58 protein-coding genes, 3 tRNA genes and 1 pseudogene (1 of these 62 cut by a window edge) are annotated in these 55,312 nt (G+C 70.0%); 34 read left to right on the forward strand and 28 right to left on the reverse strand.

The genetic code is table 11. The features are described from left to right. On the reverse strand, window positions 1-253 hold the start of the coding sequence (locus ACIBI5_RS17230) for a nucleotide sugar dehydrogenase (RefSeq protein ID WP_397247770.1). It extends 1,061 nt beyond the left edge of the window; the window shows 253 of its 1,314 coding nt (coding positions 1-253); it begins with the start codon at window positions 251-253; the stop codon falls past the left edge of the window. Between the two features lie 108 nt (window positions 254-361). Here ACIBI5_RS17230 and ACIBI5_RS17235 point away from each other — a divergent pair, with 108 nt between their 5' ends. Next, entirely contained in the window at window positions 362-1,411 is a 1,050-nt protein-coding gene (locus tag ACIBI5_RS17235) for an acyltransferase family protein (protein WP_397247772.1), read from the forward strand. 4 nt (window positions 1,412-1,415) lie between these two features. Here the strand turns inward: ACIBI5_RS17235 and ACIBI5_RS17240 are convergent, their stop codons facing one another. The 6 genes from ACIBI5_RS17240 to ACIBI5_RS17265 are packed head-to-tail and all read right to left on the reverse strand — an operon-like array spanning window position 1,416 to window position 6,042. Beyond that, window positions 1,416-2,408 carry a GNAT family N-acetyltransferase gene (locus tag ACIBI5_RS17240; RefSeq protein WP_397247774.1) on the reverse strand — a complete coding sequence of 331 codons (993 nt, stop codon included), beginning with the start codon at window positions 2,406-2,408 and terminating at the stop codon, window positions 1,416-1,418. Next, window positions 2,405-3,298, reverse strand: a complete 894-nt coding sequence (locus ACIBI5_RS17245) for a glycosyltransferase family 2 protein (RefSeq protein ID WP_397247776.1) — start codon at window positions 3,296-3,298, stop codon at window positions 2,405-2,407. Before ACIBI5_RS17245 ends, ACIBI5_RS17240 begins: the two co-directional genes overlap by 4 nt. Next, window positions 3,295-3,951 carry a polysaccharide deacetylase family protein gene (locus ACIBI5_RS17250; protein WP_397247779.1) on the reverse strand — a complete coding sequence of 219 codons (657 nt, stop codon included), beginning with the start codon at window positions 3,949-3,951 and terminating at the stop codon, window positions 3,295-3,297. Before ACIBI5_RS17250 ends, ACIBI5_RS17245 begins: the two co-directional genes overlap by 4 nt. 48 nt (window positions 3,952-3,999) lie before the next feature. Then, window positions 4,000-4,845 carry a Gfo/Idh/MocA family protein gene (locus ACIBI5_RS17255; protein ID WP_397247781.1) on the reverse strand — a complete coding sequence of 282 codons (846 nt, stop codon included), beginning with the start codon at window positions 4,843-4,845 and terminating at the stop codon, window positions 4,000-4,002. Continuing rightward, a complete protein-coding gene (locus ACIBI5_RS17260; protein ID WP_397247783.1) occupies window positions 4,842-5,549 on the reverse strand; it encodes a hypothetical protein in 708 nt (235 codons plus the stop codon). The genes ACIBI5_RS17255 and ACIBI5_RS17260 overlap by 4 nt, the downstream gene beginning before the upstream one ends. Further along, window positions 5,533-6,042: a carboxymuconolactone decarboxylase family protein gene (locus tag ACIBI5_RS17265; protein ID WP_397247785.1), complete on the reverse strand. Its 510-nt coding sequence runs from the start codon at window positions 6,040-6,042 to the stop codon at window positions 5,533-5,535. Before ACIBI5_RS17265 ends, ACIBI5_RS17260 begins: the two co-directional genes overlap by 17 nt. A gap of 98 nt (window positions 6,043-6,140) precedes the next feature. On the opposite strand from ACIBI5_RS17265, the gene ACIBI5_RS17270 reads away from it, so the two are divergent. Next, a complete protein-coding gene (locus ACIBI5_RS17270; protein WP_397247787.1) occupies window positions 6,141-6,548 on the forward strand; it encodes a hypothetical protein in 408 nt (135 codons plus the stop codon). 41 nt (window positions 6,549-6,589) lie between these two features. On the opposite strand, the gene ACIBI5_RS17275 is transcribed toward ACIBI5_RS17270, so the two are convergent. Beyond that, complete coding sequence (locus ACIBI5_RS17275; protein WP_397247789.1) at window positions 6,590-7,495, reverse strand: NAD-dependent epimerase/dehydratase family protein; 906 nt, start codon at window positions 7,493-7,495, stop codon at window positions 6,590-6,592. Between the two features lie 137 nt (window positions 7,496-7,632). Here ACIBI5_RS17275 and ACIBI5_RS17280 point away from each other — a divergent pair, with 137 nt between their 5' ends. Beyond that, window positions 7,633-7,782 (forward strand): hypothetical protein, encoded by a 150-nt coding sequence (locus ACIBI5_RS17280; protein WP_397247791.1) that lies wholly within the window; start codon window positions 7,633-7,635, stop codon window positions 7,780-7,782. Between the two features lie 195 nt (window positions 7,783-7,977). Here the strand turns inward: ACIBI5_RS17280 and ACIBI5_RS17285 are convergent, their stop codons facing one another. From ACIBI5_RS17285 to ACIBI5_RS17300, 4 genes are all read right to left on the reverse strand, one after another. Then, window positions 7,978-9,024 (reverse strand): 2-oxoacid:ferredoxin oxidoreductase subunit beta, encoded by a 1,047-nt coding sequence (locus ACIBI5_RS17285; protein WP_397247793.1) that lies wholly within the window; start codon window positions 9,022-9,024, stop codon window positions 7,978-7,980. After that, window positions 9,021-10,856, reverse strand: coding sequence for a 2-oxoacid:acceptor oxidoreductase subunit alpha (locus ACIBI5_RS17290; RefSeq protein WP_397247795.1), 1,836 nt, complete (start codon window positions 10,854-10,856; stop codon window positions 9,021-9,023). Before ACIBI5_RS17290 ends, ACIBI5_RS17285 begins: the two co-directional genes overlap by 4 nt. Window positions 10,857-11,051: 195 nt before the next feature. After that, window positions 11,052-11,126, reverse strand: coding sequence for a putative leader peptide (locus ACIBI5_RS17295; protein ID WP_376773454.1), 75 nt, complete (start codon window positions 11,124-11,126; stop codon window positions 11,052-11,054). Between the two features lie 33 nt (window positions 11,127-11,159). Further along, entirely contained in the window at window positions 11,160-12,620 is a 1,461-nt protein-coding gene (locus ACIBI5_RS17300) for a polysaccharide deacetylase family protein (RefSeq protein WP_397247797.1), read from the reverse strand. Between the two features lie 112 nt (window positions 12,621-12,732). Here ACIBI5_RS17300 and ACIBI5_RS17305 point away from each other — a divergent pair, with 112 nt between their 5' ends. From ACIBI5_RS17305 to ACIBI5_RS17335, 7 genes are read left to right on the forward strand one after another with little or no spacing between them, the layout of a single operon-like run. Continuing rightward, window positions 12,733-14,079: a glutamate-1-semialdehyde 2,1-aminomutase gene (locus ACIBI5_RS17305; RefSeq protein WP_397247799.1), complete on the forward strand. Its 1,347-nt coding sequence runs from the start codon at window positions 12,733-12,735 to the stop codon at window positions 14,077-14,079. 19 nt (window positions 14,080-14,098) lie between these two features. Further along, the gene (locus ACIBI5_RS17310) at window positions 14,099-14,470 is read left to right on the forward strand and encodes an NADH-quinone oxidoreductase subunit A (protein WP_379615344.1); all 372 of its coding nucleotides are present in this window, start codon (window positions 14,099-14,101) and stop codon (window positions 14,468-14,470) included. Window positions 14,471-14,488: 18 nt separating this feature from the next. Next, window positions 14,489-15,577: a M48 family metalloprotease gene (locus tag ACIBI5_RS17315; RefSeq protein WP_397247801.1), complete on the forward strand. Its 1,089-nt coding sequence runs from the start codon at window positions 14,489-14,491 to the stop codon at window positions 15,575-15,577. Window positions 15,578-15,635: 58 nt separating this feature from the next. Then, on the forward strand, window positions 15,636-16,145 hold the full coding sequence (locus ACIBI5_RS17320) for an NADH-quinone oxidoreductase subunit B (RefSeq protein ID WP_379615455.1): 510 nt from the start codon (window positions 15,636-15,638) through the stop codon (window positions 16,143-16,145). Further along, window positions 16,142-16,663: an NADH-quinone oxidoreductase subunit C gene (locus ACIBI5_RS17325; RefSeq protein WP_397247803.1), complete on the forward strand. Its 522-nt coding sequence runs from the start codon at window positions 16,142-16,144 to the stop codon at window positions 16,661-16,663. The genes ACIBI5_RS17320 and ACIBI5_RS17325 overlap by 4 nt, the downstream gene beginning before the upstream one ends. A gap of 5 nt (window positions 16,664-16,668) precedes the next feature. Next, complete coding sequence (locus ACIBI5_RS17330; protein ID WP_397247805.1) at window positions 16,669-17,610, forward strand: NADH-quinone oxidoreductase subunit H; 942 nt, start codon at window positions 16,669-16,671, stop codon at window positions 17,608-17,610. Next, window positions 17,607-19,142 (forward strand): hypothetical protein, encoded by a 1,536-nt coding sequence (locus tag ACIBI5_RS17335; protein ID WP_397247807.1) that lies wholly within the window; start codon window positions 17,607-17,609, stop codon window positions 19,140-19,142. The genes ACIBI5_RS17330 and ACIBI5_RS17335 overlap by 4 nt, the downstream gene beginning before the upstream one ends. 15 nt (window positions 19,143-19,157) lie before the next feature. Here ACIBI5_RS17335 and ACIBI5_RS17340 read toward each other — a convergent pair whose 3' ends face one another. Further along, window positions 19,158-20,342: a serine/threonine-protein kinase gene (locus ACIBI5_RS17340; protein WP_397247809.1), complete on the reverse strand. Its 1,185-nt coding sequence runs from the start codon at window positions 20,340-20,342 to the stop codon at window positions 19,158-19,160. 313 nt (window positions 20,343-20,655) lie between these two features. On the opposite strand from ACIBI5_RS17340, the gene ACIBI5_RS17345 reads away from it, so the two are divergent. From ACIBI5_RS17345 to ACIBI5_RS17385, 9 genes and pseudogenes are all read left to right on the forward strand, one after another. Further along, window positions 20,656-21,801 carry a 4Fe-4S binding protein gene (locus ACIBI5_RS17345; RefSeq protein ID WP_397248030.1) on the forward strand — a complete coding sequence of 382 codons (1,146 nt, stop codon included), beginning with the start codon at window positions 20,656-20,658 and terminating at the stop codon, window positions 21,799-21,801. Beyond that, window positions 21,798-22,391, forward strand: a complete 594-nt coding sequence (locus tag ACIBI5_RS17350; protein WP_397247811.1) for an NADH-quinone oxidoreductase subunit J — start codon at window positions 21,798-21,800, stop codon at window positions 22,389-22,391. Before ACIBI5_RS17345 ends, ACIBI5_RS17350 begins: the two co-directional genes overlap by 4 nt. Next, a pseudogene (nuoK, locus tag ACIBI5_RS17355) lies at window positions 22,391-22,675 on the forward strand (NADH-quinone oxidoreductase subunit NuoK); the annotation flags it as partial. The gene ACIBI5_RS17350 and the pseudogene nuoK, both read left to right, overlap by 1 nt. A 212-nt stretch (window positions 22,676-22,887) precedes the next feature. After that, window positions 22,888-24,822, forward strand: coding sequence for an NADH-quinone oxidoreductase subunit L (locus ACIBI5_RS17360; protein WP_397247813.1), 1,935 nt, complete (start codon window positions 22,888-22,890; stop codon window positions 24,820-24,822). Beyond that, window positions 24,819-26,438, forward strand: a complete 1,620-nt coding sequence (locus tag ACIBI5_RS17365; RefSeq protein ID WP_397247815.1) for a NuoM family protein — start codon at window positions 24,819-24,821, stop codon at window positions 26,436-26,438. The genes ACIBI5_RS17360 and ACIBI5_RS17365 overlap by 4 nt, the downstream gene beginning before the upstream one ends. After that, window positions 26,435-27,943: an NADH-quinone oxidoreductase subunit N gene (locus tag ACIBI5_RS17370; protein WP_397247817.1), complete on the forward strand. Its 1,509-nt coding sequence runs from the start codon at window positions 26,435-26,437 to the stop codon at window positions 27,941-27,943. The genes ACIBI5_RS17365 and ACIBI5_RS17370 overlap by 4 nt, the downstream gene beginning before the upstream one ends. 350 nt (window positions 27,944-28,293) lie before the next feature. Continuing rightward, window positions 28,294-29,142: a hypothetical protein gene (locus ACIBI5_RS17375; RefSeq protein ID WP_397247819.1), complete on the forward strand. Its 849-nt coding sequence runs from the start codon at window positions 28,294-28,296 to the stop codon at window positions 29,140-29,142. A gap of 13 nt (window positions 29,143-29,155) precedes the next feature. After that, complete coding sequence (locus tag ACIBI5_RS17380; RefSeq protein ID WP_397247821.1) at window positions 29,156-29,602, forward strand: hypothetical protein; 447 nt, start codon at window positions 29,156-29,158, stop codon at window positions 29,600-29,602. A gap of 12 nt (window positions 29,603-29,614) precedes the next feature. Continuing rightward, window positions 29,615-29,758 carry a hypothetical protein gene (locus ACIBI5_RS17385; RefSeq protein WP_379615318.1) on the forward strand — a complete coding sequence of 48 codons (144 nt, stop codon included), beginning with the start codon at window positions 29,615-29,617 and terminating at the stop codon, window positions 29,756-29,758. 129 nt (window positions 29,759-29,887) lie between these two features. Here ACIBI5_RS17385 and ACIBI5_RS17390 read toward each other — a convergent pair. Beyond that, window positions 29,888-29,969 (reverse strand) — tRNA-Tyr (locus ACIBI5_RS17390). Between the two features lie 90 nt (window positions 29,970-30,059). Continuing rightward, window positions 30,060-30,392, reverse strand: a complete 333-nt coding sequence (locus tag ACIBI5_RS17395) for a cupin domain-containing protein (RefSeq protein ID WP_397247823.1) — start codon at window positions 30,390-30,392, stop codon at window positions 30,060-30,062. A gap of 227 nt (window positions 30,393-30,619) precedes the next feature. Between ACIBI5_RS17395 and ACIBI5_RS17400 the strand changes: the two genes are divergently transcribed. The 3 genes from ACIBI5_RS17400 to ACIBI5_RS17410 all read left to right on the forward strand — a co-directional run bounded on the left by ACIBI5_RS17400 (window position 30,620) and on the right by ACIBI5_RS17410 (window position 34,048). Next, a complete protein-coding gene (locus ACIBI5_RS17400) occupies window positions 30,620-31,111 on the forward strand; it encodes a YajQ family cyclic di-GMP-binding protein (protein ID WP_184958497.1) in 492 nt (163 codons plus the stop codon). Between the two features lie 571 nt (window positions 31,112-31,682). Further along, entirely contained in the window at window positions 31,683-32,534 is an 852-nt protein-coding gene (gene htpX / locus ACIBI5_RS17405) for a zinc metalloprotease HtpX (protein ID WP_397247825.1), read from the forward strand. Window positions 32,535-32,566: 32 nt separating this feature from the next. Further along, the gene (locus tag ACIBI5_RS17410) at window positions 32,567-34,048 is read left to right on the forward strand and encodes a hypothetical protein (protein WP_397247827.1); all 1,482 of its coding nucleotides are present in this window, start codon (window positions 32,567-32,569) and stop codon (window positions 34,046-34,048) included. Here ACIBI5_RS17410 and ACIBI5_RS17415 read toward each other — a convergent pair. Beyond that, window positions 34,023-34,493, reverse strand: a complete 471-nt coding sequence (locus tag ACIBI5_RS17415) for an NUDIX hydrolase (RefSeq protein WP_397247829.1) — start codon at window positions 34,491-34,493, stop codon at window positions 34,023-34,025. The two genes, ACIBI5_RS17410 and ACIBI5_RS17415, sit on opposite strands and share 26 nt — an antisense overlap. A gap of 95 nt (window positions 34,494-34,588) precedes the next feature. On the opposite strand from ACIBI5_RS17415, the gene ACIBI5_RS17420 reads away from it, so the two are divergent. After that, window positions 34,589-35,083, forward strand: coding sequence for a flavoprotein (locus ACIBI5_RS17420; protein ID WP_397247831.1), 495 nt, complete (start codon window positions 34,589-34,591; stop codon window positions 35,081-35,083). 408 nt (window positions 35,084-35,491) lie between these two features. Here the strand turns inward: ACIBI5_RS17420 and rpmG are convergent, their stop codons facing one another. The 9 genes from rpmG to ACIBI5_RS17465 all read right to left on the reverse strand — a co-directional run bounded on the left by rpmG (window position 35,492) and on the right by ACIBI5_RS17465 (window position 40,416). After that, window positions 35,492-35,656, reverse strand: coding sequence for a 50S ribosomal protein L33 (rpmG, locus tag ACIBI5_RS17425; protein ID WP_101786011.1), 165 nt, complete (start codon window positions 35,654-35,656; stop codon window positions 35,492-35,494). Window positions 35,657-35,726: 70 nt separating this feature from the next. Then, window positions 35,727-35,800, reverse strand: a tRNA-Met gene (locus ACIBI5_RS17430). Window positions 35,801-35,957: 157 nt separating this feature from the next. Beyond that, a tRNA-Thr gene (locus ACIBI5_RS17435) sits at window positions 35,958-36,033 on the reverse strand. A gap of 51 nt (window positions 36,034-36,084) precedes the next feature. After that, complete coding sequence (locus ACIBI5_RS17440) at window positions 36,085-37,425, reverse strand: sensor histidine kinase (protein WP_397247833.1); 1,341 nt, start codon at window positions 37,423-37,425, stop codon at window positions 36,085-36,087. Beyond that, complete coding sequence (gene cseB / locus ACIBI5_RS17445; protein ID WP_397247835.1) at window positions 37,422-38,084, reverse strand: two-component system response regulator CseB; 663 nt, start codon at window positions 38,082-38,084, stop codon at window positions 37,422-37,424. The genes ACIBI5_RS17440 and cseB overlap by 4 nt, the downstream gene beginning before the upstream one ends. Next, window positions 38,081-38,497, reverse strand: coding sequence for a hypothetical protein (locus ACIBI5_RS17450; RefSeq protein WP_397247837.1), 417 nt, complete (start codon window positions 38,495-38,497; stop codon window positions 38,081-38,083). The genes cseB and ACIBI5_RS17450 overlap by 4 nt, the downstream gene beginning before the upstream one ends. Window positions 38,498-38,528: 31 nt before the next feature. Next, window positions 38,529-38,732, reverse strand: coding sequence for a transposase (locus ACIBI5_RS17455; RefSeq protein ID WP_397247839.1), 204 nt, complete (start codon window positions 38,730-38,732; stop codon window positions 38,529-38,531). 69 nt (window positions 38,733-38,801) lie between these two features. Beyond that, window positions 38,802-39,335, reverse strand: a complete 534-nt coding sequence (locus ACIBI5_RS17460) for a C40 family peptidase (RefSeq protein ID WP_397247841.1) — start codon at window positions 39,333-39,335, stop codon at window positions 38,802-38,804. Window positions 39,336-39,405: 70 nt separating this feature from the next. Beyond that, on the reverse strand, window positions 39,406-40,416 hold the full coding sequence (locus ACIBI5_RS17465) for a lysozyme (protein ID WP_397247843.1): 1,011 nt from the start codon (window positions 40,414-40,416) through the stop codon (window positions 39,406-39,408). A 254-nt stretch (window positions 40,417-40,670) separates the two neighbouring features. Between ACIBI5_RS17465 and ACIBI5_RS17470 the strand changes: the two genes are divergently transcribed. The 3 genes from ACIBI5_RS17470 to ACIBI5_RS17480 are packed head-to-tail and all read left to right on the forward strand — an operon-like array spanning window position 40,671 to window position 42,836. Continuing rightward, window positions 40,671-41,606, forward strand: a complete 936-nt coding sequence (locus ACIBI5_RS17470) for an ATP-binding cassette domain-containing protein (protein WP_397248031.1) — start codon at window positions 40,671-40,673, stop codon at window positions 41,604-41,606. Beyond that, window positions 41,587-42,330, forward strand: coding sequence for an ABC transporter permease (locus ACIBI5_RS17475; protein WP_397247845.1), 744 nt, complete (start codon window positions 41,587-41,589; stop codon window positions 42,328-42,330). The genes ACIBI5_RS17470 and ACIBI5_RS17475 overlap by 20 nt, the downstream gene beginning before the upstream one ends. 20 nt (window positions 42,331-42,350) lie before the next feature. Beyond that, the gene (locus tag ACIBI5_RS17480; RefSeq protein ID WP_397247847.1) at window positions 42,351-42,836 is read left to right on the forward strand and encodes a DinB family protein; all 486 of its coding nucleotides are present in this window, start codon (window positions 42,351-42,353) and stop codon (window positions 42,834-42,836) included. A gap of 274 nt (window positions 42,837-43,110) precedes the next feature. Here ACIBI5_RS17480 and ACIBI5_RS17485 read toward each other — a convergent pair whose 3' ends face one another. Next, window positions 43,111-44,196, reverse strand: coding sequence for a calcium:proton antiporter (locus ACIBI5_RS17485; protein WP_397247850.1), 1,086 nt, complete (start codon window positions 44,194-44,196; stop codon window positions 43,111-43,113). A gap of 202 nt (window positions 44,197-44,398) precedes the next feature. Between ACIBI5_RS17485 and ACIBI5_RS17490 the strand changes: the two genes are divergently transcribed. From ACIBI5_RS17490 to ACIBI5_RS17510, 5 genes are all read left to right on the forward strand, one after another. Beyond that, window positions 44,399-44,848, forward strand: a complete 450-nt coding sequence (locus ACIBI5_RS17490; RefSeq protein ID WP_397247852.1) for a MaoC family dehydratase N-terminal domain-containing protein — start codon at window positions 44,399-44,401, stop codon at window positions 44,846-44,848. A gap of 1 nt (window position 44,849) precedes the next feature. Then, entirely contained in the window at window positions 44,850-45,278 is a 429-nt protein-coding gene (locus ACIBI5_RS17495; protein ID WP_397247854.1) for a MaoC family dehydratase, read from the forward strand. Between the two features lie 34 nt (window positions 45,279-45,312). Then, a complete protein-coding gene (locus ACIBI5_RS17500) occupies window positions 45,313-46,512 on the forward strand; it encodes a hypothetical protein (protein ID WP_397247856.1) in 1,200 nt (399 codons plus the stop codon). A gap of 50 nt (window positions 46,513-46,562) precedes the next feature. Continuing rightward, entirely contained in the window at window positions 46,563-47,594 is a 1,032-nt protein-coding gene (locus ACIBI5_RS17505; protein ID WP_397247858.1) for a UDP-N-acetylmuramate dehydrogenase, read from the forward strand. Between the two features lie 220 nt (window positions 47,595-47,814). After that, complete coding sequence (locus ACIBI5_RS17510) at window positions 47,815-48,381, forward strand: TMEM165/GDT1 family protein (protein WP_379615273.1); 567 nt, start codon at window positions 47,815-47,817, stop codon at window positions 48,379-48,381. A gap of 1 nt (window position 48,382) precedes the next feature. On the opposite strand, the gene ACIBI5_RS17515 is transcribed toward ACIBI5_RS17510, so the two are convergent. Both ACIBI5_RS17515 and ACIBI5_RS17520 read right to left on the reverse strand, forming a co-directional pair. Continuing rightward, complete coding sequence (locus ACIBI5_RS17515; protein WP_397247860.1) at window positions 48,383-51,241, reverse strand: AAA family ATPase; 2,859 nt, start codon at window positions 51,239-51,241, stop codon at window positions 48,383-48,385. A 198-nt stretch (window positions 51,242-51,439) separates the two neighbouring features. Further along, entirely contained in the window at window positions 51,440-51,586 is a 147-nt protein-coding gene (locus ACIBI5_RS17520; protein ID WP_397104137.1) for a hypothetical protein, read from the reverse strand. Window positions 51,587-51,737: 151 nt separating this feature from the next. Between ACIBI5_RS17520 and ACIBI5_RS17525 the strand changes: the two genes are divergently transcribed. The 3 genes from ACIBI5_RS17525 to ACIBI5_RS17535 are packed head-to-tail and all read left to right on the forward strand — an operon-like array spanning window position 51,738 to window position 55,197. Then, window positions 51,738-52,784 carry a hypothetical protein gene (locus ACIBI5_RS17525; RefSeq protein ID WP_397247862.1) on the forward strand — a complete coding sequence of 349 codons (1,047 nt, stop codon included), beginning with the start codon at window positions 51,738-51,740 and terminating at the stop codon, window positions 52,782-52,784. A gap of 59 nt (window positions 52,785-52,843) precedes the next feature. Next, window positions 52,844-53,773, forward strand: coding sequence for a deoxyribose-phosphate aldolase (gene deoC, locus ACIBI5_RS17530; RefSeq protein ID WP_397247864.1), 930 nt, complete (start codon window positions 52,844-52,846; stop codon window positions 53,771-53,773). 2 nt (window positions 53,774-53,775) lie between these two features. After that, on the forward strand, window positions 53,776-55,197 hold the full coding sequence (locus tag ACIBI5_RS17535; protein ID WP_397247866.1) for an aldehyde dehydrogenase family protein: 1,422 nt from the start codon (window positions 53,776-53,778) through the stop codon (window positions 55,195-55,197). Window positions 55,198-55,312: the final 115 nt, after the last annotated feature.

The following is a 55,312-nucleotide window of genomic DNA, read 5'->3' on the forward strand; positions in this document are numbered from 1 at the left end:
CCACGCAGATCAGCGAGAGGTCGCTGGCCGCCACGGCCGCGACCGCGTCGGTGGTGGCACGCAGCCTGCCATCCTGCACCACCTCCCGCGTGAGCTCGCCGATCCGCTCCTCCACCACGGGCGCGAGCCCGCGGGAGATGAGCTCGGCCTTTTCCGGATTGACGTCCACTCCGACGACCTCGTGGCCCATCGAAGCGAGACACGCGGCCGAGACGCAGCCGACGTATCCGAGGCCGAAGACGCTGATCCTCATCTGCCCTCCAGACAAGCAAGGGCAGCGCATCCCCCCGCCCACGTCTCGGATATCGATACCTGCGCTTGGAACGTTACGAGAGGCAGCAGGTCGTGATATTTACGGGTGATGAGCGAGCTCGTAGTAACTCGCAAGAGGCTGGATTCACTGACCGGGTTACGGTGGATCGCCGCCTTCGCGGTCTTCGGTTTCCATATCCACGCGGCCGGGCTGACCAGCGACCCGGCGTTGAAGGCGGTGCTGTCCGCCCTGTTCTCCGCGGGCGCCGCCGGTGTCCCCTTCTTCTTCATCCTGTCCGGGATGGTGCTGACCTGGTCGGCGCGGCCCGGCACCTCCGCCGGAGTCTTCTGGCGGCGCAGGGCCGCGCGTGTCCTGCCCAACCACGTCTTGACCTGGCTCGCCGTACTGGCGTTGCTGGCCGTCTCCGGCGTCGCCGTCTCCGCCGGTCCCGCGCTGAGCGGGCTGGCGCTGCTGCAGAGCTGGGTGCCGGTCGAGGCCTTCTACTTCGGCGGCAACACGCCTGCCTGGTCGCTGTCGTGCGAGCTCGCGTTCTACGCGGCCTTCCCGGTGCTGCTGCCGTTGCTGCGACGGGTGCCCGCGCATCGGCTGGGCTGGGTGGCGGGCGGGATGCTCGCGGGCATCTGGGCGGTGCCGCTGCTGTCCCAGCCGATGGGTGACGAGATCGCCTACTGGTTCGTCTGGATCTTCCCGGTCACGCGGGCGCTGGAGTTCGCGCTGGGCATCACGCTGGCGTTGCTGGTCGCCTCCGGGCGCTGGCGGGGGCCCGGCCTGCCGGTCGCGGCGGTGATCGCGCTGGCGGCCTATGCCACGGTGCCGTTCGTGTGGGAGCGCTGGGGATGGGTGGCCTGGACGGCGGGGCCGTTCGCGCTGCTGATCGCGGCGGCGGCGACCAGCGACAACCTGGGGGAGCGGGTCTCGTTCCTGGCCTCGCGGCCCATGGTGTGGCTGGGGGAGATCTCCTTCGCCTTCTACCTCGTCCATCAGCCGGTGATCAGGGTGGCGGGGCGGCTGGTCGGGGGCGACCGGGCGGTTCCCGTCGTGCTGCTGGCGGTCGCGGGCATGCTCGCGCTCGCGCTCGCCGCCTCGTGGGCGCTCTACCGGTATGTCGAACGGCCGCTGGAGCGGCGGCTGCGCTAGGTGGTCATGTCAGGCGGCGCTTCATCCGGCTCAGCGTGGGCCTGGCCCGCTCCAGCGCGGTGCGGGCGGCCCGCCGTACCGGATTGCGGGTGACCAGACCTTGACCCACGGTCGTCTCGCCCGTCTTGGCGCGGCGCTTGTACTCGTCGTCGCCGCGCCCGAGGTCGATGCGCTCCACGCCCAGGGACGGCGCGGCCAGCACCAGCTCACGCAGCAGGATCCAGCCGGGCGCCAGCTTGGCGTGGCCGGGGTCGTAGACCGGGAACCACCAGTGCAGCACCCCGCCCGACCTGATCCCGAAGTGAGCGGCCAGCAGGTGCGGACCGGCGTGCAGGGTCGACAGGATGCCCGAGAAGTCCGGCTCGCGGGTGTGCAGGAGCAGCTTGAGCAGGTCCGTACGGCCGGGTTCGGCGAAGTAGTCGCGCGCGCCCGTCGCCCGGTACTGGTCCCGCTTCAGCTCGATCACCCGCGCCAGCGCGTCCTCGTCCAGGCTGTCGGCGGCGAAGCGCACCGGCCCCAGCTCGCGCCCGGCCTTGGCGGCGCGCCTGCGCGCCTGCCCCATGTTGTCCTTGCCCGCCTTCGACGCGCGGGCGAGGTAGCCGTCGAGCCCGCCCTCCACCTCCACGTACGGCGAGGCCCGCCGGGTGACCGTCCACCGGTCGAACCCCGCCACCCCCTCCACCAGGTGGTCGAACTCGAACCCGGTCACCCCCTTGCCGAGCAGCCGCAGCGGCTCGAAGGCGGTCCCCGGCGCCAGCAGCGGCCCCTGGAAGTCCGCCCCCGGCCACCCGGCAGGACGCAGCGTCGAGCCGATCAGATGGCAGGCCAGCATCGCGTCCTCGCCCACGGCCACGTGCACGGCCCGGCCGCTCGCGTGCACCGCCCCGGCGAAGCGCGGATGGAAGAAGGGACTGTCCAGCGCCGGATTGGCCGCGCGCAGCCCGTGCCAGGTGTCGAGCTGCTCCAGCGTGAGCTCGTGGAAGGGCAGCAGCCTCATTGCGGCAGGCTCTTCCAGCGCCGCGCGGGCCGCAGCAGCCAGGCCACGCACTCGCGCGAGGTCCTGCGCCCGGTCAGCGCCCGCGCCGCCTCGCCGAGCAGCACGATCAGGAAGTACAGGCCCCCGGCCAGAGGGCCGCGCCGGCGCCGGAACAACGTCACCTTGTTGATCATCAGCAGCGCCGCCAGCGACGGGTTCACCGCCGAGTCGCCGCCGATGTGCTCGATCACCGACGCCGGCTCGTACCAGGTGGCCCAGCCGTGGTCGGCGGCGCGCAGGCAGTACTCGGTCTCCTCGCTGTAGAGCAGGAACGACTCCTCCCACGGCCCGAGCTCGGCCAGCATCCGCGCCGACATGCACAGCGCCGCGCCGGTCGCCCAGGCGACCTCGCGCGCTTCGGCGTACTCACTCGGGTGCGTCACCAGCTCGCCCAGCCTGCCGAGCCGGCCCGCCCGGATCCCGCCGATGGCCGCCTCCACCGCGGCCCGGCCGATCGACGGCATCCGCCGCAGCGACGGCTGCAGCGAGCCGTCCGGATTCACCATGTACGGCGCCGCGATCCCCCGCCAGGCCGCCTCCGCCAGCGGCAGGATGGATCCCTGCCGCAGCCGGCAGTCCGGGTTGATCAGGTAGACGGCGTCCAGTTCCCCCAGGTCGAGCGCGGCCACGGCGGCGTTGAAGCCCGCCGCGTACCCCGCGTTCGAGCCCACCTCCACCACCCGCGCCCCGCCCGCCTTCGCCAGCGCCACGCTGTCGTCCTTGGAGGCGTTGTCGGCCACCACCACGTCGATGAGCTTCACGCCCTCCGAACCCGCGACGATCGAGCGCAGGCAGCCGTCGATCACGTCGGCGCTGTTGTAGGTGACGATCACCACCGCGACCCGCTTCATCCGCGTGTCCTTTTGTAGAGGCGGGCGCCCAGATCGCGCAGCGACGTCCCGGAGTGCAGGACCCGCTCGATCCACGCGCTGTCCAGATCGTGCTTGAGGCTGGTACGCGCCTGCAGCCAGCCGCCGGGCCTGGCCCGCCCGCCGTCGCTGGTGTACGCCCGGCTCACTCCCGCCCGCCTGAGCCTGGCCAGCACGCGTCGGTCGTAGGAGCCGAACGGGATCGCCACCCGTGACACCCGGCGCCCGGACACCTCGCTCAGCACCGTGTGTGCCTGGGCCAGCTCCTGTTCGGCCTCGCGCGCCGAGACGCGCCGCCAGTCGCGGTGCGCCCAGCCGTGCGAGCCCACCCGCATCCCGGAGGCCACCAGCGTCCGCACCCCGTCCTCGTCCAGGCGGCCCGGCTTGCCGAGCTCGCCGGCCAGCACGAAGAACTCCGCCTGCAGTCCCCGCTCCAGCAGCCTCGGCAGCGCGATCTCCAGGTCGGAGGCGTTGCCGTCGTCGAAGGTGATCCGCACGTCGGGCCGGTTCACCACCGCGTCCATGACCTGCTCGAACCGTTCCACGCTCACCCAGGTCAGATCCTCGCCCGGATCGAGCGTCCGGCGGGTTTCGCCGATGCCGTGCACGGTCAGGTTGACGACCGAATCCCCCACATGCCCCTCCCAGGTCAGCTTTAGGTAATCGGGCGGTGGATGACCCCGTTACACCGCGGCCAGCAGTTTTTGCAGGTGCAGGCCCCTGTTCACGTCGATCTCATGGGGACGCCACTCGCGCACCGCCGCGGCGAACTCCGCGCGCAGCGCCGCCCTGGTCGGCTCGGAGTCGCCGGCCAGGTCGGCCAGGTCGAGGCGAAGCTCGCCGTGCGGGCCGTACATCTCGTAGACCGTGCGCTTGCCGACGCCGGGCACCTGGCCCGACAGCGTCAGCTGGCTGACAGCGCCGCCCTCGTGCAGGCAGGTCAGCATGTGCACGGCCGATCCGGCCGAGCTGACCTCCTTGATCGTGCCGAGGGCGGCGTCGAGGAGGTCGAGGCCGTGCGGGCCGGTGTTGTAGAGGACGCCGCCCCTGCTCCGCCACGGGCTGTGGGCGAACGTGCCGTCGCGGAACTCGTTGGTGAGCTGGCAGGCCCGCCCGCCGTACAGGCTGGTCTCGGCGCACGCGCGCAGGAACGCGCGCACGCCGGGACGGAAGCGGTTGGTGAGCGTCAGCATGCTCGGGACGCCCGCCCGCCCGACCTCCGCCGCCACCCGCTCCGCCGCGGCGACGTCGAGCGCGAGCGGCTTTTCCAGCAGTACGGCCCGGCCCGCCCGCGCCGCCCGGACCGCCAGAGCCGCCTGCACGTCCGGCGGCACGGCGAACACCACGGCGTCGCAACGTTCCAAAAGCTCGTCGAACGTGTCGGACACCGGCACGCCGACCCGTGCCGCGTTGCCGGGATCGCGCGACCAGACACCCGCCAGCCGTGTCTCGGGACCCGCGGCGAACGTCGGCGCGTGAAACGCCCGCGCCCACGGCCCGGCGCCGGCCAGCCCGATCGAGACCGTCACGCCTTGATCGCGATCAGCGATTTGGTGAGCCCCGCCACCCTTTCGGCCCTCATCCGCGCGGTGGGGAAAAGCAGCGCCATTTCCGCGCGGCCGATCAGCTCGATTTCCAGCGCGTCCTGGAGCGCCGCCGACCAGTCGGGGGACTTGGTGTGCACCAGCGGCCAGCGCCGGTTGATCCGGGCCCGGACGTTCAGCGGCAGGAATTGGTAGAAAGGAAAAAGCACATGCGGCTCGACCGGAAAGTATCTGTAGGGCGTCTGGACCCAGAACCGCCCGGCGAGCGAGTGCACCGCGTCGGCGAACGCCTGCCGCCTGGCGTAGCCGCCCACGTGCTCGATCACCGCGTTGGAGAAGACCAGGTCATAGTCGTCGCCCAGAATGCGTTTGGGCAGGTCACAGGCGTCGCCCACTTCCGTCCTGAGCCAGCTCGGCAGCTCCTGGTCATCGTGCGCCAGGTTGATGACGTGGACGCTGGCCGGTTTGATCGGGGCGCGCATCCAGGCGGTGGCGGTGCCGCCGAGGTCGATGACGTTCATCTGTCCCAGGTCGGGAAAGCTTTCGGCCACCCAACGCCAGCGGCGCGCCCGCGCCTTTGCCGCGACGGAATTAGGACCGTCGACGAATAAATTCCGCAAGGGAGATCCCACCGCGTCATCTTCGCCTACGGGCTGCCACCGCGCCAGCCTTCTACCCAGGTAGGCCACCTTCGGCCACCTTGCTGTAGTTCTTTCCGAGCGGCCGGCCGGGGATCGGCTTGGCGATGAGGGCGACCGGGATGAAGAAGCAGATCTGGCCGATCGTGAGAATGAGTGTCCAGAGCGCCTTCTCGTCGTAGAGGGCCGCCGCCCTGGCGTACAGCTCGTCGGGGACGCGCTCCCCGGACGGGTTCGGGGTGAGGACCGCCTCCACCAATTCCAGCGCGGCCCGTTCGGCGTCGGTGAAGTAGGGGGCGTCCCGCCAGGACGGCAGGGCGGCGATGCGCTCCTCCGTCTCCCCGGCCTTGCGCAGCAGTTCGGTCTGCCGGACGGTGTGGTATGTGCTGCCGGCGATCTGCCCGGCGCGCAGCTGGATCAGGATGATGGTGATGGCCGGGATCGCGCCGTTGTGGGTGGCCTTGGTCATGGCGCCGGCGATCGTCCCCACCTCGGGAAAGAACTGCATGGGGTCGGGCAGGCGCGACTCAATGGATGCGGACATGGGGCTTCTCCCTATGATCGGCGTTGTCTCGGAGATCCGACGACACAGCCGCGGGGAATGTGAGGCCTCACGTTCCGGCGGGCTACGGCGTCGTACTCATGACAGATCCATCCAGCGCCGTCCTGGCCGTCGAGGAGTCACCCGTGTTCCTGCGTGTCGCGATCATCCTGCAAGCCGTGGCCCTCTTCCTTACTTCCATCACCGCCGGGCTGCTGCTGACCGCTCCCAGTGGACGGGTGTTGCACAGCGCCTCGGCGTACTCGGTGTTCGCCGCGGGACTGGTGCACCTGATCGCGGTGATCCTGGTCTGGCGGCGGGGCGGCGGCGCTGGCCGGCCCGTCCTGTACTCGGCCGGGTTCTTCGTTCTCGTCCTGGCGCAGATCGCGCTGGGCATCGCGCAGGCGGTGACCCTGCATCTCCCCTTGGGCGTGCTGCTGTTCGGCTACAGCGTCCTTCAGCTCAGCCAGCTGCCGTCGGTCCGGCGTCTGGCGCCGGAGACCGTTTGAGCGGTGGCAGGCCGGGGTCGCCGGTCTGCCACCTCCCTTGATCAGGACTTTCTCTGCTGGTCGGCGTACCAGGCGATCGTGTTCTTCAGCCCGTCGACGAGTGAGGTTCTGGGCTGCCAGCCGAGCGTCGACCCGGCGGGGCCGACGTCGGCGATATGGGCGCGGTCGAGCTGCCGGTCGGGCAGCGCGCCGTACTGGGGCGTGATCGGGCTGGCGGCCAGACGATGGAGCAGCTCGATCGTGTCCCTGATGGACACGCCCACCCCGCTGCCCACGTCGTACATGCCACCGGCGGCCTTCTCACTCTCCGCCGCCGCGACGAACGCCTCGATCACGTCGTCGATGTAGATCCAGTCGACCAGCCGGGAGCCGCTGCCGATCCGGGCCGAGCGCCCGTTGAGCAGCTCCGTGGTCACGTACGGCACCAGCTTGGCGATGTCCCGCTGGCCGGGGCCGTACACCATCGCGATGCGCAGCACGGACACGTCCACCGACCACAGATGGTGGAAGAGCCGTGCGTATACCGTGGCCGCGGACTTGGCCGCGGAGTACGGCGAGTGCGGCGCGCTCTCCTCGGAGCGCATCTCCTCGATGGACCCGGCGAAGACCAGCTTCATGGGCTGTCCCGCCGCGGCCGTGAGCAGGTTGACCGCGGCGACCAGGTTGCCGTCCAGCATGGCTCTGACCATGCCGACGTCCCTGATCCCGGTGACCTCACTGGCCAGGTGGAAGACCAGGCGGGGCCGGATCGTGCCCAGGAGGTCGGCGGTGGGCGCCGCCTCGCGCAGGTCGCACCGGTGCCAGATCTCGGCTCCTACCTGCGGTTGCGGCTGCCTGCTCACCGCGTGCACCTCGGCGCCGAGCAGTTCGAGCCTGCGCGCGAGATGCGATCCGATGAACCCGCTGGCGCCGGTGACCAGCGCGCGAGTTCCTTGCCATTGCGGCATTCTCTTTTCCCTCCTTCATGACATGTCGGAACGTGCCTGAACGGAGGGGCGGCGGCCCCCTCGGACTGGGCGGGGGGTGGCCGGGATTGTGGGGATCGGGGTCGGGCCCCGCCCGTGTGAGGCGGCGGTGGCTTCGCGTGCGGCGTCGCGGGACGTACCTGCGGATCTCCCGGCGCTGCCGTTGCGGCCGCGCGGCGGCGGTGGCCGTGGCGACGGGGGACGAGCGCCTGGGCGAGCAGTGCGCGGGCCAGGCGTGCCGTGGAGTCCTGGTCAGGCGGCAGGGGTGACCGCCGCAGTCGGGTTCGACGGGCGCTTGCTCGGACTCCACGACGGAGACGTGCGCGGCTACCGCCGGCGGTATGGCCACCGCCGGTAAGCCGAGAAATGCGGCCGCCAAGAGCAAGACGGCAGACAGCACGCTCTTGGCAGCCAAGTGAGTCTCCGCGACAGAGGTTCTGCTACGGAGACATTGTCGGCTCGGCTCAGCCGATGCGCCAGGTGTCTCCGCCGAGCAGAAGCTCGCTGAGATCTCCCGGGCCCTTCCCGGTGGCCGCCTGCTCCAGTTGCTCGGCCATGAGCACGTCGTAGGCCGGGCGGTCCACCTGCCGGAAGATGCCGATCGGCACGTGCTCGAACGCCGGCTCGTCGAGCCTGCTGAGCGCGAACGCGAGCGACGGGTCCGGGTTGTGCGCGTCGTGGACGAGGATCTGGTCCTCGCTCACCGAATCGCGCGCGACCACCTCGATGCCGCCGTTGGCCGCCCTGACCACGGCCTTGGAGGTGCTCACGATCGGCTGGTCGTGCTCCATCCGCAGCGTGATGTCGTCGCGGACCTCGGGGTCCTTGAGCGGCTCGAAGGCGTTGTCGTTGAAGATGTTGCAGTTCTGGTAGATCTCCACCAGCGACGTGCCCCGGTGCGCGGTGGCCTCGCGCAGGACCGACTGCAGGTGCTTGCGGTCGGAGTCGATCGTGCGCGCCACGAACGAGGCCTCGGCGCCGATGGCCAGCGAGATCGGGTTGAACGGCTTGTCCAGCGAGCCCATCGGCGTCGACTTGGTGATCTTGCCGACTTCGGAGGTGGGCGAGTACTGGCCCTTGGTCAGACCGTAGATCCTGTTGTTGAACAGCAGGATGTTCAGGTTGACGTTGCGGCGCAGCGCGTGGATGAGGTGGTTGCCGCCGATCGACAGCGCGTCGCCGTCACCCGTGATCACCCACACCGACAGGTCGGGGCGGCTGGCCGCCAGCCCCGTCGCGATCGCCGGCGCGCGGCCGTGGATCGAGTGGAAGCCGTAGGTGTTGAGGTAGTACGGGAACCGCGAGGAGCAGCCGATGCCGGAGACGAAGACGATGTTCTCCCGCTTGAGCCCCAGTTCGGGCAGGAAGCTCTGCACCGCGGCCAGGATCGCGTAGTCACCGCAACCCGGGCACCAGCGCACCTCCTGGTCGGACTTGAAGTCCTTGAGCGTCTGCTTCACGTCGGTCTTGGGGATGAGGTTCAGCCCCTTGCCATTGACCAGCTCAGTCATTTCTCAATCACGTCCTGAATGACTCCGGCCAGCTCCTCGGCCTTGAACGGAAGCCCGCGCACACGGTTGTAGCTGATGATGTCCACCAGGAACTTCGCGCGCAGGAGCAGGGCCAGCTGTCCCAGGTTGATCTCGGGCAGCAGCACCTTGTCGTAGCTCTTGAGCACCTCGCCGACGTTGGCGGGCAGCGGGTTGAGGTGGCGCAGGTGAGCCTGGGCGACCTTGCCGCCGGCCTTCCTGATCCGCCGCACCGCCGCCGCGATGGGCCCGTACGTCGAACCCCAGCCCAGCACCAGCACCTTGGTGCCGTCGTGGACGTCGTCGACCTCCAGATCGGGGACGTCGATCCCGTCGATCTTGGCCTGGCGCAGCCGGACCATGAGGTCGTGGTTGTTGGGGTCGTAGGAGATGTTGCCGCTGCCCTCGGCCTTCTCGATGCCGCCGATGCGGTGCTCCAGGCCCGGCGTGCCGGGGATGGCCCAGGCGCGGGCGAGCGTCTCGGTGTTGCGCTTGTAGGGCAGGAACTCCTCGTCGCCGTTCTTGACCGCGAACTCGGTGGAGATGTCGGGCAGGTCGGAGACCTCGGGCAGGCGCCACGGCTCGGAGCCGTTGGCCAGGTAGCCGTCGGACAGCAGGTAGACCGGCGTGCGGTACTTCACCGCGATCCGCGCGGCCTCGATGGCCGCGTCGAAGCAGTCGCTCGGCGAACTGGGCGCCACGATCGGCACCGGCGACTCGCCGTTGCGGCCGAACATGGCCATCAGCAGGTCGGTCTGCTCGGTCTTGGTCGGCATGCCGGTGGAGGGGCCCGCGCGCTGCACGTCCACCAGGATCAGCGGCAGCTCGGTCATGACCGCGAGGCCGACGGTCTCGCCCTTGAGCACGACGCCGGGACCCGACGTGGTGGTCACGCCCAGCGCGCCGCCGAAGGCCGCGCCCAGGGCGGCGCCGACACCGGCGATCTCGTCCTCGGCCTGGAACGTCCGCACGCCGAACTTCTTGTGCTTGGACAGCTCGTGCAGGATGTCGCTGGCCGGGGTGATCGGGTAGGAGCCGAGGAACAGCGGCAGCTTGGCCTGCACGCTCGCGGCGATGAGGCCGTAGGCGAGAGCCTGGTTGCCGGAGATGTTGCGGTAGACGCCCGGCGCCAGCTTGGCCGGCTTGATCTCGTAGGAGACCGAGAACGACTCGGTCGTCTCGCCGAAGTTCCAGCCCGCCTGGAAGGCCGCGATGTTCGCCTTGGCGATCTCGGGCTTCTTCGCGAACTTCTGCTCCAGGAACGTGATCGTGTGCTCGGTCGGCCGGTGGTAGAGCCACGACAGCAGGCCGAGCGCGAACATGTTCTTCGAGCGCTCGGCGTCCTTCTTCGACAGGTCGAAGCCCTCAAGGGCCTTGACCGTGAGGGAGGTCAGCGGCACCGCGTGCACCCGCCACTCCGACAGCGAGTCGTTCTCGAGGGGGTTGCCCTCGTAGCCGACCTTCTGCAGGTTGCGCTTGGTGAACTCGTCGGTGTTGGCGATGATGTCCGCGCCCCGGGGAAGATCGCCGAGGTTGGCCTTGAGCGCGGCGGGGTTCATCGCCACCAGGACGTTCGGAGCGTCCCCCGGCGTGAGGATGTCGTGGTCGGCGAAGTGCAGCTGGAAGCTGGACACACCCGGCAGCGTTCCTGCGGGGGCGCGGATCTCGGCGGGGAAGTTGGGCAACGTGGACAGGTCGTTGCCGAACTCCGCGGTGCCCGCGGTGAAGCGGTCGCCGGTGAGCTGCATGCCGTCGCCGGAGTCACCGGCGAATCTGATGATCACACGGTCGAGTTGCTGAACCTGCTTCGTCACGGCGCCTCCTTGGTCGGCGCGGTGTGCTCGCGGGTGCCCTCGCTACGCTCGGTCACGAGTCCTCCTCGACGCGCCATTGCGCGGGAGCGGGCGCGGTCTCTGTTTCCATGCTAGATCCTCGGGAGGGTCAAGACGTTTCCTCGCCGCACAATGCGGGTAAACGCGTTGAAAGTTAGGGGTGGCGGGGGAGAACGACTAAGGGTGACACAGCCCGGACGCGAGCCTGCCGAGATCGACGTGCAGGCGGGCGAAGAGGGTGGTTCGGGTCACGAGCGCCAACTATACGTCCCCCCAAAGCTCAGGCTACGTCAGGGGTTGCTTGCGTGCACCGCTGGCCCCCGACGGGTACAGGCGTCCGGCCTGCATCCCAGCAGAGCCGTACAACTCTGGAACGGTGACGAAGGTGTAACCCTTCCCGCGGAGTCTTTTGAGGACGCCCGGAACCGCCTCAACGGTCGTGCGGTGAATGTCATGCATCAGGATGATCGCCCCAGGATGCGCGCCCTTGACCGCCCGCTCGGCCACGACCCCCGCCTTCCTGTCACGCCAGTCGCGGGTGTCGACGTCCCAGTTGACGAGCGAGATCCCCAGCTCTTTCGAAACCGCCACAACATCCTTGCTGATCGCTCCGTACGGCGGCCGGACCAGAGTCGGCCGCTCACCGAGCGTGGCCGTCAACGTGTCCTGGGTCCGGATCAGCGAGTCGGCGATCTTGCTGCTCGACAGCTTCGACAGGTCCCGGTGCGCCCAGCTGTGGCTGCCCACCAGGTGTCCCTCGCCGCTCATCCGGCGCAGAAGGTCGGGCCGGGCCGCGGCGTTGACGCCGACCGTGAAGAACGTCGCGCGCGCCCCCGCGTCGCGCAACGTGTCAAGCAGCATCGCCGTGTGCGGCCCCGGCCCGTCGTCGAAGGTGAGCGCGACGCACTTCGTCTTCGCGCAGTCGACCGTGCCCGCCTGGTTGCTGGTCGCCTCCGGGCTGTGCGTGGGCGTCACCTTCGGCGTGGTCTCCGGCGTCGGCGGCGCGGCCGCGCGGGCCGCCTCCCGGGCCCGCCGTCCCGCCGCCGACAGCAGCGGCTCCACCTCGGCGGCCGGTACGGCTTCCGCCACCCTCCCCAAGGAGCAGGCGCCGACCTGGCAGTCGTCGAACTCCACCACGAGATCCCCGTCGCGGTTGAAGGCCATCGAGTCGAACAGCTCGGGATTCGCCCCCACCCCGCCCGACCCGCGGGCCTCCAGCCGCCGGCTCACCTTCTCCGCCAGCCCGCCCAGCGCCGCCTCGCCGTCGAGCAGCCCGGTGGAGGGGAAGGCCTGCTTGGTCCGGCCGTCGTACCAGATCGTCCGGTTGGCGTTGCCCCAGTTGGCGCCGTAGAACTCGCCGGTGCGCAGCCGTACGGCGATGGCGGCGTCGGAGGCGACGGGCAGTTGCCAGTCCACGTTGAGCTCGGGCCGGGGGGCCGGTCCGTGCTTGACGGTGGACTCGCGGAAGGCGCGCAGCTGGCGCTCCGCCTCCTGCCTGACCTTGTCGTTGAGCGGGTCGGCTCCCTTGATCTCGGGGTAGGTGATGTGCACGTACCGGCCGCCGCCGTCCCCCTCGCCGAGGGTCCTGGTGACGAGCCCGTTGACCGCCGACGGGGTCACGAAATCGATCTTCGTCGGCTCTGCGGGGACCTTGTGGTCGCCCTCGGGGGAGGCGGTGGTCATGCCGCAACCGGCGACGAATGCGGCAATCAGCGCGATTCCTCCGAAGAATCGCATTTTGTGCATGCGGGCCAGGCTATGGGGGCCCTTTTAGCGCTTTACCTTCTCTTGGGAATCTTGGAGTCGAGCCTTTAGCGGGGTATGTACGTAAAGGAGTTGCGTGCCTACGATGTGATGGGTGCGGGATCTAGGACCGTCTACGGGGTTCATCCAGTCAACCCTTCTGCAGCGCAAGCTCCATGACCTGGTGCCGGGTGGTGCGCACACGTACGCGCGCGGCGACGACCAGTATCCGGAGGGCATGGCGCCGGTACTCGTGCGCGGATCGGGCGCGCGGGTGTGGGACGCCGACGGCAACTGTTTCGTCGAGTACGGCATGGGCCTGCGCTCGGTCACGCTCGGGCACGCGTACCGGCCGGTGCTCGACGCCGTGCGCGAGGTGCTCGACCAGGGCCTGAGCTTCAGCCGCCCCACCGAGCTCGAACTGCGGGCCGCCGAGGACTTCCTCGCCCCGCTGCCCGGCGCCGACATGGTGAAGTTCGCCAAGAACGGCTCCGACGCCACCTCCGGCGCCGTCCGGCTGGCCCGCGCCTACACCGGCCGCGACCTGGTCGCCGTCTGCGCGCAGCCGTTCTTCGCCACCGAGGACTGGTTCGTCGGCGCGCTGGAGATGAACGCCGGCGTGCCCGAGTCGACCAGGAAGCAGACCCTCCGCTTCGCCTACAACGACGTCGGCTCGCTGCGCGCGCTGTTCGACCGGCACCCCGGGCAGATCGCCTGCGTCATCATGGAGGCCGCCACCGCCCTGGCCGAGCCGGAGCCCGGCTTCCTCGAAGGCGTTCGCGCCCTGTGCACCGAACGCGGCGCGCTCCTCGTCTTCGACGAGATGATCACCGGGTACCGCTGGGCCTACCCCGGCGCCCAGGAGTTCTACGGCGTCCGCCCCGACCTCGCCTGCTGGGGCAAGGCCATCGGCAACGGCTTCCCCATCTCGGCGCTGACCGGCCGCCGCGAGGTCATGGAGCTCGGCGGCCTGCGCACCGACCGGGACCGCGTCTTCCTGCTGTCGTCCACCCACGGCGCGGAGACGGTGTCGCTGACCGCCCTGCGCGCGGTCATCCGCGCCTACACCGAGCACGACCCCGTGGCGGTCATGGAGGAACGCGGGCGCGCGCTGGCCGACGGCGTCAACTCCGCCGCCCGCGAACTCGGCGTCGCCGACCACGTCGCGGTCGTCGGCCGCCCCTCCTGCCTGATCTTCACCACCAAGGACGCCGCCGGGCAGCCGTCACAGCCGTTCCGCACGCTCTTCCTGCAAGAACTCCTGCGGCACGGCGTCCTGTGCCAGTCGTTCGTGGTCTCCGCCGCGCACACGCCCGACGACATCGAACTCACCGTCGAGGCCGCGCGCGCCGCCCTGCTCGTGTACGGCAAGGCCCTGGAGGACGGCATCGACCGCTTCCTCAACGGAGCCCCGGTGGCCCCCGCCCTCCGCAGCCGCGCCGCCCCTCGCCGGGTGCGCTGACGGCGGTTACGATCAGCCCATGGACGGCTACTACGGCAACTACGCTCTGGTCGCCGCGCTGCTGCTCATCGGCGTGGCCATCGTGGCCGGCGCGCTCATGGCCAACCGCCTCCTGCGCCCCACCCGCCCGACCGCGGAGAAACTGACCACCTACGAATGCGGTGTGGACCCGGTGGGCGACGGCTGGGCCCAGTCCCAGATCCGCTACTACGTCTTCACCTACCTCTACGTGGTCTTCGCGGTCGACGCCGTCTTCCTGTTCCCCTGGGCCACGGTCTTCGCCGCCCCCGGCTACGGCATGACCACGCTCGTGGAGATGTTCGTCTTCCTCGGCTTCATCGCCCTCGGCATCCTGTACGCCTGGCGCAAGCGCGTCCTGACCTGGACCTAGCCCCGGATACAGTGCCCCATGACGTCATGGCGGGACCGGCCGCGCACGCCGACGGCCGAAGGACTTCACGACGAGGCCGGCGACGATTCCGCCACCGGCGGCCGCCTCGCCCGCCTGGCCTCCTACGCCGCCGCGCTGCTGGTGCACCTGCTGACGCTCGCCCTCGTCGCCGCCGGGATCTGGCTGATCACGCGGCCCGGGTTCATCGGGATCATCCTCGGCGCCGGGGCGCTCGGGCTGGCATGGCTCATGGCGCCGCGGCCGGGGAAACTGCCTGACGGGGTGGCGCTGGGCCGTACCGACGCGCCCGAGCTCTTCCGGCTCGTGGACGAGATCGCCGCGGCGGTGGGCGCACCCCGCCCCCACATGATCGTCGTCACCGGCGAGGTCAACGCCGCCTACGGCACCTACGGCCTGCCGCGCCGGCGCTTCCTGGAACTCGGCTACCCGTTCTGGCTCGCGCTGACCCCGCAGGAGCGGATCGCGATGCTCGGGCACGAGCTCGCCCACTCCGTCAACCAGGACACCCGGCACGGATTCGTCGTCGGCTCCGCGCTGGGCGCGCTGGCCGAACTGCGCGAGACCGCCAGGCTGGACGGCGACACCATCACCTTCGGCAAAATCGTCGTGGCCCCGCTGCGGCTGGTCGCCGGCTGGTCGCACACGGCGCTCGAACGCATCACCCACCGGGCCACGCAGCGTGCCGAATACCGGGCCGACCTCATCTCCCTGCGCGTGGCCGGGTCGCAAGCCGCGCTCACCTCGATCGACAAGGGGCTCTGGGCCCTGCCCCACCTCGCCGACTACCTCGGCACCCAGGCCCACCAGGTACGCGGCGACCTGTGGGCGGCGGTCAGGTCCTACGTGGCCGAGGTGCCGGAGGACGAGCGCGACCGGCGCCGCCGCACCGCGCGGCAGCAGGAGGCGCGCGTGGACACCACCCATCCGCCCACCCACCTGCGCCGCGACCTGCTGGCCTGCCGGCCGTACACCGAACCGATCGTGCGCGCGCCACGGATGGAGCCCATCGACCGCGAGCTCGACGAGGCCGCGCGGCGGATCGCGAGCGAGATCGTCGACAACGCCCGCGCCGCGCTGTACATGTAGGGGGCTCTACTCTTCCGCCGCCACCCGCGCGAGAATGGTCAACATGGCCGATCTTCCGATGCCCACCGTGGGGCCGATCTCGCGGCTGGCTCCCAAGCCCATGCGGTTCATCCTCAACTGGGGGCGGCGCTACTCGCTGTGGGTGTTCAACTTCGGCCTGGCCTGCTGCGCGATCGAGTTCATCGCCACCTCGACCAGCCGCCACGACTTCATCAGGTTCGGCGTCATCCCGTTCGCCAACGGGCCCAGGCAGGCCGACCTCATGATCGTGTCAGGTACCGTCACCGACAAGATGGCGCCCGCGGTCAAGCGGCTCTACGAGCAGATGCCCGACCCCAAGTACGTGATCTCCTTCGGCGCCTGCTCCAACTCCGGCGGCCCCTACTGGGACTCCTACTGCGTCACCAACGGCGTCGACCAGATCATCCCCGTCGACGTCTACGTGCCCGGCTGCCCGCCCAGGCCCGAGGCGCTGCTCTACGGGATCATGAAGCTTCAGGAGAAGATCGCGGGGGAGAAGCTCAGCGACCGCTACATCTGGTCGCGCGCCCACAAGGAGGACGTGTGAGCTTCACCTCCTGGGGTGAGCGGGCCCAGCTCAGCGAGTCGTACGGCGAGCACACCGTCGACGTCGCCGCCGCCGACTGGACCGAGGCCCTCACCTACGCCCGCGACGAACTCGGCTACGAGTTCTTCGACTGGCTGACCGGCGTCGACGACCCGCCGGAAGGCTTCTCCGTCGTCGCCCACGTCTACAACCCCGCCGAACGCGCCCGGCTCCTGCTGCGCACCTGGGTGCCACGCGCCGAACCGCGGCTGGCCTCGGCCGTCGGCGTCTACCGGGGCGCCAACTGGCACGAGCGCGAGACGTACGAGATGTTCGGCGTCACCTTCGACGACCACCCCTACCTCGTGCCGCTGCTCCTGCCCGACGGCTTCGAGGGCCACCCGCTGCGCAAGGACTTCATCCTGGCCGCCCGCGTGGCCAAGGCCTGGCCCGGCGCCAAGGAACCCGGCGAGTCCTCGCCCGGCCGCCGTAAGATCCTCCCACCCGGAGTACCCGCCGACTGGGGCACTGGAGGTTAGGCCACATGCTTGACGTGATCTTGCGCTTCGCCGTCATCCTCGCGGTGTTCCTGCTCCTGCCGCTCATCATCGGACAGACCGAGCACAAGGTCATGGCGCACATGCAGTCACGGCTCGGGCCCATGTACGCCGGGGGCTTCCACGGCTGGGCCCAGCTCATCGCCGACGGGGTCAAGTTCGCCCAGAAGGAAGACGTCATCCCGGCCGCGGCCGACCGCCGCGTCTTCATGATCGCCCCTGGCGTGGCGCTCGTGCCGTACCTCGTCGTGCTGATCGTCATCCCCATCGACAAGAACGGCTTCGGCGTCAACCTCGACCTCGGCCTGTTCTTCGTGCTGGCCGTCATGGGCATCGGCGTGCTCGGCTCGATCATGGCGGGGTGGGCCTCGGCCAACAAATACTCCGTGCTCGGCGGCATGCGCTCGGCCGCCCAGCTCATGTCGTACGAGCTGCCGCTCGTGCTGGCCGCCTCCTCCGTCGCCATGGCCGCGGGCACCCTCTCGCTGCCCGGCATCCTTGACCAGTGGCAGTGGTGGTGGCTGCCGTGGCAGGCCGTCGGCGGCGTCGTCTTCTTCCTCGCCGGTCTCGCCGAGCTGCGCCGCCCGCCGTTCGACATGCCCATCGCCGAGTCCGAGATCATCATGGGCCCGATGACCGAGTACACCGGGATGCGGTTCGCCCTGTTCATGCTCGCCGAGTACGCGGGCATCGTCGTGCTCTCCTTCCTGACCACCGTGTTGTTCCTCGGCGGCTGGCACGGCCCCTTCCTGGCCGGGTGGATCTGGACGCTGATCAAGGTGTTCCTGCTGGCCTTCGTGGTGATCTGGCTGCGCGTCAGCTTCCCCCGGCTGCGCGAGGACCAGCTGCAGAAGCTGGCCTGGGTCGGGCTGGTGCCGCTGGCCCTCGTCCAGCTCGCGCTGACGGGGGTCGTGAAGGTGCTGCTTTGAGCGAGTTGCGCTCCGGCCTCACCGTCCTGTCCTGGTCCTCAGGCGAGCTCCTCATCTCCCCTTCCCCGGTACGGCTCACGCCCGCCGCCCTCCTCCACTACCGCTACGAGCAGACGACCGTCGGCGCCAACGGCCTGCCCGCCTACGAGCGGACCGTGAGCGGCCTGGCGGTGCTCGACCAGGACGGCCTCGTCCTCGCCGACCTGCCCGGCGACTGGGAAGGCGTCTCGGCCTTCGCGCGGGCCGGCGGCGTTCCTCTGCACGCGGCGCTCGACGCCCCCGCCGCCCGGGTCCGGGCGGTGCTGGCCGCCCGTGCGCCTGGCTGGAGGCGCATCGCCGGCGTCCCGCCCGCACCGGCCGCTCGTTGGCGTAGGCCGGTGGCGATCGGGCTGGGGGTGGCGGCCCTCGGGATCATGATCTACCTGACGTCGAACGGGTTCTGGTACGTGTGGCGGGGGTTCTCGGCGATCGGGCGCATGCTGATCGATGTCGTCGAGGTCAAGTGGCTGATCTTCTTGTTCAGCCCGTTGTTGTTGTTCCTGGCGCCTGTGCGCGAGCGCCTCACGCGGCGGAGCGTGCGCAAGGGGGTGATGGTGGGGTCGGTGGGCGGCCTGCACCTCAAGCTGACGTCCGGCATCCTGTACATCAACCGCGGCCCCCAAACCCTGACCGCCCTCCCCGTAACCCCCCTCCCCACCCCCTCCCAACCCACCGCCCCCACACGCACGGCCCCCACACGCACGGCCCCCACACGCACCGCCCCCTCCCCACCCGCTTCGCCCGCGCCCGCTTCCCCGGCGCCCGCGCCCTCCGCGCCCGCTTGGATCCCGCCCTCCCCCTCCGCGCCCACCACCCCCTCCGCGCCCACTTCCCTCGCGCCCTCCCCACCCGCTTCCCCCGCAGCCGCGCCCGCTTCCCTCGCGCCCGCGGATCCGCCACCTTCTCCGGTTGCGGACCTGCCACCCACTACCGCACCAGCGGTGACTCCCTCTCCTGCAGCGCAGGCCGACCACGCGCAGCCCCTCGGGGCGCCCTCCCCGGCCGACCCGACACCGCCCCCGGCCGACCCGACACTCTCCCCGGCCGACCCGGCACCCTCCCCAGAGGGCGTTCCCCTTGGGGCGCCGCACGCCGAGACCCCGGCGACCCTCACCCCCGACGCTTCGGCGGTGCCGCACTCCTCAAGCCCGGACCCGGCACCCGGCTCCGGCGCCTGGGCGGCACCGGCCGCCGATGCTCGTGTGGAAGAGACCCCCGGTGCCCAGGCGCCGTCGAACCCCGTCGACAGGCCGGAGCCCAAGGGCAGGGCCGAGGGGTTCGCCGCCCGGCTGTTCCTCTACCGCCACCGGGACCTGGCCGGTCTGGTGGTCCTGGCCGCCGACGGGCACCCGGTCCACCACCTCCCAGGCCCCTGGTCACCCGAGCACGTCAACCGGTTCGCCACCCGCCACAACCTCCCCCTGGAGATCCGCACCCTCACCCACGACGAATACCTGGCCCTGACCGCGGACTCCGCCGACGCCACCACGTGACACCGGAGGACCCGGTCAGTGCACGATCGCCAGCATCACGTCGGAGGCCGACGGCCGTTCCTCTGGCTTCTTGTTCAGGCACGACCCGATGACCCCGCGCAACGCAGGCGGCAGCGGCGACAGATCCGGATGAACCGTGAGCACCCTGTTGAACACCGCCGGAACCGTGTCCTCGCCGAACGCCGGACGCCCCGTGGCGGCGAACACCATCGTCACCGCCCAGCTGAACACGTCGGAAGCCGGACCCACCGCCTCACCCGTCAACTGCTCGGGCGACATGTACGGAGGCGTCCCGACCATCTTCCCCTGCGTCACCGTGACCTGATCCAGCGCTCTGGCGATGCCGAAGTCGATCACCCGGGGGCCGTCCGAGCCGATCAGGACGTTGCTCGGCTTGAAGTCCCTGTGGACGACGCCCGCCTTGTGGATGGCCGCCAATGCACCGGCTGTGGATAACGCGAGCCGTACCAGACTGTCCTGATCGCGCGGACCGTGCTTCTTGACCAGCTGTTCCAGGGACGGTCCCTCGACGTACTCGCTCACGATGTAGGCGTGCTGGCCGGTGATGTTGACGTCGAGGAGCCTGGCCGTGGAGAAGGTCGCCACCCTGCGCGCCGAGTCGACCTCGCGGGCGAACCGCGCGCGGGCCGTCTCGTCCACCAGGTCGTGCAGGACCTTGACCGCGACCCGGTTGCCGTTGGGCGCGGTCGCCAGATACACCGCGCCCTGGCCGCCGCGGCCCAGCAGGTGGAGGACGCGGTAATGCCCGATCCAGGCGGGATGTCCTGGCTGGCTCTGGAAGCCGGTGTGGCCGGGCGGCGGATGGTAGGTGGGGGTCGTGACCCGCTGGTGAAGGTCCAGAGGGGGCTTGAGGCGGGCCTTGGCCATGAAGGGGACCAGGATGCCGCTGTGGATCACGCCGCCCAGCCAGCTGATGCCGAAGCCGATGGTGATCAGTGACCGCATCGGGTCGGGTATCTGCTCGAACTCCTCGTACCCCACGATGGTGATCAGGAACGAGCCCACGAACACCGTGTAGACGACGGCGGCGATCGCGTGGAAGGTGCTGCGCAGCCAGAAGGCGGCGAAGCCGATGGTGAGCGGAGTGGCCAGGCCGCAACTGATGAAGGGGAGGATCGCCCAACCCACGAAGGCAGCCCAGATCCCGGCGCTGGGGCGGGCGGGGTGGGGGTGTGGCATGCCGGAACACTATCGGTCGGGGGTGACAGGGCGAGGTGGGGCGGCTCTCCTGTGGATAACTCGGGGACAGCCTGTGGATGTCTGTGGAAAAACTGGGGACAACAGTCTGGCTCATTCACCTCAGACGCATAGTGCGTCATGATGTTGAACCATGGTGCGGATACCGGGAGTAGGGCTGGCAAAAGGGCTGTCCATCACCCTGCGCCACATGCTGCGCAGATCCGTGACGCGGCAATACCCCGAGGTCAAACCCGCCCTCCCGCCCCGCAGCCGCGGCGTCATCGCGCTGGTCGAGGAAAACTGCACCTCCTGCATGCTGTGCGCCCGCGAATGCCCCGACTGGTGCATCTACATCGACTCCCACAAGGAGACGCTCCCCGCGCCGGAAGGCGGCCGCCCCCGCCAGCGCAACGTCCTCGACCGATTCGCGATCGACTTCGCCCTCTGCATGTACTGCGGCATCTGCATTGAGGTGTGCCCGTTCGACGCGCTGTTCTGGTCACCCGAGTTCGAGTACGCGGAGGGCGACATCCGCAACCTTCTCCACGAGAAGGAGCAGCTCGGGACATGGGTCGAGACCGTCCCGCCGCCGCCCGCCCACGACGCGGGCGCGGAGCCTCCCAAGGAGCTGACCGCGGCTCCACGCCGCCCATCCGGTACGGCAGGCCCCTCCGCCAGACCGGCGCCCTCAGACACCCCCGCGCCCCGCCGAACCCGCGACACCCCAGCCAGAAAACCGCCCCCAGAGGGCACCGGCGGAGAAAAACCCACAGAAGACTCGTCCACCGCGGAAACGCCCGCCGAGCGGACCCCCACAGCCGCAACCTCCACAGCCGCAGCCCCCACAGAGGGCCCGGCCCCAGAGGCACCGTCCCCAGAGGGTTCACTCCCCAAGGCAACGCCCACGGGTTCACTCCCCGAGGCAACGCCCACGGGTTCACTCCCCGAGGCAACGCCCACGGAGGCTTCGCGCACCGAGACAACGTCCACAGGCGGCGCACCGGCAACCGACGCGTCCACAGACCAACCGGCCACAGGCGCTCCCTCCACAGGCAGCTCGCCCACAGGAGCGACCGGACCGGCGCAAGAGCCCGGCGGCCGTCGTCCGCGCAGGCCGGCGACCAACGTCCGCGGCATCCGGCCCCCCGGCGCGCTACCCGACCCCGCCGGCCGTACCCCAGAAGCGAAGCCCGTACAGGACACGCCCGCCGAGCCCGCGCCCCCTGACGGCACGCCAGAGCCGGGGCCCGCAGAGCCCGAGGGCGGGCAGTTGTCCACAGGCGAGCAATCCGATGACGAGTTGTCCACAGGTTCGGGCGAGTCGTCGCGGCCGTCCGATTCGGGGGAGCAGACTTCTGCCGCGAGCCCGCGCAGGCGGCGGATGGCCGATCCACGGTCCATCCGTCCGCCTGGGCAGCCGCAGTCCGACGAGACACAGGAGTCCGAGGAGGATTCGTGACCGAGGCGGCGCCCTTCCTGCCACCCACCACGCAAGAAGTCGTGTTCTTGCTCCTGGGCGCGGTGGCCGTCGGATCGGCGCTGCTTGTCGTCACCACCAAGCAGCTCGTCCACGCCGCCCTCTGGCTCGTCGTCTGCTTCGGCGCGCTGGCCGGCGGATATCTGGTGCTGACCGCGGAGTTCGTCGCCTGGGTGCAGGTGCTGATCTATGTGGGCGCGGTGGTGGTGCTGCTGCTGTTCGGCATCATGCTGACGCGCGCCCCCATCGGACGCTCGGCCGACCTCGACAGCGGCAACCGCGTCGTGGCCGCCGTCGTCGCGCTGGCGACGGCCGCGGTCCTGGTCACGGTCGTGATCGACGGCTTCCGTACGGCCTACGCGCCGCTGAAGCCGGGTGAGGGCTCGGCGGGCGAGCTGGGTGCGAGCGTGTTCAGCACGTGGGTGCTGCCGTTCGAGGCGCTGTCCGTGCTCCTGCTCGCGGCGCTCATCGGCGCCATCGTCCTGTCCCGCACCGACATCCGCGGCGCCCCGCCGTCCGCGGATGAGGCCGGCGGCGATCCGGCTCCGGCTGAAGGTCCCGGGGGGCCCTAGTGCACATCGTGTACCCCGCGGTCGTCTCCGCGCTGCTCTTCTCCATCGGCGTCTACGGCGTGCTGGCCAGACGCAACACGATCCTCGTGCTGATGTCGGTCGAGCTCATGCTCAACGCCGTCAACATCAACCTGGTCGCGTTCGACATGTGGCTGGCCGACGTGCTCCACAGCGGTCAGGTCCTCACGCTGTTCATCATCGTGATCGCGGCGGCCGAGCTGGGTCTCGGCCTGGCGATCGTGCTCGCGCTCTTCCGCAACCGCCAGAGCGTCGACCTCGACCGCCTGCGCGACCTCGCCGAACCCGCCGGCCCGGACACCACCGCCGACGGCGACAACGGCGCCGACGGCGGCAACGGCGGGCGTGCCGACGACCACCAGCCCGCCGAACTCGGCACCGTCACCTCACCCCAGCTCACGGCACGCGGCAACGGCGCCTCCGACCAGGGCGACGGCGTCGGCCGCCCCGGTCACCCCGCCAGGCGAGGAGGCAACGCATGACCACGACGTCCTCGCCGTTCCCTCTGCTGATCGTGGCTCTGCCGTTCCTCGCGGCCTTCGCGGGCCTGCTCCTGTCCCGTCGGCCGGGAAGGCCGCAGGCAAGCCGACCCGAGGGCGCCGAAGCGGCAGGGCGGCCACACCGGGGCGACAACCGGCGCGCGGCCTGGATCGCCGTCCTTCCCACCGCGCTCTCGGCCGCTCTGGCGCTCTGGCTCGCGGCCGCTCAGGGCTTCGCCTTCTTCGCCGGACGCGCGGCCGCCCCCGTCGGCGCCGACTACGGCACGATCGTCACCGGTACGGTCCCCATCACGTTGACCCTCCAGGTCGACGCCCTGTCCGGTGTCCTCGGCGTCCTGGTGACCCTGGTGGCGCTGGCCGTACAGGTCTATTCGGTGGGCTATCTCCACGACGACCGGCGCTACCCGTCCTACAGCGCCTTCATCAGCCTGTTCACCAGCGCCATGCTGCTCGTCGTCTACTCCGGCGACCTGCTGGTCCTGTACGTGGGCTGGGAGGTCATGGGCCTGTGCTCCTACCTGCTCATCGGCCACTGGTGGGAAGACCGGGCCAACTCCAGGGCCGCCGTGAAGGCCTTCCTGGTCACGCGCCTCGGCGACGTCGGCTTCCTGTTCGGCATCTTCGTGCTCGGCATCTCGGCGGACAGCTTCCGCATCGCCGACGTGCTCGCCAAGGTGCCCGAGATGTCCACGGCCACGCTGGTCACGGCGACCATGCTGCTGCTGGCCGGGGTGGCGGGCAAGAGCGCCCAGGTGCCGCTGCACACCTGGCTGCCCGACGCCATGGCCGGTCCGACGCCGATCAGCGCGCTGATCCACGCCGCCACCATGGTCGCCGCGGGCATCTTCATCGTGGCCAGGCTCTTCCCCGCGTTCCTCGGGGCCAGGCCCACGCTCGACGTGCTGGCCGTCATGGCGGCGCTCGGCATGCTGGGCGCCGCCCTGGCCGCGCTGGCCCAGGACGACCTCAAACGCGTGCTCGCCTATTCGACGATCAGCCAGCTGTCCTACATGGCCGGCGGCCTGGCCGCGGGCTCCGACCACGCGGCCATCTTCCACCTGCTCACGCACGGGGCGTTCAAGGCGCTGCTGTTCCTGTGCGCGGGCGCGGTCATCCACCACGTCGGCTCCAATCTCATGAGCCAGATGGGCGGCCTGCGCCGTGAGCTCCCGGTCACGTTCGCCGCGACCACGATCGGTTTCGCCGCCCTCATGGGCCTGCCACCGGCCAGCGGATTCTTCAGCAAGGACAGCCTCCTGCTGGCCATGGACGGGGCGGTCAGCGGTGCCACCCTCACCGACGCCGCCGCGCTCCTGCTCTACGCCTGCGCCCTGGCCACCGTCGTCGTCACCGGCGCCTATTCGGCCCGTGCCTGGCTGCGTACGTTCTTCGGACCCGCGCGGACCATCGCCCTGCCCGAGCCGCAGCCCGGCACGGCGCACGTGGTCGACACCCGCGAGGCGCCGCGGACGATGCTGATCCCCATCGTCCTGCTCGCGGTCCCCGCCCTCCTGCTGGGCTTCGCCGGCGGTCTCCACCTCGACGCCGGCGTGGCCACGATCAGCGTGGTGCTGGCGCTGCTCGGCGCCGGAGTCGTCTACGCCTTCTGGCGCGGCGATCCGGTCGCCGACCCCGCGCGCATCCTCGGGCCGTTCCGCGTCGCCTGCGAGCGCGCCTTCTACGTCGATTCCGTCTACGCGGCCCTGTTCGTCCGTCCGATCCTCGCGCTGTCCCGGCTGGTGGTCAGCACCGACGACCGGGTCGTGGACGGCGCGGTGCGCGGCTCCGGCCGCACGGCCCGTGGCCTGTCGGGGGTCCTGCGCCTCGCGCAGAACGGCAACGTGCAGCTCTACGTCAGCGGCGTACTCGCCGGAGTGCTCCTGATCGTCGTCGGGGCGGTGATGTTCGCATGAGCGGGCTCAGCTGGCTGCCTGTCGCACTGCTGGCCGTACCTCTGCTGGGCGCTCTTGCGCTGCTCGCACCCCCGCCGGTGCTGCGGCGGACGCTGCGCCTCTACGGCCTCGCGGTCTCCGGCGCGGTCCTGGTGCTGGCCGCGATCATGGTGGTGACCTTCGAGTACGGCCAGGCCGCCCGCATGCAGTTCACCCTCGACCTGCCGTGGATCCCCGGCCTGGGACTCAGGTTCCATGTGGGAGTCGACGGGATCTCGCTGCCGCTGGTCGCGCTGACCGCCCTGCTGACGTTCCTGTGCTTCGTCTACCTGGGCGTCGGCGACGGCCGCGGCCAGGGCCAGTTGCTACGCCCCAGGGCGGGCGGCAGCCGGCCGAGGGCGCTGGTGTTCACGCTGCTGGTGCTCGAAGTCGGCATGATCGGCACCTTCCTGGCCCTCGACCTGCTGCTGTTCTTCGTGTTCTTCGAGATCGTGCTGATCCCGATGTACTTCCTGATCGCCGTCTGGGGCGGCAAGGCCCGCCGGGCGGCGGCGATCAAGTTCATCCTGTACACCCTGCTCGGCTCCGTCGTCATGCTGCTGGGCCTGCTGCTCATCTGGGCGCAGGCGGGCACGCTCGACATGGTGGAGCTGGCCGCCGGGCACGGCGCGGGAATGTCCAGGGCGGTCCAGGTGATCGCGTTCCTGGCGGTCGGCATCGGCCTGGCCGTGAAGACCCCGATGTGGCCTTTGCACACCTGGCTGCCCGACGCCCACACCGAGGCGCCGACCGTCGGCTCGGTGCTGCTGGCCGGCGTCCTCCTCAAGATGGGCACCTACGGCTTCGCCAGAATCGCCATCCCGGTCCTGCCCGAGGGCGCCGCCACCCTGGCGCCGTGGCTGGGCGCGCTGGCCGTGGTCGGCATCATCTACGGTTCCCTGGCCTGCCTGGCCCAGCGTGACCTGAAACGGATGATCGCCTACTCCTCCGTCGGCCACATGGGCTTCGTCCTGCTCGGCTTCGCCACGCTGACCACCGTGGGCATCAACGGCGCCCTGTTCGCCAACGTCGCCCACGGCCTCATCACCGGCCTGCTCTTCTTCCTGGCCGGAGCGATCAAGGAGCGCTACTCCACCGCCGACATGCCCTCGATCACCGGCATGCTCGCCACGCTCCCGCACCTGGGCTCGGTGCTGACGTTCGCCGCCATCGCCTCGCTCGGGCTGCCGGGCCTCGCCGGGTTCTGGGGTGAGATGCTCGCGCTGCTGGGCGCCTTCGACCCGGCCGAGCCGCTGTCCCGGCCGCTGTTCCTGACGTTCATGGTCATCGGCGGCCTCGGCGCGGTGCTGACCGCCGCGTACTTCCTGGTCATGCTCTCCCGCGTGACCCACGGCCTGCCCGGCGGCAGGGCCGCGCCCTCACCCGCACCCGGCCCGTCCGACGAGCTCGCGGACACGCGCCTGGAGAAGTCCGGTGAGCGGATCGGCCTGCTGTCCCGCATGCCCGACATCCGCGGCTACGAGATGGCCGCCTGGGTGCCGCTGATCGTGCTGATCCTGCTGTTCGGCCTCTGGCCCGGCCTCCTGCTCTCGCTCACCACACCCGCCGTCGAGGCGCTGCTGGGGGTCGTGTCGTGATCCAGTCGATCGACTACTTCGCCATCGCGGCGCCGCTGATCCTGGCGCTGGTGGCGGGCCTTGTACTGCTGCTCGACGCCTTCCTGCCCGCGACCCGCCGGGTACGCGCCGCGCTCGGCCTCATCACGCTGACCGGCCTGCTGGCCGCCCTGGCCTTCGTGGTGGCCCAGGCACCGGCGGCGGCCCAGGGCCTGTCCACGTTCTGCGTCCCGGAGACCCTGAACACCGGCCCCACTCCCATGTGCTCCTTCGTCGTCGACCACTTCACCGTGGTCTTCGCCGGTCTGGCCCTGGTGGCCGGGGTCGTCGTGGTGCTGCTGTCGATGACCGAGCTCGCGGGCGGTGGCATCCCGGTCGGCGAGTGGTACTTCCTGCTCCTCTGCACCCTCGTGGGCGCCGTCGCCCTCCCCGCCTCCCGCGACCTGATCATGCTCGTGGTCGCGCTCGAACTGGTCTCCCTGCCGGTCTTCGCCCTGACGGCGCTGAGACGCTACGACGGCCGCGGTTCGGAGGCGGCGGTGAAGCTGTTCGTGGTGTCCGTGGTCTCGACCGCCATCATGCTCTTCGGTGTCTCCCTGCTCTACGGCATCACCGGCACCGTCTACCTCAACCGCCTGGCCGCGACGCTGAGCGGCCAGCTCCCGGCCCCGGGCGCCTCCGGCGCGCTGCCCGCGGTCGTCGCGGTCGGCGTGGTCCTCGTGACGGCGGGCTTCGCGTTCAAGATCGCCGCCGTCCCGTTCCACTCCTGGGCCGCCGACGTCTACCAGGGCGCGCCCATCCCCGTCGCCGCGCTCCTGTCGGTCATCTCGAAGGCCGCCGGGTTCGCCGGCCTCATCCTCGTCCTCGTGGCCGCCCTGCGGGGCCAGGCGGCGACGTGGTCGCCGTTGATCGCCATCCTCTCCGCCCTGACCATGACCGCGGGCAACCTGCTGGCCATGCGCCAGCGCTCCGTCGTACGCCTGCTCGCCTGGTCCTCGGTGGCGCAGTCCGGCTACATCCTCGCCCCGCTGGCCATCGCCGCGGGATCGGGCGCCGCCATCGCGGCGTCGATGGCCTACCTGGTCCTGTACGCCGCCATGAACCTGGGCGCCTTCGCCGTGGTCATGCTCGTCTCCCGGAGCGCCCCGCGCAACGAACTGGACGACTACCGGGGCCTGGCCTTCCGTACCCCGGTCGCGGGCATCGCCCTGGCCTTCTGCCTGATCTGCCTGGCGGGCCTGCCGCCCGGCCTGGCGGGGCTGTTCGCCAAGGTCGTGGTCTTCCGCGAGATCGTCGAGGGCGGCCTGGGCTGGCTGGCGGTGGTCATGGCCGTCAACACGGTCATCGGCCTGTACTACTACGTGGCCTGGACCGCCCGCATCGTCACCCCGGCCGCCGCTCCCGTCCACGAACCCGCCCGGATCCACCCGGCCACCTGGGTCGCCGTCGCCGCCACCCTGGCGGTCGCCGTCCTGTTCTCCGCGGCCCCGCAACTGGTTCTCACCCTGACCACGCTGACGGGCTGACACCCTGGCACAGCGAGCACACGGGGCGAATGGCCGACCGAAACCAAAGGTCGCCGCCTGACAGGTCGACGCTGATGATCACTTCGCGGCCGTCACGTCCCGCCTGCTCAACCTGGTCGCACGGGACCGCTCCATCGCTCACCTGATGAGAAGGCGCACCACGCAGGAAGGTATTTTAGAGCGCGCACCCCTTTTCGGCGGGGTTTACAAATATGGCCGAACGGTTAATGGAAGTTTCAATTTGAATTGAATTTCCTGTGGCGGCGCCTTCGGCCTGAATTTTGTGTCTTTCCAGGTGCTTGCTTGCCTGTTAACTTCTCTGTGGAATCAACGATCGCGGAGGAGAGGCAATGCTCCACATCGAACTCGACGTCTTTTCTGGACGTCCGAATCCGCACTGGAAGCTCACGGCACGCGAAGAACGCGAACTCATCGACCGGCTCAAGGCGAATCGTTCCGGGCTGCGCCCGGTCAACGACGTCGAGTCCAAGCTGGGATATCGCGGAATGGTCGTGACCGCCGATCGGTCAAGCCAGGAACGCCTCACCGCATCCGGCCTGCCACCGAGCTTCCGCCTGAGAGAGGCCACCGGCCTGCGGGTGTCGGACGTCACGGAACGCTGGCTGTTACACACCCCCGGCTCGCAGGCCACCATCTCGCCCGAGGTCGGCGACGTGGCCGACCTGACCATCGGCACCCCGTCGGCACAGCAGGAATCGGGGGCCGCAGGTCAGATCGCGGCCTGCGCGACCTGGTCGTCCACCTGGGCAGACCTCAACACCTTCTGGAACGGCACCCGCCGCCCCACCAACAACTGCTACAACTTCGCCTCCAGTCTCGCCACCGGCACCTTCGCCCAGCCCGGCCGCGGCACCGGCAGCGTCTTCACCGCGCTGACCATCGCCAACATCAAGGCGGCGGTGTTCCGCGACGGCTACACCAGCGCCTGCAACGACGACAGGTTCGTCAGCTATCTCTGCATCTGGCCGGGGGAGGACTTTCACTTCTACCACCGGATCGCCGATTACTCCGGCAGCCTCCAGCGCTGGGCGCACAAACCAGGAAGCACACCGGCGACGAACGTCGACAATTCCGGGCTGGCCATTACCAATCCGGTGACATGCAACCGGGGCCCGTATACAGTGGACGGATCTCCGTACATCTATCCCCGGGTGAATCCGCGGTCCACTATCAACTAGTCAGGGAGTTCCAGTGGCTGTCCGGCTTGTTCTCGCGGTGATCGGAGTTTCGCTGTCCATGTTCGCCTGCGGCAATTCTGATGCCCAGGGCGACTCGCCGAGCGTGGCGACAGTCGAGATTTACTCAGGTCGGCCGAATCCGAGCTGGACCCTCGACAGGTCCGCGCGCTCCGCGGTGGTGACGGCGGTGGACGGCCTGCGGGTCGACGAGGGACTCAAGCCACCGGACGAGGGCAGGCTCGGCTTCCGCTGGATCGAGGTGACCGGTCTGGACACCTCGCACGGCCGCGTGGCACGGGCCAAGGTGGCCCCGCGCGTCGTCGCGCTGGAACTGTCGGCCGATCGGCGTATGGTCCTGCTGGCCGACCCCGAATCGAGCACACTCCAGGAACTCCTGCGGCACGCCGCGGGCCATGTTGACGCCGACGTACTCAACCTCATCCGTCAACAGATCCGCTAACGGAGGACACTCATGTCCGAATCAGTCTCACGTCGTACGATCATCGCCGGCATTCTCGTGGGCGGCGCCGCCGCGTTCGCCCTGCAGTCGGAGGCACTCGCGGGAGCCCCCGACGGCACCGTCGAGTCCTGGCTGCTGACCACGGCCAAGTTCTGACCGACAAGCGACACCCAGTGGACGCATGGCCAGGAGGGCGCCACCCGGCGGCAGGCCATGACTCCGCCGACCAAAGCGAAGGGCCCCTGGTGCGCGTAGGCGCAGACCAGAGGCCCTTCGTACTGCGTGTGGCAGGTCCAGGGTTCGAACCTGGGTAGGCTAAGCCGACGGATTTACAGTCCGCTCCCATTGGCCACTCGGGCAACCTGCCTTGTCAGACCCGCTTGCGCGGCGACAGGTAGAAGAATAGCGGACTTTCGAGGTGGACGTGACATCAGAATGTCCTGCTTGTGGTCGCGGGTCAGTGGCGCTTGGCGACGGTGAGGAGGACGGCTGAGTCCTCCACGGCTTCGACCGCGTGTACGGCCTGCGGAATGATCAGCAGGTCCCCGGTCATCCCGTCCCAGGACACTCCGTCGGACAGGAGCCTGACCCGGCCGGACACGACGTACAGGGTGGCTTCGCCGGGATTGTTGTGGTCGTCCATGCGGGATCCGGCAGCCAGGGCGATCATGGTTTGGCGTAGGACCTGTTCGTGCCCGCCGTACAGGGTGGTGGCGGAGCGGCCGCTTGAGGCGACACGCGCGGTTTCGAGCTGGTTGCGGGCCACCGCGGTCAATGACTGCTTGTTCAAAGGTTCCACCTCTCACCATCCTGGTCGTGGGTATTCCCGCAGCTCACCCCCATCTCCCCGGCCAAGGCTCGGGTAAACGACATTTGACCGGCAGAGCGCCGCGCGCGGATGCTGGCTAGGCTTGTCAGGCCTATCAAGGACTATCGGGCCGCGGCGCCCGTGCGGGCTATCGAGAGTGAAGAAGGCCGAGTCCGCCGTGACTTGGCCCGTCTGAGAGGTTTCGGGCATTGGCAGACTCGTCATTCGACATCGTCAGCAAGATCGACCATCAGGAGGTCGACAACGCGCTGAACCAGACAGTCAAGGAGATCGGGCACCGCTTCGACTTCAAGAACACCGGCGCTTCGATCAGCTGGTCCGGCCAGCAGAACATCGAGATCAAGGCGAACAGCGAGGAGCGCGCCAACGCCGCCCTCGACGTGTTCAAGGAGAAGATCATCAAGCGGGGTCTCTCCCTGAAGATCCTTGACTCCGGCGAGCCGAAGCTGTCGGGCAAGGAGTACCGCATGATGATCGCCCTCAAGGAGGGCATCGACCAGGAGAACGCGAAGAAGATCTCCAAGCTGATCCGCGACGAGGGCCCCAAGGGCATCAAGGCGCAGATCCAGGGCGAGGAGCTTCGGGTCAGCTCCAAGAAGAAGGACGACCTGCAGGACGTCATCACCCTGCTCAAGGGCAAGGACCTCGACGTGGCCCTGCAGTTCGTGAACTACCGCTAGCGACGCTCGGGGCACGCCGTGCCCCGAGCCGCTCACCCGCCCCTTCAGGTACGGCGGGCGCCTCCGCCATCTCGCGGGCCCCGGCCACTGCGGGCGACCCAAGCACCGCACCTCCCCGAGAAGCCGCGCCGGGCGGAACCCCGCCTGTCATGCGAGCCGCGCCGCTCCGGGCAAGGCCCAGCGCCGCTCCGCCTCGTGCCGTGGCTGGCAGGGCTGTGGGACGTGCCGCTCTGGCCGAAACCTGCGCCGCGCCGCCCCGTGCCTGTCGAGGCCACGGGCTGTGCTCGCTGTGGCCGAAGCTTGTGCCGCTCCGGGGATGGATCGCGGCGTGCTGCTCTGGCCAAGGACTGCTTCGGCCGGACTGGACCCTTGTTGACAGGCCCCCTGACCGCATGCCGTACCCCCTGACTGGTTGGTGGGGTTTCTGGTTTGTGCAGGTCAGCGTCCTCAATGTCCGGTCAAGTCGGGGAACGGGAGATTTCCGGAACGGCGTGCGGGATGGTGGGGCGGGAACGTTGGGGTGGGGGATGGACGTTGGAGCTGATGAACCCAGACCACGGAAGGGGGAGCCTTGCGTCGCAATGGTGTGCGCACTGCCGTGCTACTTGGCGGATTGTCGGCAGGGATCCTCGTCGTGGGCACCTGGGTGGGCGGCAGGGTCGGGCTCCAGGTCGCGTTGCTGATGGCGCTGGGAAGTTCCGGGGTCGCGTATTTCTTCTCCGACCGGATCGCGCTGTCGGCCATGCGGGCCCGGCCGGTCGGTGAGGTCGAGCAGCCGACGCTCTACAAGATCGTGCGCGAACTGTCCACGGAGGCGCGGCAGCCGATGCCGAGGCTGTACATCTCGCCCACGGCCCAGCCGAACGCCTTCGCCACGGGCAGGAGCCCCCGGCGGGCGGCGATCTGCGTGACGTGGGGGCTGACCCGACTGCTGGACGAGCGGGAGCTGCGCGGGGTCATCGGGCATGAGCTGTCACACGTGTACAACCGCGACATCCTCCTCTCGTCCGTTACGGCGGCGCTGGCCACGATGATCACCTGGGTCAGCTACGTCGCGGTGTTCTTCGGCGGCTCGGACGACGATGAGGGCCCCGGGTTCCTCGGGGCGCTGCTGATGATGGTGCTGGGCCCGGTCGCCGCCGGCATGGTGCAGATGGCGATTTCCCGGACACGCGAGTTCCAGGCGGACGAGTCGGCGGCCCGGCTGACCGGGGACCCGCTGGCTCTGGCCTCGGCGCTGCGGAAGATCGAGATGGGCGCCCGGCGACTGCCGTTGCCCGAGAACAGCAGGCTGACCTCGGCCTCGCACCTGATGATCGCCAACCCGTTCAGCGGATCGGGACTCGGCCGGATGTTCTCCAGCCACCCGCCCACCTCGCAGCGCGTGGCGAGGCTGGAGCGAATGGCGGGATATCGGCGCTGAGGTTCCGGCACCCGGTGGTGCACAATTGGATCATGGGGTTACGCATGCGGCTCAACGCGGCCGAGCAACGTGTCTGGAAGGCCTTCGAGACGGGCGCGTGGACCGAGTTCGCCGACCCCATCACCGGCCCCGGCCGCACCGCCGGCGAAAACGCGCCCACGGACGGTGAGACGTGGGGCCCCGAGCGCACCGTGCGCGGCGAGGTGATCTCGGCCCTGCTCCTCGGCGCCCACGAACCCGCCGCGGGCACCGCCCCCGCCGTACGGCTGCGCGGCGCCCGCATCACCGGCCAGATCGCCCTCAGAGGGGCGAACACCGCATACGAGCTCGCGATCAGCGGCTGCCACCTGGACGAACCGGTCGACTGCGCGGGAGCGACCACCAAGACGATGCGGTTCACCGACTGCCACCTGCCCGGACTGCGTGGCAGCGGCATGCGGGTGGCCGGACACATGAGCTTGTCGGGTTCGATCGTGACCGGCGCGGTCCGGGTGGCGCGGGCGGTGTTCGAGAGCGGTCTCTGGCTCGGTGGCACGAAGATCGTCACCACGGACGAGTGGGCGCTGTGGTCGGGCGCGATGGTGGTCGACGCAGGCCTGTACCTCAACAACGCCGACATCACCGGCGGCCTGCGCCTGGTCGGGGCGCGGCTCAACGGCGGCCTGTTCATGAACAACGCCACCATCCGCAACCCCGGCAAGGACGCGCTGGCCGCCGACAACATCACGGTCGAAGACATCTTCGAGGGCGATTTCCATGCCTTCGGGGTCGTACGGCTGCGCGGCGCCCGGGTCAACGGCACCCTGTCGATCACCGGCGCCATCCACAGCCCCGACACGCCGTACGCGCTGCACGCCAGCCACATGGAGGTCCGCGAACTCGTCCTGAAGCCCGCCGAACCCATCGAGGGCGTCGTCAGCCTCGCCCACTCCCGCGTCGGCACGCTCCGCGACGACCCTGACACCTGGCCGGAGAAACTCCGCCTGAACGGCCTGGTCTACGAAGCGCTGCGCGGCAGCGGCGTCACCAGGCGCATCGACTGGGCCGGCCGGGATCCGGCGGGCTTCCGGCCGCAGCCGTACGAGCAGCTCGCCGCGTGGTGCCTGCGCGACGGGAACGAGCATCTGGCCCGCCGTACCCAGCTGGCCAAGCTGCGGGCGCGCCGCCGTACCTTCCCGCTCAGTGGCCGTATCTGGGGCAATCTCCTCGACATCACCGTCGGGTACGGCTACCGCCCCTGGCTGGCCTCGATCTGGTTCGTCCTGCTGCTGGTCGTGGGCACGGTCGTCTTCGCTCTGAACCCACCCAGAGCGCTCAAGCCCGCGGAAGCGCCCGCGTTCGACGCGTTCGCCTACACCTTCGACCTGCTGCTGCCGATCGCGACCTTCGGGCAACGGGAGTTGTTCGATCCGGCCGGTTGGACCCAGGGGCTGGCGTACGGCCTGATCGTCGCCGGGTGGATCCTGGCCACCGCGCTGATCGCCGGAGCTACCCGGATTCTCCGTCCAGTGTGATCTTGCGAAGGATGGCCGGAAGGTCCGCGGGAAAGTAGGCCTCGTCCGTCGCCTCGAGCTCCTCCACGCTCCACCAGCGGTGTCCCAGCGTGGTGTCCTTCTCGATGTCCTCCATGTGCTCGAACGAGACTTCCGCGCCGGTCACCCGTACCGCGAAGAACGTCTGGTCCTGCGTGATCGCGTACTCGCCGAAGTCGAACGAGATCGTCCCGGTCGTCAGCGGCCCGGTGAACTCGCCGGCGGGCGCCGTGATCCCGACCTCCTCGTACAGCTCCCGGACCGCCGCGTCCAGCAGCGTCTCGTCGTGCTCGGCCGCGCCGCCGATCGTGAACCAGAACGGCTGCTCCGGCCTGGCCGGATCGAACCCGTGCAGCAGCAGGACCCGGCCTTCGTCATTGATGGGGAGTGCGCGTCCGGTGAACCGGCGCAGCGGGATCTTCGTCACGACCGACAGCCTAAGCCGCATTTCCCACGTAAGCCGACCGAGCCTTTCAAGGTCGGCGATGCATCGCGAACCGGACGGGCAACTAGCCTGGCCTGGTGAAGGTCCTCTACGTCATCGTCTGCGCCGCCGCGCCCGCCTCGGACGTCGGCCGCCTGGTCGAACTGGCCCAGGACGCCGGATGGGACGTCCAGATCGTCGCCACCCCGCAGGCCCTGGACTTCATCGACGTGCCCGCGCTGGAACTCCAGACCGGCAGGGCCGTGCGCAGCCGCTACCGCAAACCCCACGAACCCAAGCCGCCCAGACCCGACGCGATCATCGTCGCCCCGGCCACCTTCAACACCGTGAACAAGTTCGCCCAGGGGATGACCGACTCGTACGCGCTCGGCCTGCTCGCCGAGGCGCCCGGTCTGGGGATCCCGGTGGTGGTGCTGACCTTCGTCAACGCGGCCTTGTCGGCGCGGGCGCCGTTCGTGCGGAGCGTGGAGAGCCTGCGGGCCGAGGGTGTCGTGGTGGTGGCGGGATCGGATGGCGAACAGCAGACCCAGCCCTGGGACCTGGCCCTGAGAGAACTCAACCAACCCCTCTGACCCGGTACGGCCCGCCACCCCAGACCGCGCAGCCCGCAGACGAGCGGTTGACCAGCGGAGGGCGACCCCTCGGGCCGTTGGCCCGAGGGGAGCGGGCAGGCGGGGGTCTGGGGCCAGGTGGCGGCTGAGCCGATGGCCTGGGACACCGGGTGGGTGGTTGGGCGCCTTGGCGCGGGCGCACGAGGGCACAGGTGCGCGGGTGAGTCGTGGCGCGGTGTCCACAGGGGGCCGGGGTGGCGGGGGCAGCGCGGGGTGCTGGAAATGCGACAAACCGGCGCCTCGGTGGAGGTGCCGGTTCGTGCGGTGTGTTGCAGGAGTGTCTGCCCTGCGGAGAACCCGGGCCGCGTGTGGAATCGCGGCTGAGGCGCGGTCGGCCGGATCGGGAGGTGGCCTGGCCGCGGCCGAGTGCTAGCGGGTCTCGCGGTGCGCGCGGTGGGTGCGGCAGTTGGGGCAGTACTTCTTCAGCTCAAGCCGATCCGGGTCGTTGCGCCGGTTCTTCCGCGTGATGTAGTTGCGGTGCTTGCACTCCTGGCAGGCCAGCGTGATCTTCGGCCTAACGTCGGTGGCAGCCACGTGGGAGTGCCTTTCTACGTTCGGGACATGGACATACCCGTGCCCAGGCCAGGTGACCTGAGAAGGGCCGTAGCGGAGGCCGGACTTGAACCGGCGACACAACGATTATGAGCCGTTTGCTCTGCCTGACTGAGCTACTCCGCCTGGAGCCGGGCGAAACAACCCGGACCCGTAGAGGATACCCGACCTCAGGAGCACATACGTACATCACCTGGTCAGGTGGGTTGACCTCATCTATGCCTCACCGCTGAACTCATAACAAAAGCCTCGACCGAAAACTTCCGGTGAGGCCTGGTGAAGCTGGAGCCCCCAAACGGAATCGAACCGTTGACCTTCTCCTTACCATGGAGACGCTCTGCCGACTGAGCTATAGGGGCCTGTCCGCAGGCGCTGTCTGCGTTGCGGACAGGTGTAACCATACACGGCAGTCAGCGATGATGCGAACTGGTTCCAGGCAATCTCAGGGTCACCTCGGCACCCGTGCCCGTGTCGCCGAACTCCAGGTCAGCACCCAGCATCCGGGCCTGCCCGGCGGCGATCGTCAACCCCAATCCGACCCCCGTCCCGCGGGCGCTCGCACCGCTGGCGAACCGCTGAGGACCATGTTCTCGCAGTACGGCCAGCATGTCCGCGGGGAACCCCTGCCCATGATCCTCCACCCGCACCGTCATGCCGTCGACGGTGACCGTGACCGGCGGCCGCCCATGACGCACGGCATTGGCCACAAGATTGGCCAGAACGCGCTCGACCCGCCGCGGATCGGTTTCCACCTCAACATCCCGGACCACCACCAACCGCACCCCGCCCCCGGCGCCATCGCTCACCGGAGAAGCCGCCTCCGAGAGGTCCGGGTGCTCTGAGGACGTGTGGCCGGGTTCGGCAGTTGAGGGGGCGGGCACGGGGTCGGCGTGGGCGTGGGCGGCGGTGATGGCCCGGCGGGTCAGGGCGCTCAGCAGGCGGCGTTCCAGGGCGGGTCGCTCCGTGTGGGCGTCCAGGCGGGCCACTTCCAGGATGTCTTCGACCAGCCTCCCGAGTACGGCCGCGCGGTCGCGGACCAGCTCGGCGGGCCGCCCGGGAGGCAACAGCTCGGCGGCGGTCATCAGACCGGTGACCGGGGTACGCAGCTCGTGCGCGATGTCGGCCGTCACGCGGCGCTCCGCCTCCAGCCTGGCCTGGAGCGCGTCGGCCATCCGGTCCAGCGCCCTGCCCACCGCCACGACCTCGTCCCCCTGCCAAGCGCCCTCAGACGGTCGCACCACAGGCGGGGGCGGGAAGACGCGGGCGGTCAGGTCGCCGGACGCGATGGTGGCGGCGGTTCGGGAGACGTGGCGGATGCGGCGGCTCAAGCCCGTGGCCACCGCGATCCCCGCCAGACACGCCGCCACCGTGGCCAGCGCGCCCGAGGTGAGCAGGGTGCGGTCGAGGGCGGCGAGCTGAGCCTGTTCGGGGTGGTACGGGCGGGCCAGGGAGACGGTCTTGCCGCCCAGGGTGGTGGCGGCCCACAGGGTGCCGCCGTCCAGGTACGTGGCGCGGACGGGGCGGGTGGTGATCTCGCGGGACAGCGGCCCGGGGACGGGCCCGACGGTCAGGCCGGCGTCCTGACCCTCCGCCTGGCGGGCCAGGAGCGACTGGAACTGGGCGTCGAGCGTACGGCGCGCGGTGTCGAGCTGGGTGTCGGCGGTGCGCAGGTGGACGAGGAGTCCGATGGCCGCGGCCACCGCCACCGCGGTGAGAGCCAGCGACAGGGCGATCTTCAGGCGCAGGCTCATGAGCGCCTCAGCTTGTAGCCGAACCCGCGCACGGTCTCGACCCGGTCGTTGCCGATCTTGTAGCGCAGGCGTTGCACGTGTACGTCGACGACGCGGGTGTCGCCGTCCCAGGCGTAGTCCCAGACGTTCTGCAGCAGCGTGTCCCGGGACAGGACGATCCCGGCGTTCGCCGCGAACTCCAGCAGCAGCTTCAGTTCGGTCGGGGTCAGGGACAGGAGGGCGCCGCCCCGCCGTACCTCCATGGACCGGGTGTCGACCGTCAGGTCGCCGAACGTGAGGACGGCGGGGGCGCTCGCGGCGGCGGCGCGGCGCAGGACGGCGCGGATGCGGGCGTGCAGGACGCCCAGTTCGAACGGCTTGGTGACGTAGTCGTCGGCGCCGGCCTCCAGGGCGTTGATCACGTCGATGGCGTCGGACCTGGCCGAGATCATGATGATGGGGACGCCGCCCGCCTGCCTGATGCGCCTGGCCAGGCTGACGCCGTCGAGGTGGGGGAGCATCACGTCGAGCAGGGCCACGTCGGGAGCCTGGCGTTGGAAGGCGGACAGGCCGGACAGACCATCCGATGCCGTGCGTACGGCCAGGCCGTGGCGTTCGAGGGCCAGCTGGGTGGCCTCGCGGATCACGGCGTCGTCCTCGACGAGCAGGACGTCGGTCATCGGGGCGGCACCTCCAGCTTCTGGTCGGTCAGGTCGTCCTTGATCTCGTGGCCGGAGGTGACGGTGAAGCGGGCGTAGTAGCCGGTGCGCTCCAACCGCGTCAGGCGGCTGAGGGTGATCGTGGCGGGGTAGCCCTTGGCCTCGCAGCCGGGCAGGCACCAGGTGCCGCTCAGTTCGCCGGTGCCCACGGCGCGCTCGCCGCCCCACGACTGCCAGCGCACGCCGTTCATGCCGCTGAACTCGGTGAGCGCGAAGTCCGACGGGCGTTGCAGGGCGTCGCCCATGTAGGCGACGACGTAGACGGGACCGCGGGACTCCGACGGCGGCGCCGGGCCCTCGACCCGGACTCCACCGGCGGCGCCGCAGGCCGCCGTCAGGGCGAGCGCGAGGAACGTCAGAGCCTGTTTTCGCATGTCAACGAGGGTAAGGCGGAGCCTGTGTCGGTTATCCGGCAGCTTTGTAACGACGGTCCATCGGTAGCGTGATCACTTCGCACAGGTCGGCCAGATCCACATGCCTGGCGACGTCGGCCACGGACAGGCAGTCGGCGATCAGCCAGCCGTTGCGCCGGATCCGGAGCACCTGGCGGCCGGCCCGCGTGGCGGGGACGACCTCGTAGCCGCGGGGGCCCACCCATCGCCTGTCCATAGCGGCACAGAGTAGACCTCAGGACTCTCAATTTTCACGCAGCGACTCATGCCTCCTGGGCATCGTGGGTCAGAACCGGTAGTAGCCGGCGAAGCCCTTCTTGTCGGCGATGTCGTCGATGCGGACCTCGGCGCCGGTCTCGGGGGCGTTCATCATCTTCCCGTTGCCGAGGAAGATCCCGACGTGGTGCGTCTTAATGCGCTTTTTCGTGATTTTGCCGAAGTAGACGAGGTCGCCGGGCTGCGGCTTCTTCACCCGGTACATGCGCCGCACATGGTCGTCGGTGTTGCCGGGACCGAGCACGTCGGAGCCGTGCGCGAGCGCGTACACCCACCTCGTGAACCCCGAGCAGTCCAGCCCCCTGGTCCTGGCGGCGGGACAGGGCCGGATCTTGCCCTTGTAGCCGAGGCAGGTGCCCTTGGACGGGCCCGGCTCGTCGGCGTGCCCGCCGCCCCAGGAGTAGGTGATGTCCTTGCGCTCGATCTCGTAGGCGAGCCTGACGATGTCCGGCGCCACCCACTCCCTGATGGGCGCGGAGGCGGTGGCCAGCAGCAGCACCAGGGCAAGCGCGGGCAGCAGTCCCCGCCGTAGCCGCCCCGACACCCGCCTATGCCTCCGTTTTATTGGGAAAGTCGGGATATATCCTCATGCAAAAGCCGCAAGATCGCGCGGCTCAGCGCGCCTTCAGGTCCAGTTCCACCGTTCCGACCGTGAACCGGATCCCCACGCCTCCCTTGGCCGGCGCCTTGGTGGTGAACGTCAGCCGGACCTTCTGTCCCCGGTTCAGCCTGGCCACGGTGCACTTCACGGCCGTGCCGCTGAACTTGCAGCCGGGGGCCTTGACGATCTTCTGCCCGCCGTACGCCCGACCGGAGATCTTGATCGTGCCCGCGGGGTGCGGGCCGGTGTTGGCGATCGTGAGCGTGTACGAGCGGCGGCTCTTCACCTGGCCGGACACCGTCAGCTCGACCGCCGCGATGGCCAGCTCCCTGAGCTCGGACTCGCTGCCGTTGAAGGAGTTCTGCCCGCCGGCCAGCGTGCCCTTGTCGGCCGACTGCCAGAACGTGTGCCTCTCCCAGCTCTTCGGCAGCTCGCCGGGATCGGCGCCCCAGCGGGCCAGCCAGAGCGGGTTGGCCTTGAATTTGGCGGAGTCGCCGGTGCACGTCTTCCACCAGTTCGTCGTGGTGTAGATGATCGCCTGGCGGCCGGTGCGCTGGTGGTAGCGCTTCGTGAAGTCCTTGACCCACGTGACCATGTCCTTGGGGGACAGGCCGTAGCAGTTGTCCTTGCCGTTGCGGTCCTTGTAGGGGTTGTCCTCCAGGTCGAGCACGCCCGGCAGGGTGATGCCGTCGCCGGTCCAGCGGCCGCCGTTCTGCACGAAGTACTCGGCCTGGGCGGCGCCGTCCGACTCGTGCGGCTGGGCGAAGTGGTAAGCGCCGCGGATCAGCCCCGCGTCGGCGGCGCCCTCGAACTGGGCGGAGAACGTGGGGCTGACGAAGTCGCCGCCCTCGCTGGCCATCACGAACGCGAACTTCGCGCCGCCCGACGCGACACTCGCCCAGTCGACCTCGCCGGTCCAGTTGCTCACGTCGACACCCGGCACGCCGTCGACGGCCTGGGCGGGTAACGCGTTCGCGCCGTAACCGACCGCGGCCAGCGCCGCGGCCACCAGAACACGCTTCACGAGGGTCCCCTTTTCACCGATGAGGCCAAGATTTTCGCGGAGTACGGCAGGGCCCGCAACCGCTCTACTGCGGCATAGCCGAAATTTCTTGAAATCCCAGGTCGGAGCGCTATTTCGAATGATGGCTTACATGGCGTTTCCGCAGGTCAGCGCCGTATGTGAATGTAGTGTTCGCGTTTGCCTAAACCCCGCTGACCTGCGCAAGCTTGGGGAAATCCGCCCGCCTCCCAAGCAAGGGGCTGTTTGCCATGCCCATCATCAGCGCCCGGGGACTCACCCGGAGCTTCACCTTGAAACGAAAAGAGACCGTCGACGCCGTACGCGGGATCGACCTCGACATCGAGGACGGCCAGCTGGTCGCCTTCCTGGGTCCGAACGGCGCGGGGAAATCGACCACCCTGCGCATGCTCACCACGCTGCTGCCGCCCACGAAGGGCAGCGCCACGGTGGCCGGGCACGACATCGCCACCGACCCGTCCGGCGTGCGCGCCCGCATCGGCTACGTCGGCCAGAAGAACAGCGCGGGCGAGAACTACCGCGTCCGCGACGAACTCGTCGCGCAGGGCCGCTGCTACGGCCTTCCCATCCCGCAGGCGCGCCGCCGCGCCGACGAGGTGCTCGACATGCTCGACCTCACCCATATGGCCAAGCGCCAGCCGGGCACGCTCTCCGGCGGCCAGCGCCGGCGCCTCGACCTCGCGATCGGCCTGGTGCACGAGCCCAAGCTGCTCTTCCTGGACGAGCCGTCCACCGGCCTCGACCCGACCAGCCGCGCCGAGGTCTGGTCGCACATCCTGCGCCTGCGCGAGGCGATCGGGATGACCATCTTCATGACCACCCACTATCTCGAAGAGGCCGACGCCATGGCCGAGCGGGTGATCATCATCGACAACGGCCGGATCATCGCCGACGGCACCGCCGAGCAGCTCAAGAACGACCTCGCCGGCGACCACATCATCCTGACCACCCCCGACGCCGCCCGCGCCGCGGAGCTGACCGGCGGCGAAGCGGACGGCGGCACCGTGAAGCTGCGCGTCCCCAACGCCCCGGCCGCGCTGCCCGAATGCCTCAGAACCCTCGACGCGCACGAGATCAAGGTCACCGCGGCGGAGACGAAGCGCCCGACCCTCGACGACGTCTTCCTCGCGCTGACCGGAAGGAGCCTGGCCGATGACGACGTTCCTGCGTGACACCGCGACGGTCTTCACCAGGGAGTTCACCCCGTCGCTTCGGCAGCCGACGAACCTGGTCTTCGAGATGTTGCAGCCGCTGCTGTTCCTGTTCCTGTTCGGCTCGCTGCTGAAGGGGGCGACGGACACCTCGTGGCAGTGGTTCGTGCCCGGCATCCTGGTCATGATGTGCCTGACCGGGCCGATGGGCTCCGGCTACAACCTGCTCACCGAGGCGATCGGCGGTTCGCTCGAACGCCTCATGGTCTCGCCGCTGAACCGCACCGCCATGCTGGTCGGCCGGACGCTGAAGGAGATGGCCGTCCTGTTCCTCCAGGCCGTGCTGATCATCTTGCTGGCGCTGCCGCTCGGCTTCGAGCTGCACCTGGCCGGGGTGATCCTGGGGCTCGTGCTGCTGATCGTGCTGGGGGTGGGGCTCGGGTCGCTGTCGTTCGTGCTGGCGCTCAAGTCGGCGCCGGACGGCACGATGTTCTATCTGGTCACGCAGTGGGCGTTGTTCCCGCTGCTCCTTCTGTCGGGAGTGCTGCTGCCCGTGGACTCCGGCCCGACGTGGCTGCGGATCGTCGGATACGTGAACCCCGTCAAATACCTCGTCGACGCACAACGTTCGCTCTTCTCCGGTCAGCTGGGTGATATCTCTGTCTTGTACGGCGCAGCGGCCGCCGGCCTGGTGGCACTGATCGGCCTCTATGCCGGAACCCGGGCGATGCGCAAGGGCATCTAGACCCCGGAAGGGGTGACGACATGTCGAGCGAGCGCGACGACCTCGTCCAGACGCTGGACAAGCACCGCGGGTTCCTCCTCCACACGGTCCAGGGGCTCACCGACGAGCAGGCGGCCCGCACGCCCACGGCCAGCGCGCTGTGCCTGGGCGGCCTCGTCAAGCACGTCGCTAACGTCGAGGAGCGCTGGGCGCGCTTCGCCGTCGGCGGTGCCGAGCACATGGAGAGCGTGCCCGTCGACTGGGAGGGGCAGTTCAGAATGGACGCGGGCGACACGCTCGACGCCCTGCTCAAGCACTACGAGTCGGTGGCTCGGGCCACGAACGAGCTCGCCCGGACGCTCGACCTCGACACCTCGCACGCGCTGCCCACGGCGCCGTGGTTCGAGCAGGGGGCGCGTTGGTCGGTCCGCCGCACGATGCTCCACATCATCGCCGAAACCGCCCAGCACGCCGGCCACGCCGACATCATCCGCGAGTCCATCGACGGCCAGAAATCGATGGGATAACCCCTCAAGGGCGCACCATGGGATAACCCCTCAAGGGCGCACCATCCGTTACGGCTCCGCCACCCCACCCCCACCCGCCGCCGTGGGCGGGCGCCGATCGTGGGGATCGCTTCTCACGCCGGACGTGGCGCCCGCCGCAACGGCGCCACGTCACCCGGCCAAGTGGTCAACCCCAGAGACCGGCCAGGTAGGTCAACCCTCAAAGCCTGGCCAGGTGGGGTCAACCCCTCAAAGACCGCCCAGGTGGTCGGACCTCTGAAGACCGGCCACGTGGTCAAGGGCTGACCGCCAGGAACAGGAATGCGGCGAACAGCACCAGGTGAACGCCGCTCTGCAGCAACGTGGCCCGCCCCGGCACCACGGTGAGGGTGGAGACGCCGACGGTCAGGGCGAGCAGGACCATGTGGGTGCCGCCCAGTCCGAGCACCAGCGGCCCGTCCAGCCAGATGGACGCGAGCGCGATGGCCGGGATCGTCAGGCCGATGCTGGCCATCGCCGAGCCGAGCGACAGGTTGAGGCTGATCTGGAGCTGGTCGCGCCTGGCCGCGCGTACCGCGGCGATGGTCTCGGGCAGCAGGACCAGCAGGGCGATCACCACGCCGACGACGGCGTGCGGCAGCCCGGCATCGGAGACGGCGCTCTCGATGATCGGCGACTCGACCTTGGCCAGGCCGACGACGGCGACGAGGGCGATCAGGAGGAGGCCGAGGCTGACGGTCGCGGTTCTCGTGGTCGGCCTGGGCGCGTGGGCGTCCGGGGGCATGGCCTGGCCGTCGTGGGTGACGGGGAGGAAGTAGTCGCGGTGCCGTACCGTCTGGGTGAGGACGAACAGGCCATAGAGCGCGAGCGAGGCCACGGCGGCGAAGGCGAGCTGGCCGGGGGAGAACTCCGGGCCCTGGGCGCTGGTCGTGAACGTCGGCAGCACGAGGCTGAGTGTCGCGAGCGTGGCCACGGTGGCGAGCGCGCCGCCGGTCCCTTCGGCGTGGAACGCCACGACCCTCCGCCGGAGCGTGGCGCTGAGCAGGGACAGTCCGACGATGCCGTTGCAGGTGATCATGACGGCGGCGAAGACGGTGTCGCGGGCGAGCGTCGCGGTCTTCTCGCCGCCGCTGATCATCAGGCTGACGATCAGCGCGACCTCGATCACGGTGACCGCGACCGCGAGCACCAGTGAGCCGAACGGCTCGCCGACGCGGTGCGCGATGACCTCGGCGTGGTGCACCGCCGCCAGAACCGCCCCGGCCAGCAGCACCGCGACGATGATCACGACGACCATCGGCGGTTCCCGTCCCCACGTCAGAGCCAGCGCCAGAAGTGCGAGGAGAGGGACGGCGGTGGTCCAGTTGAGGAAACGGCGCATGGTATAGATCATGCCCTAAGTGGAGTGTCTGTTCACTTCTGTCCGGTTGGGCGATCGGGCATCATCCGTGCTCAGGGTCATCGTGCGGCAATGCCGGGGCCGTCGTGGGTTCGGGCGCTTCATGATGGAGCCGGGACGGCGACAGCCGAACCTTGTTCTGTTACGGTCGGGTCAAAGCTCAGGAACGCGTGAAGGGGCACGAATGGCCTTGAACCGTGATTTCGTGGGGCGGTCGTATGCGTCCGCCGCGCCGTACGAGGTCAGCCGGGTGAAGATCCGCGAGTTCGCCGCGGCGATCGGCGACCACAACCCGATCTACCGCGACCGGGACGCGGCGCAGGCCGCGGGACATCCGGACGTGGTGGCGCCGCCCACCTTCCCCATCGTGTTCAGCCTGCAGAGCGGCGGTGAGGCGCTGGCCGACCCCGAACTGGGGCTGAACTTCGCGATGGTGGTCCACGGCGAGCAGCGGTTCGAGTACACGCGGCCGATCTACCCCGGCGACGAACTGGTCACCCGGTCGACGATCACCGACATCCGCAGCGCCGGGCGCAACGAGCTGCTCACGATCAGGAGCGAGGTCAGCACCGTCGCCGGCGAACCCGTCTGCACCACCTACAACACCATCGTCGAGCGTGGAGGGGCGGCCTGAGATGACGGCGACGGTCAAGTACGACGAGGTCGAGGTCGGCCAGCAGATCCCCGCGGCCGACTACCCGGTGCGCCGCCTCAACCTGGTCATGTACGCGGGCGCCTCCGGCGACTTCAACCAGATCCACTGGAACGAGCGGTTCGCCAAGACCGTCGGCCTGCCCGACGTCATCGCGCACGGCATGTTCACGATGGCGCAGGCGGGGCGGTTCGTCACCGACTGGGCCGGCGATCCCGGCGCGGTGGTCGACTACGGGGTGCGGTTCTCCTCGATGGTAGTCGTGCCCGACGACGACGCGGGCGCGACGATCACCGTCAGCGGCGTCGTGGAGGAGAAGCTGGAGGACAAGCGGGTCGTCATCGCTCTGGTGGCCAAGTCCGCGGACGCCAACGTGCTGTCCAAGGCGCGTGCGGTGGTTCAGCTGTCCTGATAGAGGTGCCCTGTCCTGGGGTAGGGCGGTCGGTATGAGTGAAGTGCCGCACCACGTCATCGAGCTGGCCGAGCAGCGTGTGAAGGCGAGGGCGGAGCGCGACTACGCGCTCGCCGACGAGCTGCGCGCGCGGATCGAGCGCGAGGGGTGGCTGGTCAAGGACGCCCCCGACGGCTACACGCTGAGCGAGAAGCCGCCCTACACCATCTGGCCGACCGTCCGCTCGATCCCGATCAGCGCCGTCACCGACGCCGGCCCGCCCCGCCACCTCAACCCACGGGCCGTCGCCCCTGCCTCGGGCACCGGCCGCGACACGACCGGCGGCGACACGGGCCCTGAAGCGAGCCCCACAGCGGGCTCCACGGCGGGGACGGCCGGCGCGGGAGCCCAGGAGGACCCCGCCGCCGAACTGGGCTTCTCCGGCGACCCCGGATCGAGCGGGACGCCCGAGGACGACATGCTCCACGCGCAGCGGATCTGGGACGCCAGCCTGGCCGCCAACCGGCTCGACGACGCCGGGGTGAACCAGGAGCGGCAACGCGCCGAGATCGTCGACGTCACCGTCTCGGCGGGCCTGATCGCCGACGGCCGGCCGGACGACGTGCGCGCCTGCGTGGAGGCGCTGCTGGAGCACACCGACGCCGCCGTCCTCGCCCTCGACCTGGGCAACCGGGACGGCGCGGGCGACGTCCTGCACGAGTTCGCCGCCCGGCGGCCCGAGCGGGTGACCGTCTGGCACGTGGCCGAGCTGCCGCACTGGTTCGGGGGGTCGGCCGGGTGGAGCGCCTGCCGTACGGCATTGATGCGGTTGGACACCTCGGACGTGCACGTCCTGATGGAGACCTCCACGATCCTCACGGGCGACGCCCTCACGCCGCTGACGGCGGCGATCCAGCACGGCGCGGTCGCGGCCGGGTGGAAGGGCGCCGACCCCGACGCGGACGGCCACACGTGGCACGAGGCCGGTCCTGGACGGGTCCGCGCGCTCATGGGCTACCTGATGGCGGTACGGCGGGCCGAGGCGCTGGCCGCCATGCCGCAGGACGCCCGCTACTACCGCAACGCGGACCTGGAGCTCTCGCTCGGCCTGGACGGCGAGCTGGTGGTGCCGCAGGAGACGCTCCCCGTGCACGGCCTGCGCCACCACGGCTACCACGACGTCGACCAGGACTACCGCGAACGCGAGTCCCGCCGCACCTACGACCGGGTGCTGCGCCTGCTGCGCTCCTCCTGACGCGGGCGCCGGGTGCCGCGCATCGCGGGGGGCTCATAAGCTAGGGCCCCATGGAGATGCTGGCGCCGTACACCACGCTGGGCCTGGGCGGCCCGGCCCGCGAGTTCGTCGAGGCCGGTACGGCGGAGCAGCTCGTCTCCTTCGTGGCCGAGGCCGACCGCGACGGGGTTCCCACGCTGGTGCTGGGCGGCGGCAGCAACCTGGTCGTGCCCGACGAGGGTTTCGACGGGCTGGTGGTCAAGGTCGCCTCGACCGGGGTGCGGGCCGAGCGCGACGGCGGGCAGGTGCTGCTCACGGTCGAGGCGGGCGAGGACTGGGACGCGCTCGTGGCCCGCGCGGTCGCCGAGGGCTGGTCCGGCATCGAGTGCATGTCCGGCGTCCCGGGCCTGGTGGGGTCGACGCCGATCCAGAACGTGGGCGCCTACGGGCAGGACGTGTCGCAGACCGTCCGCTGCGTGCGGGCCTACGACCGCAAGACCCGGCAGGTGGTGGACATCGAGGCCCGGCGGTGCGGGTTCTCCTATCGCGACAGCGCGTTCAAGCGGGACCTGTCGCGGCACGTGGTGCTGGGCGTCACCTATGTCCTGGACATCTCCGAGCTGTCGGGCGAGGTGGCCTACAAGGAGCTGGCGGCGCGCCTCGGGGTGCCGATGGGCGAGCGGGTACGGCTCGCGGACGCCCGCGCGGCCGTCCTGGCCCTGCGCAGGAGCAAGGGCATGGTGCTCGACCCGGAAGACCCCGACACCCGCAGCGCCGGATCGTTCTTCACCAACCCGATCCTGACTCCCGGCCAGGCCGCCGAGCTGGAGCTGCGCGCGCCCGGCCATCCTCGCTGGGACCTGCCCGACGGCATGGTCAAGGTGCCGGCGGCGTGGCTGATCGAGCAGGCCGGTTTCCCCAAGGGGTACCGCCGCGGGCCCGCCCGCATCTCCACCAAGCACACGCTCGCTCTCACCAACCCCGACGGCTCGGCCACCGCGGCCGACCTGCTGGCGCTGGCCAGGGAGGTGCGTGACGGGGTCGCGGAGAAGTTCGGGGTGCGGCTGGTCAACGAGCCGGTGATGGTCGGCTGTGAGCTCTGACACCCTCGCCTGAGGAACATTCGGCGGGTTCGGCCTGTTAAAGTGGCCGAGATATTCCGAAGGGGAGTAGTCCCAAATCACGTGATCGACACACTGGCGTCCCGACGCCCGGTCACGTGGGCCTTCACAGGCGGACGAGACCTTCGGCCTGGCTGTCATGCCGGGCCGAAGAGTCGTGCCCCGGCAGGCGCTCCGGTCCGGTTCGTAGGAATGAGGACCGTTGGAAGCGTTCTGGATCAGTCTTGTGGCCATTTTCGTGGCGGAGCTGGGTGACAAGAGCCAGCTGATGGCGATGACGTTCGCCACCCGATTCAAGGCCTGGCCGGTGTTGGTCGGCATCACCATCGCCACGACCGTCGTGCACCTGTTCAGCGTGGCCGTCGGCGGGCTCATCGGCGACGCCCTGCCCACCACCGCGATCTCCGTCGCGGCCGGCATCGCCTTCCTCGGCTTCGCGCTGTGGACGCTGCGCGGCGACGAGCTGACCGACGAAGAGTCGAAGAAGGCCCAGCGCACCACCAGGAACGCGATCATCGCGGTGACGGTCGCGTTCTTCCTGAGCGAGCTGGGCGACAAGACGATGCTGGCCACGATCGTCCTGGCCACGCAGCATGGCTGGCTCGGCACCTGGATCGGCTCCACCGTCGGTATGGTCGCCGCGGACGCCCTGGCCATCGTGGTCGGGCGGATCCTCGGCAAGCACCTGCCTGAGAAGGCCATCCGCTACGGCGCCGCCGCGGCGTTCGCCGTCTTCGGCATCGTCCTGCTGGCCGACGCCATCTGGTAGCTCAGGTCGACAGCAGCGACAGCCGGTACGCGGCGGCGGCGGCCTCGCCCCGGCTGGAGACGCCGAGCTTGGCCAGGATGTTGGAGACGTGCACGCTGACCGTCTTCGCCGAGATGAACAGCTCGGCCGCGATGTCGCGGTTGCTGCGCCCCAGCGCCACCAGCCGGAGAACCTCCAGCTCCCGGGGCGTCAGCAGCTCCGACGTCGCCAACGGCGCGGAGGCGCCGCCCACCCGCCGGCTGAGCATCTCGATCTCCTCCACCAGCGGGGTGGCCCGCAGCGCCTCGGCCAGCGGCTGCGCGACCCGCAGCCGCGTGGCGGCGCCCTCGCGGTCGCCCGACTGGGCGGCGATGGTCGCGGCGTGCAGGAGCGCCTTGGCCTGGGCGTGCGGGCGGCACAGCCGTTCCCACGCGGCCGCGGCGGCGTCGAAGTCGCCGGTGTAGGTCAGGCGGTAGGCCTCGGCGGGCGGGCCCGAGATGCGCAGCGTGGCGGCGACCTCGGCGGCGTGGCCGCGTACGTGCTCGGACAGTGTGGGGTCGAGGGCCTCGGCCTGGTCGCAGACGTGGCTGATGAGGGAGAGCAGCCGCCAGCCGAGCGCCGACTTGCTGGACTGCGACGGCCGCGACAGCACCCGGTGGGCGACCTCCAGCGCCGACTCGGGCTCGCCTTTCAGCAGGTGCCAGCCCATGTGCAGGCGGGAGCTCGAGGTGATGTCCTGGACGAAGTCCTCGGGACGCTCCTTGAGCACGCCCAGCTCGGACAGGTTGCTCTCCAGCGTCGACAGGTCGCCGCGCGACAGCGCGATGTCGGCCTGGACGCGCAGGATGTGGTGGCGGGTGCGCAGGCTGGGTCCGAACCTCAGCGAGCGTTCCGCGGTCTCCAGCGCCTCGTCCCAGCGGCCGAGAAGTTCGAGGGCCTCGGCGCGGTTGTTGAGGATGAAGACGCCTATGGTCCTGATCAGCCCGTACTTCTTGGCCATGCGCTCGCCCTCGTAGGAGAGTTCGAGCGCCTCTTCCGAGCGGCCGAGGTCGTTGAGCGCGTCGATGTTGTTGCCGACGGAGCGCAGGATGAGGCGGGGCGAGTCGATGCGCTCGCCTATCGCGCGGGCGAGCTGGTTGGTCTCGTACTGGGCGATGCTGCCGCCGGCCATGGCCTGGCCGAGGGCGAGGTTCATGAGGAGTTCGCCCTCCAGGTGTTCGTCGCCGACGTCCCTGGCGATGAGCAGGCCCTCCTCGCACCTGGCGGTGCCCTCCTCGACCTCGCCCTGCAGCATCAGGTGCTGGCTGAGCTTCGTCAGCACCTCGGCGCGCGGGTGGCTGTGGTCGGGGACCAGTTCCAGGGCCTTGTGGAAGTCCTCGACGACGCCCATCTTGCCTTTGGAGATCTTGAACCCGGCCCAGCGCACCATGAGCATGGCCACGCGGTCGGGCTGAGTGTCCTCGTCGAGGCCGGCGAGCGCCGCCCGCACGAACTTCACGCCGCGATCCACCTCGGCGCTGTTGCCCGCGGCCAGCGCGGCCTTCTCCAGCACGTAGGAGTGGTCGGCGTCGATGCGCCCGGCCGCGCCCGGCACCTTGTCCCAGAGCATGAGCACGCGTTCGAGCAGTGGGATCGCCTCGGCGTAGGCGAAGGCCTTCATCGACTTGCGGGCCGCCTCCCAGGCGGAGATGAGGGCCCATTCGTCGTTGCGCGCGCCGTACCAGTGGTGGGCCAGCTCGACGGCGGCGCGACCGGGCGGGACGAGCTTGCGGTCGCGGGAGATCTCCTCGGCGTAGCGCGCGTGCAGCCGCTGGTGCTCGCCGGGCAGAAGCTCCTCGTGTACGGCTTCGCGGATCAGCGCGTGCCGGAAGACGTAGGCCCGGTTGTCGGCGATCTGCAGCACGTTCCCCGCGATGGCAGGACGCAGGGCGGACTCCAGCTCCAGGTCGGACAGGCCGCTGACGGCGGCGAGCAGGGCGTGGCCGATCCGGATGCCGCCGGCGGCGGCCACCCGAAGGACGCGCTGGGTCTCCTCGGGCAGGCGCTCGACGGCGCTGAGGATGAGGTCCTGCATGGAGTCGGGGAAGGCGCAGTCGCCGTCGGGGTCGTCGAGCAGCGCCTCGACGAACAGCGGGATGCCCTCGCTGCGCTCGAAGACCTTCTCGACCCTGGCGTATTCGGGGGTCCGGCCCAGGATCCCGGTCATCTGCTCGGCCACCTCGTCCTGCGACAGGCGGGGCAGGTCGAGCCTGAGCACACCCCTGACCCGGCTCAGCTCGGCCAGGACGGGGCGCAGCGGGTGCTGGCGGTGCAGGTCGTCGGATCGGTAGGTGAGCACGATCAGGACCTGGGCGGCGGCGAGGTTGCGGCTGAGGAAGGCGATGAGGTCGCGGCTGGAGCGGTCGGCCCAGTGGATGTCCTCGATGAACAGGACCGTGGGGCGGGACTCGGCGAGACGTTCCAGAAGGGTGAGGAACTGCTCGAACAGCCGGGCGCGGCCGGTGTCGGTGTCACCGTCGACGGTGGGCTCGCCGAACTCCGGCAGCAGCCTGGCCAGGTCGCGCTCGGCGCCCTCAGGCAGGAGACGGGCGATCCTGGCGGTGCCCATCTCCCTGACGAGCTGCCTGAGCGCGGCGGTGAACGGCGCGTAGGCGAGGCCGTCGGTGGACAGTTCCACGCAGCCCCCGAAGAGCACGTGGGCGCCGTCCTGGGCGGCCCGATCGGCGAACTTCTGCACCAGCCGGGTCTTGCCCACACCGGCTTCGCCGCCGAGCAGCACGGCCGTGGCGGTGCCCTGCCTGGCCGCGTCCATGGCGTCGGCGAGGTGGGCGAGTTCCGCTTCCCGCCCGACGAAGACGGGACTCACCATACGTCCCAGCATGTCATCCAGCATGTCACGCCTTACCTGTAGCTTTCGCCGCATTTATGGAGGCGCTGACCGGAGGCGCAGGGACCGACCGGAAGGCTTGTGGCCGGAGGCGGCGGGGTTGGGGGATGTGTCGAGGCGCTTTCCCGCCGGGTCAAGGAGGGTGTGAGGCCCGGCCGCGAGGGAGGTTGCGGCCGGGCACTCTTGTGGGGGTCATGACACGCGGCGCTTGCCGAAGACCGAGCGGCGCTCGGACTTGTTGCGGCGCTCCGCCTCACGTACCCTGCGGTGCTCGGCGGCGGCCCGCCGAAGCTCACCGGCTTGGCTCTTCATCAGCTGGAAGTCGAGCTCGGGGTTCATTTCCTTCTCCTTTGTCGTCTGCACCCCTAACACTCCTCCTAAGGCCCGGCCGGCCACATCGGTCGGATGCCTTATCTCTTGCCGAACCATCGGCTTACCCCTACCTAGGACACGCCTGCCACCCGCCTAAGGCAGGCCACGATGATGGCCCATGAGACGCATCGCGATCGCCGCGCTGGCGCTGTTCCCGCTGGTGGCGGCGGCGCCCGCCGCGGCCGGGGAAGCGGCCTGGCGGGTCTCCAGGACGGACGGATCCCTGGGCGGCTATCAGGACGTGGGCGCCACCGGCGGCGACGACGCCTGGGTGGTCAGGACCGGCCAACCCCTTCTGCGATGGAACGGCAAAGCCTGGCGGAACTCGGCGGGCGGGGCCGTGCCGTACCTGGTGACGGCGGCGGGGCGGGGGACGGCCTGGCAGTTCGTGCAGAGCCCGGCCCGAGTGGACGCCCGCCAGCTGACCGGCGGCAAGTGGTACGCGCGCCCGATCGAGGCCGAGGGCGCGCACGCGACGGCGGCGCTGGCCACGGGCCCGTCGGAGTGCTGGGCGGCGGGGCTGCGGCTCGGCCCGCGCGGGCTGCGCGACGTGGTGTGGCACTGGACGGGAAGGCGCTGGACGGAGGTGGCAGCCCCGCTGCCCATCACCGACTTCGCCGCCTCCTCCCCGAAGGACGTGTGGGCGCTCAGCAGCCTGGGGGCGGAGTCGCCCGCGCACGCCGCGTCGGTCCTGCGGCTGACGGACTCGGGGTGGCGGCGCTCGCCGGTGCCGTCGATCTCCCTGCCCAGCCGGTCGCGGGTCGGCGACGCCTACGCGGAACTGCACGACATCATGGCGCTCGGGCCGGACGAGGCGTACGCCGTGGGCGGAATCTCCTTCATCATCGGCGAGGAACGGGTCATGCGTGAGGCCCTGGTGCTGCGCTGGAACGGCACCTCCTGGGTACGGCTGGCCCACCGCCCGGCCGGGACCTCCTATACGAAGGTCGCGCCGGACGGAGCCGGAGGGCTGTGGCTGGCCACGCGGCGCCAGGATCTGCCGGACGTCCTCACCCACTACCAGGGCGGACGCTGGACGCGGACCCCGGTCGGCAAGGTCACGCTCAACGGCCTGGCCAACGTGCCGGGAACCAGGACGATGTGGGCCACGGCCGAAACGCGTGAGGCTGGAGTGACGCGCCAGCTGATCCTCGGCTATCGGTGACCTGATCCGGTTTGGAGGTAGCCTGCCCGGTCGGCGATGCTGTGGGGGTGTCATCTACTGTGACTAACTCGCTCGCGGACGTGGCGGCATCCGCCACCACGCTGCGGGCCTTCCTGCACGGCCTGCCCGGTGTCGACCGGGTCGGCGCGGACCAGCGAGCGGCGATGCTCGGCACCCGATCCATCAAGACGACCGCGAAGGCGCAGGCCATCGACCTGGCCATCTCCATGGTCGACCTCACCACGCTGGAAGGCGCGGACACGCACGGCAAGGTGCGGGCGATGTGCACCAAGGCGATGCGTCCTGGTGGCGGCGCGCCTCGTGTCGCGGCGGTCTGCGTCTACCCCGACCTGGTGGCCGTCGCCGCCGAGACCGTCAGGGGCTCGGGGGTGAAGGTCGCCTCGGTGGCCACCGCCTTCCCGAGCGGGCGCTCCTCCCTGGAGGTCAAGGTCAGCGACACCGCGCTGGCCGTGGCGGCGGGCGCCGACGAGATCGACATGGTGATCGACCGCGGCGCCTTCCTGGAGGGCGACTACCTCAAGGTCTTTGAGGAGATCGTCGCGGTGAAGGCCGCCTGCGGCCAGGCGCACCTGAAGGTGATCCTGGAGACGGGCGAGCTGGCGACCTATGACAACGTACGGCGCGCGTCCTGGCTGGCCATGATCGCCGGCGCCGACTTCATCAAGACCTCCACCGGCAAGGTGGCCCCGGCGGCCACGCTCCCGGTGACCCTGATCATGCTGGAGGCCGTGCGCGACTTCCGCGACGCCACCGGCCGCCAGGTGGGCGTGAAGCCCGCCGGCGGGATCCGCACCACGAAGGACGCTGTCAAGAACCTGGTCCTGGTCAACGAAACCGCGGGCGCGGACTGGCTGACGCCCGAGTGGTTCCGGCTGGGCGCCTCCTCGCTGCTCAACGACCTGCTGATGCAGCGAGAGAAGCTGGCCACCGGCCGCTACGCGGGCCCCGACTACTTCACCTTGGACTGACGATGGCCTTCGAATACGCGCCCGCGCCCGAGTCGCGCGATGTCGTCGACATCAAGCCGTCCTACGGGCTGTTCATCAACGGCGAGTTCGCCGAGGGGTCCGGCGCCCCCTTCAAGACGATCAATCCGGCGAGCGAGGAGAAGCTCGCCGAGATCGCCACCGCCACCTCCGACGACGTGGACCGCGCGGTCCAGGCCGCGCGCAAGGCGTTCGGCGTCTGGAGCGCGCTGCCCGGTTCCGAGCGGGCCAAGTACATCTTCCGCATCGCCCGCATCATCCAGGAGCGGGCCCGCGAGCTGGCCGTGCTGGAGTCGCTCGACAACGGCAAGCCCATCCGCGAGTCGCGTGACGTGGACGTGCCGCTGGTCGCGGCGCACTTCTTCTATTACGCGGGCTGGGCCGACAAGCTGGAGCACGCCGGGTTCGGCACCAGGCCGCTGGGCGTGGCCGGTCAGGTCATCCCGTGGAACTTCCCGCTGCTCATGCTGGCGTGGAAGATCGCTCCGGCGCTGGCCTGCGGCAACACCGTCGTACTCAAGCCGGCCGAGACCACCCCGCTGACCGCGTTGCTGTTCGCGGAGATCTGCCAGCAGGCCGACCTGCCGCCCGGCGTGGTCAACATCGTCACCGGCGCGGGCGAGACCGGGGCGGCCGTCGTGGCCCACCCCGACGTCAACAAGGTGGCCTTCACCGGCTCCACCGAGGTCGGCCGCATCATCGCCCGCACCGTCGCGGGCACCGACAAGAAGCTCACGCTCGAACTCGGCGGCAAGGCCGCGAACATCGTGTTCGAGGACGCCGCCGTCGACCAGGCCGTCGAGGGCATCGTCAACGGCATCTTCTTCAACCAGGGCCACGTGTGCTGCGCCGGCTCGCGGCTGCTGGTGCAGGAGTCGGTCCAGGACGAGCTGCTGACCGCGCTCAAGCGCCGCCTCGGCACGCTGAGGCTCGGCGACCCGCTCGACAAGAACACCGACATCGGCGCCATCAACTCCGCCGAGCAGCTGGCGAAGATTCGTGAAATGTCGGAAATTGGAGACTCGGAGGGCGCGGAGCGCTGGTCGCCCCCCTGCGACATCCCGGAGAAGGGCTTCTGGTTCCCGCCGACCCTCTTCACCGGCGTCGCCCAGTCCCACCGCATCGCCCGCGAGGAGATCTTCGGGCCGGTGCTGTCCGTGCTCACCTTCCGCACCCCGGCCGAGGCCGTGGAGAAGGCCAACAACACCCCGTACGGGCTGTCGGCCGGCGTCTGGACCGAGAAGGGTTCGCGCATCCTGTGGATGGCCGACCGGCTGCGCGCCGGAGTGGTGTGGGCCAACACCTTCAACAAGTTCGACCCCACCTCGCCGTTCGGCGGGTACAAGGAGTCGGGCTACGGCAGGGAAGGCGGGCTCGCCGGGCTGGAGGCCTACCTCGATGTGTGAGCACAAGCGCGGCAGACGCAGGGCCCGCCGCGGGCAGGCCACTCGGGGACACGCCTTCGCCAGGGCCGGGCGGCCCGGCCGTACCGGGTGGTTCGCGCACCGCTGCGGCGTCAGC

Origin of the sequence: Nonomuraea sp. NPDC050540 (genome assembly GCF_044457485.1) — a bacterium.
In the GTDB taxonomy this organism is placed as follows: domain Bacteria; phylum Actinomycetota; class Actinomycetes; order Streptosporangiales; family Streptosporangiaceae; genus Nonomuraea.

Coding starts and splice junctions, on each gene's coding strand:
- ACIBI5_RS17235 (WP_397247772.1), top strand. CDS start 362: ATGAGCGAGCTCGTAGTAACTCGCAAGAGGCTGGATTCACTGACCGGG.
- ACIBI5_RS17240 (WP_397247774.1), bottom strand. CDS start 2,408: ATGAGGCTGCTGCCCTTCCACGAGCTCACGCTGGAGCAGCTCGACACC.
- ACIBI5_RS17245 (WP_397247776.1), bottom strand. CDS start 3,298: ATGAAGCGGGTCGCGGTGGTGATCGTCACCTACAACAGCGCCGACGTG.
- ACIBI5_RS17265 (WP_397247785.1), bottom strand. CDS start 6,042: ATGTCCGCATCCATTGAGTCGCGCCTGCCCGACCCCATGCAGTTCTTT.
- ACIBI5_RS17270 (WP_397247787.1), top strand. CDS start 6,141: ATGACAGATCCATCCAGCGCCGTCCTGGCCGTCGAGGAGTCACCCGTG.
- ACIBI5_RS17275 (WP_397247789.1), bottom strand. CDS start 7,495: ATGCCGCAATGGCAAGGAACTCGCGCGCTGGTCACCGGCGCCAGCGGG.
- ACIBI5_RS17285 (WP_397247793.1), bottom strand. CDS start 9,024: ATGACTGAGCTGGTCAATGGCAAGGGGCTGAACCTCATCCCCAAGACC.
- ACIBI5_RS17300 (WP_397247797.1), bottom strand. CDS start 12,620: ATGCACAAAATGCGATTCTTCGGAGGAATCGCGCTGATTGCCGCATTC.
- ACIBI5_RS17310 (WP_379615344.1), top strand. CDS start 14,099: ATGGACGGCTACTACGGCAACTACGCTCTGGTCGCCGCGCTGCTGCTC.
- ACIBI5_RS17315 (WP_397247801.1), top strand. CDS start 14,489: ATGACGTCATGGCGGGACCGGCCGCGCACGCCGACGGCCGAAGGACTT.
- ACIBI5_RS17320 (WP_379615455.1), top strand. CDS start 15,636: ATGCCCACCGTGGGGCCGATCTCGCGGCTGGCTCCCAAGCCCATGCGG.
- ACIBI5_RS17330 (WP_397247805.1), top strand. CDS start 16,669: ATGCTTGACGTGATCTTGCGCTTCGCCGTCATCCTCGCGGTGTTCCTG.
- ACIBI5_RS17340 (WP_397247809.1), bottom strand. CDS start 20,342: ATGCCACACCCCCACCCCGCCCGCCCCAGCGCCGGGATCTGGGCTGCC.
- ACIBI5_RS17345 (WP_397248030.1), top strand. CDS start 20,656: ATGCTGTGCGCCCGCGAATGCCCCGACTGGTGCATCTACATCGACTCC.
- ACIBI5_RS17360 (WP_397247813.1), top strand. CDS start 22,888: ATGACCACGACGTCCTCGCCGTTCCCTCTGCTGATCGTGGCTCTGCCG.
- ACIBI5_RS17365 (WP_397247815.1), top strand. CDS start 24,819: ATGAGCGGGCTCAGCTGGCTGCCTGTCGCACTGCTGGCCGTACCTCTG.
- ACIBI5_RS17375 (WP_397247819.1), top strand. CDS start 28,294: ATGCTCCACATCGAACTCGACGTCTTTTCTGGACGTCCGAATCCGCAC.
- ACIBI5_RS17385 (WP_379615318.1), top strand. CDS start 29,615: ATGTCCGAATCAGTCTCACGTCGTACGATCATCGCCGGCATTCTCGTG.
- ACIBI5_RS17410 (WP_397247827.1), top strand. CDS start 32,567: ATGGGGTTACGCATGCGGCTCAACGCGGCCGAGCAACGTGTCTGGAAG.
- ACIBI5_RS17440 (WP_397247833.1), bottom strand. CDS start 37,425: ATGAGCCTGCGCCTGAAGATCGCCCTGTCGCTGGCTCTCACCGCGGTG.
- cseB (WP_397247835.1), bottom strand. CDS start 38,084: ATGACCGACGTCCTGCTCGTCGAGGACGACGCCGTGATCCGCGAGGCC.
- ACIBI5_RS17450 (WP_397247837.1), bottom strand. CDS start 38,497: ATGCGAAAACAGGCTCTGACGTTCCTCGCGCTCGCCCTGACGGCGGCC.
- ACIBI5_RS17455 (WP_397247839.1), bottom strand. CDS start 38,732: ATGGACAGGCGATGGGTGGGCCCCCGCGGCTACGAGGTCGTCCCCGCC.
- ACIBI5_RS17475 (WP_397247845.1), top strand. CDS start 41,587: ATGACGACGTTCCTGCGTGACACCGCGACGGTCTTCACCAGGGAGTTC.
- ACIBI5_RS17480 (WP_397247847.1), top strand. CDS start 42,351: ATGTCGAGCGAGCGCGACGACCTCGTCCAGACGCTGGACAAGCACCGC.
- ACIBI5_RS17485 (WP_397247850.1), bottom strand. CDS start 44,196: ATGCGCCGTTTCCTCAACTGGACCACCGCCGTCCCTCTCCTCGCACTT.
- ACIBI5_RS17490 (WP_397247852.1), top strand. CDS start 44,399: ATGGCCTTGAACCGTGATTTCGTGGGGCGGTCGTATGCGTCCGCCGCG.
- ACIBI5_RS17495 (WP_397247854.1), top strand. CDS start 44,850: ATGACGGCGACGGTCAAGTACGACGAGGTCGAGGTCGGCCAGCAGATC.
- ACIBI5_RS17500 (WP_397247856.1), top strand. CDS start 45,313: ATGAGTGAAGTGCCGCACCACGTCATCGAGCTGGCCGAGCAGCGTGTG.
- ACIBI5_RS17505 (WP_397247858.1), top strand. CDS start 46,563: ATGGAGATGCTGGCGCCGTACACCACGCTGGGCCTGGGCGGCCCGGCC.
- ACIBI5_RS17515 (WP_397247860.1), bottom strand. CDS start 51,241: ATGCTGGGACGTATGGTGAGTCCCGTCTTCGTCGGGCGGGAAGCGGAA.
- ACIBI5_RS17520 (WP_397104137.1), bottom strand. CDS start 51,586: ATGAACCCCGAGCTCGACTTCCAGCTGATGAAGAGCCAAGCCGGTGAG.
- ACIBI5_RS17525 (WP_397247862.1), top strand. CDS start 51,738: ATGAGACGCATCGCGATCGCCGCGCTGGCGCTGTTCCCGCTGGTGGCG.
- ACIBI5_RS17535 (WP_397247866.1), top strand. CDS start 53,776: ATGGCCTTCGAATACGCGCCCGCGCCCGAGTCGCGCGATGTCGTCGAC.